Source organism: Arthrobacter subterraneus, from assembly GCF_900099735.1.
GTDB classification, from domain to species: domain Bacteria; phylum Actinomycetota; class Actinomycetes; order Actinomycetales; family Micrococcaceae; genus Arthrobacter_D; species Arthrobacter_D subterraneus.
The window spans coordinates 1-57,671 of record NZ_FNDT01000001.1 but is presented as its reverse complement, the minus strand read 5'-3'; the positions used below and the strand labels follow the sequence as shown (position 1 = coordinate 57,671).

General features: G+C 63.5%; 45 protein-coding genes and 1 pseudogene (1 of these 46 running past the window's edge). 29 read left to right on the top strand and 17 right to left on the bottom strand.

The genetic code is table 11. The features are described from left to right. The 4 genes in view from BLS52_RS00230 to BLS52_RS00215 are tightly spaced (at most 5 nt apart) and all read right to left on the bottom strand, a layout consistent with a single transcriptional unit that may run on beyond the window. Positions 1-757, bottom strand: the 5' portion of a protein-coding gene (locus BLS52_RS00230) for an AAA family ATPase (protein WP_090584098.1). Its footprint begins 293 nt before the window's first position; 757 of the gene's 1,050 nt are visible here — the first part of the coding sequence; it begins with the start codon at positions 755-757; its stop codon lies beyond the left edge, outside the window. Further along, positions 754-2,013 carry a DUF4350 domain-containing protein gene (locus BLS52_RS00225; RefSeq protein WP_090584097.1) on the bottom strand — a complete coding sequence of 420 codons (1,260 nt, stop codon included), beginning with the start codon at positions 2,011-2,013 and terminating at the stop codon, positions 754-756. The genes BLS52_RS00230 and BLS52_RS00225 overlap by 4 nt, the downstream gene beginning before the upstream one ends. Beyond that, positions 1,995-2,672 (bottom strand): DUF4129 domain-containing protein, encoded by a 678-nt coding sequence (locus BLS52_RS00220; protein WP_175460047.1) that lies wholly within the window; start codon positions 2,670-2,672, stop codon positions 1,995-1,997. The genes BLS52_RS00225 and BLS52_RS00220 overlap by 19 nt, the downstream gene beginning before the upstream one ends. 5 nt (positions 2,673-2,677) lie before the next feature. After that, positions 2,678-3,904 (bottom strand): DUF7847 domain-containing protein, encoded by a 1,227-nt coding sequence (locus BLS52_RS00215; protein ID WP_090584095.1) that lies wholly within the window; start codon positions 3,902-3,904, stop codon positions 2,678-2,680. Between the two features lie 289 nt (positions 3,905-4,193). Here BLS52_RS00215 and mtrA point away from each other — a divergent pair, with 289 nt between their 5' ends. The 7 genes from mtrA to secA all read left to right on the top strand — a co-directional run bounded on the left by mtrA (position 4,194) and on the right by secA (position 14,206). Continuing rightward, entirely contained in the window at positions 4,194-4,871 is a 678-nt protein-coding gene (gene mtrA / locus BLS52_RS00210; RefSeq protein WP_026544143.1) for an MtrAB system response regulator MtrA, read from the top strand. Between the two features lie 7 nt (positions 4,872-4,878). Further along, positions 4,879-6,588: an MtrAB system histidine kinase MtrB gene (gene mtrB, locus BLS52_RS00205; RefSeq protein ID WP_245702630.1), complete on the top strand. Its 1,710-nt coding sequence runs from the start codon at positions 4,879-4,881 to the stop codon at positions 6,586-6,588. Further along, on the top strand, positions 6,585-8,282 hold the full coding sequence (locus BLS52_RS00200) for an LpqB family beta-propeller domain-containing protein (protein ID WP_090584094.1): 1,698 nt from the start codon (positions 6,585-6,587) through the stop codon (positions 8,280-8,282). Before mtrB ends, BLS52_RS00200 begins: the two co-directional genes overlap by 4 nt. 87 nt (positions 8,283-8,369) lie before the next feature. Further along, on the top strand, positions 8,370-9,218 hold the full coding sequence (locus BLS52_RS00195; RefSeq protein ID WP_175460046.1) for a ComF family protein: 849 nt from the start codon (positions 8,370-8,372) through the stop codon (positions 9,216-9,218). Positions 9,219-9,426: 208 nt separating this feature from the next. Next, on the top strand, positions 9,427-10,146 hold the full coding sequence (hpf, locus tag BLS52_RS00190; protein WP_026544140.1) for a ribosome hibernation-promoting factor, HPF/YfiA family: 720 nt from the start codon (positions 9,427-9,429) through the stop codon (positions 10,144-10,146). Positions 10,147-10,173: 27 nt separating this feature from the next. Then, entirely contained in the window at positions 10,174-11,490 is a 1,317-nt protein-coding gene (locus tag BLS52_RS00185; RefSeq protein ID WP_090584092.1) for a winged helix-turn-helix domain-containing protein, read from the top strand. Next, positions 11,474-14,206, top strand: a complete 2,733-nt coding sequence (gene secA, locus BLS52_RS00180; protein WP_090584091.1) for a preprotein translocase subunit SecA — start codon at positions 11,474-11,476, stop codon at positions 14,204-14,206. Before BLS52_RS00185 ends, secA begins: the two co-directional genes overlap by 17 nt. Positions 14,207-14,236: 30 nt before the next feature. Here secA and BLS52_RS18240 read toward each other — a convergent pair whose 3' ends face one another. Further along, on the bottom strand, positions 14,237-14,764 hold the full coding sequence (locus BLS52_RS18240; protein ID WP_139186207.1) for an Rv3235 family protein: 528 nt from the start codon (positions 14,762-14,764) through the stop codon (positions 14,237-14,239). Between the two features lie 13 nt (positions 14,765-14,777). Beyond that, positions 14,778-15,524: a LysM peptidoglycan-binding domain-containing protein gene (locus BLS52_RS00170; RefSeq protein ID WP_139186206.1), complete on the bottom strand. Its 747-nt coding sequence runs from the start codon at positions 15,522-15,524 to the stop codon at positions 14,778-14,780. A 120-nt stretch (positions 15,525-15,644) separates the two neighbouring features. On the opposite strand from BLS52_RS00170, the gene BLS52_RS00165 reads away from it, so the two are divergent. After that, positions 15,645-16,193: a hypothetical protein gene (locus BLS52_RS00165; RefSeq protein ID WP_090584089.1), complete on the top strand. Its 549-nt coding sequence runs from the start codon at positions 15,645-15,647 to the stop codon at positions 16,191-16,193. A gap of 78 nt (positions 16,194-16,271) precedes the next feature. Here BLS52_RS00165 and BLS52_RS00160 read toward each other — a convergent pair whose 3' ends face one another. Further along, complete coding sequence (locus tag BLS52_RS00160; RefSeq protein WP_090584467.1) at positions 16,272-16,499, bottom strand: helix-turn-helix domain-containing protein; 228 nt, start codon at positions 16,497-16,499, stop codon at positions 16,272-16,274. A gap of 198 nt (positions 16,500-16,697) precedes the next feature. Between BLS52_RS00160 and BLS52_RS00155 the strand changes: the two genes are divergently transcribed. From BLS52_RS00155 to BLS52_RS00140, 4 genes are read left to right on the top strand one after another with little or no spacing between them, the layout of a single operon-like run. Continuing rightward, on the top strand, positions 16,698-17,351 hold the full coding sequence (locus BLS52_RS00155) for an SAF domain-containing protein (protein ID WP_090584088.1): 654 nt from the start codon (positions 16,698-16,700) through the stop codon (positions 17,349-17,351). Then, the gene (locus BLS52_RS00150; protein WP_090584087.1) at positions 17,348-18,676 is read left to right on the top strand and encodes a CpaE/TadZ family protein; all 1,329 of its coding nucleotides are present in this window, start codon (positions 17,348-17,350) and stop codon (positions 18,674-18,676) included. Before BLS52_RS00155 ends, BLS52_RS00150 begins: the two co-directional genes overlap by 4 nt. Positions 18,677-18,721: 45 nt before the next feature. Next, entirely contained in the window at positions 18,722-23,563 is a 4,842-nt protein-coding gene (locus BLS52_RS00145; RefSeq protein ID WP_090584086.1) for an NAD-glutamate dehydrogenase, read from the top strand. 11 nt (positions 23,564-23,574) lie between these two features. Then, positions 23,575-25,083, top strand: a complete 1,509-nt coding sequence (locus BLS52_RS00140) for a sensor histidine kinase (protein WP_090584085.1) — start codon at positions 23,575-23,577, stop codon at positions 25,081-25,083. 140 nt (positions 25,084-25,223) lie between these two features. Here the strand turns inward: BLS52_RS00140 and BLS52_RS00135 are convergent, their stop codons facing one another. Beyond that, positions 25,224-25,472 carry a WhiB family transcriptional regulator gene (locus tag BLS52_RS00135; RefSeq protein WP_026544131.1) on the bottom strand — a complete coding sequence of 83 codons (249 nt, stop codon included), beginning with the start codon at positions 25,470-25,472 and terminating at the stop codon, positions 25,224-25,226. 238 nt (positions 25,473-25,710) lie between these two features. Here BLS52_RS00135 and BLS52_RS00130 point away from each other — a divergent pair, with 238 nt between their 5' ends. Next, the gene (locus tag BLS52_RS00130) at positions 25,711-26,145 is read left to right on the top strand and encodes a hypothetical protein (RefSeq protein ID WP_245702629.1); all 435 of its coding nucleotides are present in this window, start codon (positions 25,711-25,713) and stop codon (positions 26,143-26,145) included. 79 nt (positions 26,146-26,224) lie between these two features. Here the strand turns inward: BLS52_RS00130 and BLS52_RS00125 are convergent, their stop codons facing one another. Continuing rightward, a complete protein-coding gene (locus BLS52_RS00125) occupies positions 26,225-30,112 on the bottom strand; it encodes an FtsK/SpoIIIE domain-containing protein (protein ID WP_090584084.1) in 3,888 nt (1,295 codons plus the stop codon). A gap of 61 nt (positions 30,113-30,173) precedes the next feature. On the opposite strand from BLS52_RS00125, the gene BLS52_RS18735 reads away from it, so the two are divergent. The 6 genes from BLS52_RS18735 to BLS52_RS00095 all read left to right on the top strand — a co-directional run bounded on the left by BLS52_RS18735 (position 30,174) and on the right by BLS52_RS00095 (position 35,567). After that, positions 30,174-30,371, top strand: a complete 198-nt coding sequence (locus tag BLS52_RS18735) for an SGNH hydrolase domain-containing protein (RefSeq protein WP_026544128.1) — start codon at positions 30,174-30,176, stop codon at positions 30,369-30,371. Between the two features lie 66 nt (positions 30,372-30,437). Further along, positions 30,438-31,727 carry a nucleotide sugar dehydrogenase gene (locus BLS52_RS00115; protein WP_090584083.1) on the top strand — a complete coding sequence of 430 codons (1,290 nt, stop codon included), beginning with the start codon at positions 30,438-30,440 and terminating at the stop codon, positions 31,725-31,727. A gap of 21 nt (positions 31,728-31,748) precedes the next feature. Continuing rightward, complete coding sequence (locus tag BLS52_RS00110; protein WP_090584082.1) at positions 31,749-32,345, top strand: acyltransferase; 597 nt, start codon at positions 31,749-31,751, stop codon at positions 32,343-32,345. Further along, positions 32,342-33,433 carry a DegT/DnrJ/EryC1/StrS family aminotransferase gene (locus BLS52_RS00105; RefSeq protein WP_090584081.1) on the top strand — a complete coding sequence of 364 codons (1,092 nt, stop codon included), beginning with the start codon at positions 32,342-32,344 and terminating at the stop codon, positions 33,431-33,433. Before BLS52_RS00110 ends, BLS52_RS00105 begins: the two co-directional genes overlap by 4 nt. Beyond that, on the top strand, positions 33,433-34,425 hold the full coding sequence (locus tag BLS52_RS00100; protein WP_090584080.1) for a Gfo/Idh/MocA family protein: 993 nt from the start codon (positions 33,433-33,435) through the stop codon (positions 34,423-34,425). Before BLS52_RS00105 ends, BLS52_RS00100 begins: the two co-directional genes overlap by 1 nt. Continuing rightward, positions 34,422-35,567 carry a glycosyltransferase family 4 protein gene (locus BLS52_RS00095; RefSeq protein ID WP_090584079.1) on the top strand — a complete coding sequence of 382 codons (1,146 nt, stop codon included), beginning with the start codon at positions 34,422-34,424 and terminating at the stop codon, positions 35,565-35,567. Before BLS52_RS00100 ends, BLS52_RS00095 begins: the two co-directional genes overlap by 4 nt. Positions 35,568-35,596: 29 nt before the next feature. Here BLS52_RS00095 and wecB read toward each other — a convergent pair whose 3' ends face one another. Further along, positions 35,597-36,664, bottom strand: coding sequence for a non-hydrolyzing UDP-N-acetylglucosamine 2-epimerase (gene wecB, locus BLS52_RS00090; protein WP_090584078.1), 1,068 nt, complete (start codon positions 36,662-36,664; stop codon positions 35,597-35,599). A 24-nt stretch (positions 36,665-36,688) separates the two neighbouring features. Beyond that, entirely contained in the window at positions 36,689-37,789 is a 1,101-nt protein-coding gene (locus tag BLS52_RS00085) for a glycosyltransferase (protein WP_245702628.1), read from the bottom strand. Between the two features lie 157 nt (positions 37,790-37,946). Here BLS52_RS00085 and glf point away from each other — a divergent pair. The 4 genes and pseudogenes from glf to BLS52_RS00065 all read left to right on the top strand — a co-directional run. Further along, positions 37,947-39,143: pseudogene (glf, locus tag BLS52_RS00080) on the top strand (UDP-galactopyranose mutase); the annotation flags it as partial. Next, positions 39,140-41,158 (top strand): glycosyltransferase, encoded by a 2,019-nt coding sequence (locus tag BLS52_RS00075; RefSeq protein ID WP_090584075.1) that lies wholly within the window; start codon positions 39,140-39,142, stop codon positions 41,156-41,158. The pseudogene glf and the gene BLS52_RS00075, both read left to right, overlap by 4 nt. Then, positions 41,155-42,057, top strand: a complete 903-nt coding sequence (locus BLS52_RS00070) for an ABC transporter permease (protein ID WP_090584074.1) — start codon at positions 41,155-41,157, stop codon at positions 42,055-42,057. Before BLS52_RS00075 ends, BLS52_RS00070 begins: the two co-directional genes overlap by 4 nt. A 2-nt stretch (positions 42,058-42,059) precedes the next feature. Then, positions 42,060-42,788, top strand: coding sequence for an ABC transporter ATP-binding protein (locus BLS52_RS00065; RefSeq protein ID WP_090584073.1), 729 nt, complete (start codon positions 42,060-42,062; stop codon positions 42,786-42,788). A gap of 16 nt (positions 42,789-42,804) precedes the next feature. Here the strand turns inward: BLS52_RS00065 and BLS52_RS00060 are convergent, their stop codons facing one another. The 3 genes from BLS52_RS00060 to BLS52_RS00050 all read right to left on the bottom strand — a co-directional run bounded on the left by BLS52_RS00060 (position 42,805) and on the right by BLS52_RS00050 (position 48,120). Then, positions 42,805-44,775 (bottom strand): DUF6541 family protein, encoded by a 1,971-nt coding sequence (locus tag BLS52_RS00060; protein ID WP_090584072.1) that lies wholly within the window; start codon positions 44,773-44,775, stop codon positions 42,805-42,807. A 119-nt stretch (positions 44,776-44,894) separates the two neighbouring features. Then, positions 44,895-46,925, bottom strand: a complete 2,031-nt coding sequence (locus tag BLS52_RS00055) for a DUF6541 family protein (RefSeq protein WP_090584071.1) — start codon at positions 46,923-46,925, stop codon at positions 44,895-44,897. A gap of 13 nt (positions 46,926-46,938) precedes the next feature. Then, the gene (locus tag BLS52_RS00050) at positions 46,939-48,120 is read right to left on the bottom strand and encodes a polysaccharide pyruvyl transferase family protein (RefSeq protein WP_090584070.1); all 1,182 of its coding nucleotides are present in this window, start codon (positions 48,118-48,120) and stop codon (positions 46,939-46,941) included. 153 nt (positions 48,121-48,273) lie between these two features. Here BLS52_RS00050 and BLS52_RS00045 point away from each other — a divergent pair, with 153 nt between their 5' ends. From BLS52_RS00045 to BLS52_RS00035, 3 genes are read left to right on the top strand one after another with little or no spacing between them, the layout of a single operon-like run. After that, positions 48,274-48,939, top strand: a complete 666-nt coding sequence (locus BLS52_RS00045) for a glycosyltransferase family 2 protein (RefSeq protein WP_217636710.1) — start codon at positions 48,274-48,276, stop codon at positions 48,937-48,939. Between the two features lie 6 nt (positions 48,940-48,945). Beyond that, positions 48,946-49,326, top strand: coding sequence for a DUF2304 domain-containing protein (locus BLS52_RS00040; RefSeq protein WP_090584069.1), 381 nt, complete (start codon positions 48,946-48,948; stop codon positions 49,324-49,326). 42 nt (positions 49,327-49,368) lie between these two features. Continuing rightward, entirely contained in the window at positions 49,369-50,487 is a 1,119-nt protein-coding gene (locus BLS52_RS00035; RefSeq protein ID WP_090584068.1) for a glycosyltransferase, read from the top strand. Here BLS52_RS00035 and BLS52_RS00030 read toward each other — a convergent pair. Next, positions 50,469-50,984 (bottom strand): hypothetical protein, encoded by a 516-nt coding sequence (locus tag BLS52_RS00030; protein WP_090584067.1) that lies wholly within the window; start codon positions 50,982-50,984, stop codon positions 50,469-50,471. The two genes, BLS52_RS00035 and BLS52_RS00030, sit on opposite strands and share 19 nt — an antisense overlap. Beyond that, positions 50,981-52,324, bottom strand: a complete 1,344-nt coding sequence (locus BLS52_RS00025) for a glycosyltransferase (RefSeq protein WP_175460045.1) — start codon at positions 52,322-52,324, stop codon at positions 50,981-50,983. The genes BLS52_RS00030 and BLS52_RS00025 overlap by 4 nt, the downstream gene beginning before the upstream one ends. Before the next feature lie 84 nt (positions 52,325-52,408). Between BLS52_RS00025 and BLS52_RS00020 the strand changes: the two genes are divergently transcribed. Continuing rightward, entirely contained in the window at positions 52,409-53,407 is a 999-nt protein-coding gene (locus tag BLS52_RS00020) for a glycosyltransferase family 4 protein (protein WP_175460044.1), read from the top strand. Here the strand turns inward: BLS52_RS00020 and BLS52_RS00015 are convergent. Beyond that, positions 53,390-55,171 (bottom strand): ABC transporter ATP-binding protein, encoded by a 1,782-nt coding sequence (locus BLS52_RS00015; RefSeq protein ID WP_090584064.1) that lies wholly within the window; start codon positions 55,169-55,171, stop codon positions 53,390-53,392. The genes BLS52_RS00020 and BLS52_RS00015 overlap by 18 nt on opposite strands. A 65-nt stretch (positions 55,172-55,236) precedes the next feature. Between BLS52_RS00015 and BLS52_RS00010 the strand changes: the two genes are divergently transcribed. Both BLS52_RS00010 and BLS52_RS00005 read left to right on the top strand, forming a co-directional pair. After that, positions 55,237-56,394, top strand: a complete 1,158-nt coding sequence (locus BLS52_RS00010) for a glycosyltransferase (RefSeq protein ID WP_175460043.1) — start codon at positions 55,237-55,239, stop codon at positions 56,392-56,394. A gap of 117 nt (positions 56,395-56,511) precedes the next feature. Further along, positions 56,512-57,501 carry a glycosyltransferase family protein gene (locus BLS52_RS00005; RefSeq protein ID WP_139186204.1) on the top strand — a complete coding sequence of 330 codons (990 nt, stop codon included), beginning with the start codon at positions 56,512-56,514 and terminating at the stop codon, positions 57,499-57,501. Positions 57,502-57,671: the final 170 nt, after the last annotated feature.

Sequence of the window (57,671 nt, the reverse complement as noted above, 5' to 3'; positions counted from 1 at the left end):
CCCGCTGTACTGCGTGCCGTGCCGCCGCGAGGTCCCGTTCACCCGCGACAGCGGTCACACCCGCGTCGCCGAGGTTACGCGGATCGAACCCGGCGCTGTGCCGGCGCACGACCTCGATCTCGTCGTCGCGCCCGGGTAGGGGAAGCGTGAGCTTGAGCAGGAAGCGGTCCAGCTGCGCTTCCGGGAGCGGGTAGGTGCCTTCGTATTCCACCGGGTTCTGGGTCGCGGCAACAATGAACGGCTCCGGCAGGGGGCGCGTCACGCCGTCCACTGACACTTGCCTTTCCTCCATCGCTTCCAGCAGCGCCGCCTGTGTTTTGGGCGGCGTTCGGTTGATCTCATCGGCGAGGAGGATATTGGTGAAGACCGGGCCTTCCCGGAAGGTGAACTCGGCGGTACGGGATTCGAAAATGAGCGAGCCTGTCACATCCCCGGGCATCAGATCCGGCGTGAACTGTACCCGCTTGGTATCAAGGCTGAGGGCGGCAGACATGCTGCGGACCAGCAGTGTCTTTGCCACCCCGGGGATACCTTCCAGAAGGACATGCCCCCTCGCCAGCAGTGCGATGAGCATCCCGGTCACTGCTGCGTCCTGCCCGACAACGGCCTTCGCCACTTCCCTGCGCACTGCAACAAGGGCACTGCGGGCCGGATCTGCCGGATGTGTGTGGGCGGGCGCTGCTGAGCCTGCCTCGGCAGGGACTTCAGCCGTCTGGTGCTCAGCTGGTGCCGGCCGGTGCGGGTGTTGTTGGTTCATGGACGGAGGATCTCCTGTTCGAGTTTTTCCAGTTCCTGACTCCATTGCACCAGTTGTGCGTCGGAGGAGGGGATGTAGGAGTTGAGCAGCCGGTCGAGGTCGGTGAATTCACGGGCGGTTCTCCGGGCAGCGGCCTCGACGACCGATGAACGCGCGCTGCCCGGCGGTATGCGCACTGCAGCGGCGAGGCGGTTCAGGGTCGCTGCCCTCAGCGTTTCGGCGGCATGTGCCACGGCGCCGGCGTCCTGGTAGAGGCGTGCCCTGCCGGCAGCGGTTTCAGAGGAGCGGACGAGGACGGGAAGCGGTTCGGTGACCAGCGGGCCCAGACGACGGCCGCGCCACAGAATAGCGATCAGCGCCGTAACGAGCAGCCAGAACATCAGGGGATTGACGAAACCCGGCAGCAGGCTCCGGGGATCGACCGGCCCGGAGGTGACTGCAAGGTCCTCAGCCGTGGGCTGGTACCAGACCAGTGTCGGAGTGCTTCCCAGGACCCGCAGCGTCAGTGCGGCGTTACCATGTTCATCGATGAGGCCGTTGCTCATGATCGCACCGTGCCCCAGAACGGCCACGGTTTCATCGGGGGTGGTGACGAAGATGCCGGCGGGATCGGCACCGTCGTCCTGGGGTAGGGGAAAGCAGGTCCCCTGGCCGCGGTAGGAGAATCCGCCCGCGCTCACCTCCGCGGCTGCGCGTGCGTCCGGGCTTGCGCAGTCCGCCTCGAGGGGTCCGTCAGGTTCTGCAGGAACCACCCCGGCGGAACGAACGCCGTCAGCAAGTTCGGTCAGTGCGGGAAGTCCAGGCTCCACCAGGACGGTCCGATCCGCGAGTCCGCCGCCAAGGGCAGCAAGCTGTTCCGCGCTCAACCAGGTATTGGGGTCGTGCAGGAGCAGCGTGTCATCCGGTCCCTGCAATGCGCCCACCGCATCGTCAAATGACTCTGCGCGGACCACCTCGACGCCACTGCGCCCCAAGACCTCTGCTGCTGCCCGGGCGCCCTCCGGTGCCGGGTTCTCAGGGGACAGCGGCTCCCGTTCTCCCGATCCTGCGGCCAGCGCGCCGAGCAGGACCGCGGTTCCGAGCAGGACACCAAGGATGATCCAGCTGCGGGCGCGTCCCAACCTGCCGAGTACGGTGGCGCGGAAGCTTCCGCCGTCGCCCACCACTTCCGCAGCCGTCGGTGCGGCTTCGCTACCGGTGGACCGGGCCTCCGGCGGTTTGGTGGGCACGTGCGCTGTCATACCGGTGCCGCCCATTGCGCGCTGCCTGCCTGCCGACGGGGCTGGGTGCGCTGCAGTTCCCGGTCCAGTTCCGCGGCACGCCGGTAATCGGCCTGGCCGGCCGGGCGGGAACCGTAGTGCACTTCACTGAAGCGCTCCGCCAGCCAGTGAAGTTCTTCCGACTGGGCGGCAAACAGATTCTGCAGGCGATGGGCCACCTCGACGGCGGTTCGCCCTGCCTGCTCGTCGAGGATCACGCGTTCTTCGGCGGCGCGGGTAATGGCGCGGAACCGTTCGGTGAGTGCCTCATCCCAGTTTCCGGTACGAGCGGCAGCCTCTGCGAATTCCCGGTGCGCCTGCGCCGAAAGGCTCGACCGGGCAGGAAAAACTGTTGGATCAGGGCGTCTTCCGGCGTTGAGCCGCGGTTTGATCAGGAGCACAGCTGCAGCGATGACGACGACGGCACCCACAGCGAGCAGAATGGTCCCCACTCCTGCGTCAACACTTCTGATCTGGCCCAGGAGCTCACCGAGCCAGGTGAGGACGGCTGTCCAGGCGCGTTCAAGGAGCGAGGGTTCGGCCTGCCGGTAGGCGTCCTTGGCGAGCTCATCCTGCAGCAGTCGGCGAGCCTCATCAGCGTCGGGCTGCACCGGCACAGCGACAGGCAGCAGGAACAGCGGTTCAGCGTGGTACACCGGCGTCAGTCTCCCGGCCGGCTCTGCGGCGGTGCGTCCCCCGGGTGGCCGAACTGTCCGCCGGCCGACTGTCCGGGAATGGGGGAGTAGGCGCCGTGCGCCCGCGCCTCGTTCTCGCGGAGCAGCACGATGTCGAAACCCTCCCGGCGAATCCGGAGGTCGACGTAGAGCAGCGCGGTGACGCCGGCCTGGAACGCGAAGCCGATGGCGGTGAAGACCGCAGTCACCGCCTGAACAATCAGGAGCACGGGTAAGGACTCAAGCAGTGCCGCTTCGGTGCTGGCCGGGGTCGAGGTGAATGATCCGAAACCGAAGGCAAGGAAGGACACCGGAGCCGCCACCACCTGCGTGATGATCGAAACGATGATCGAAGTGAGCACCAGGATTCCGAACGTCCGCCACCAGTTGCCGGTGGTGAGGGTCCAGGAGCGACGCAGTGCGGCAATGGGGCCGACGCCTTCAAGCATCAGGGCAGCCGGCGCCATCACCCACTTGATATTGAGCCAGACGGCCGCGGCTACGGCTGCCAGCACACCGATGACGACAATGGCGACGGCTGCGTCCTGGAGTGCGAGGGACAGTCCGACGAGGATGAGGATGAGAATGGCAAGCGAAACGGTCCAGAGGAGGAAGAGGATTGCCCCCAGCCCCAGCAGAGGCAGGATCCTGGGACCGGCGAGTTTCCATAACCCGGCGAAACCGGTTCGCTCATCGAGTACGGCCCGGGCAACGGGAATGATCAGCACACCCTGCAGGATGAGTACGCCGACGGAGGTCAGGAGGACAAGAACGGAGCCGACGGAAAGTGCAGACGCCACGAGCCCGGTCATCTCCGCGGAGGAGGCGGTGACCGGGTCGAAGGAGGTGAGGGAGCCCGTCAGCCCGACGGTCAGGAGAACGGTGACGACGGCGACGATCATCTGGAACAGGATTGCCGTTCCAAAGGTTGAGAGGGGGTTGCGGCGGCAGGCCTGGAAGGCACCGTCCAGTATTTCGCCCAACCCCAGCGGGCGCAGCGGGATGATGCCGGGCTTGGGCGGTGCCTGATAGCCGTGAAACTGGCCGGGCGGTGGAGTCGGCCATCCCGGTTGCGCCTGGGGAGCCGGCTGCCCCTGCGGCCAGGGCTGGCCCTGGCCCCACTGCGGCTGAAGATTTTCCCCCCACTGCTGCGGCCCGGACGGGGGCTGCCACGGCCGATCCTCCGGTTTCCCTTCCGGGAAGTTCCCGCTCATGCTGATCCCCTTACCCTGGTGTGCCGCCGGATGCCCGCTTGATCCGGTGCCGGCTCCTTCAGGCCCGGACGTACCAGGCCCCTCCGCTACCTACACGCTGAACTATAGTTACCGGCTCTGACGTTTCTGCCGGGGCTCTGTGCTTCCATTGTTCTCCATCGCCGGCGCTCCGGCGCACGTTGGCTGCGGGTCGCCCCGAAATAGTCCTCTAGGATGACAAAGGCACTTCGGCTGCGGGCATGGCGCGCGCCGATGCGACATCGCTGGGGCAATGGGAGATTATGGGGATATGAAGGCACGCATTCTGGTCATAGACGACGACGAGGCACTGGCTGAGATGATAGGCATCGTTCTGCGCAACGATGGCTTCGACCCGGTGTTCTGTGCCGATGGAGCACAGGCGGTCGAAGTCTTTCGGGCGACCAAGCCGGATCTTGTCCTCCTGGACCTGATGCTTCCGGGTATCGACGGTATCGAGGTGTGCCGGCAGATCCGCAATGAATCGGACCTGCCCATCGTGATGCTGACCGCCAAATCGGATACGTCCGACGTCGTCCGCGGTCTGGAGTCAGGGGCGGATGACTACGTACCGAAGCCGTTCAAGCCGGCAGAACTTGTGGCGCGCGTCCGAGCCCGTCTGCGTCCCGGTGACCAGAAGGCACCTGAAACGCTCCGCATCGGCGAGGTGAGCATCGATGTGGCGGGACACTCGGTCACCCGGTCTGGGGAGCCGATCTCACTGACACCGCTGGAATTCGACCTGCTGGTTGCCCTCGCGCGGAAGCCGTGGCAGGTCTTCACCCGGGAGCTGCTGCTGGAACAGGTATGGGGCTACAGGCACGCCGCGGACACCCGGCTCGTTAATGTTCACGTACAGCGGCTACGGTCCAAGATCGAGCGGGATCCTGAAGCTCCCGAAATCGTACTGACGGTTCGCGGCGTCGGATATAAGGCAGGACAAGCATAAGTTGGAAGTGCGGGCAGGCCAGTCTCTGAGCTCGGCGTCCCAGGGCGCCGCGCAGGGTTGGCGGTGGGTCCGGTCCGTCACGGCGCAGGTAGCGCGGCGCTGGCGTCGATCACTACTGTTCCGGACTGTCACCTCCACCCTGGTCCTCACCGCAGTCGCGCTCATGGCGGTGGGCGCGTTCCTCTCCAGCCAGATCGCCAACGGGCTGTACCAGGAGAGACTGGACCAGTTCAAGGCCGAGGCAAGCGCAGGCCTGAGCGAGGTTCGGGAGATCTTCGCCCAGACATCCGTGACCGACCGGGAGTCCACAGCGCAGCTGGTCCGTGACACACTCCCCAGCCTTGAGGGTGGGGGTGCCGACGCGCCGCGGCAGTTCATGCTCAAGGGCGTACCGGGGCAGGAAAGCATCTTCGTGTCGCCCTTTGCCAGCCCGGGACTGACGGAGTCCTCGGCCATTCCGGAAGCGCTCGCCGAGGCAGTGCGCAACGGCGACGATCAGTACTGGTCCCCGATCACGCTTGCCACCTCAGCCTCGGGGACCGAATTCAATGTGCCGGGCATCGCCTTCGGCACAAAAGTGACTCTCCCTCCGGAACAGACGGAGTACTCGCTGTACCTCATCTATGACCTCTCATCCATGCAGGCCACCCTGGACTACATCCACGGAGTTACCTGGATCGGGGGGACACTGCTGCTGGTGACCATCGGAGCCATCGTCTGGCTCGTCACACGGAGCGTGGTGGGGCCCGTCAGCCACGCCGCGCTGGTGTCGGAGAAACTGGCCGCGGGTCAACTGCAGGAGCGGATGGAGACGCAGGGAGAGGATGAAGTGGCCCGGCTCGGCGCGTCCTTCAACCACATGGCCGCGAGCCTCCAGGACCAGATCACCCAGTTGGCCCAGCTCTCCCAGATGCAGCAGCGGTTTGTCTCCGATGTTTCCCATGAGTTGAGGACGCCACTGACCACTGTCCGGATGGCAGCGGAAGTACTCCATGACGCACGCCAGGAGTTCGACCCGGTCAATCGCCGGTCGGCGGAAATCCTGTACAACCAGGTCGAGCGGTTCCAGGCCCTTCTCGCGGACCTGCTGGAAATTTCCCGCTTCGACGCCGGTGCTGCAGTTCTTGACGCCGAGCCCACCGATATCTTCCAGATCGTCCACCACGTCATCGACGGCGCGCGTCCCCTGGCGGAGAGCCACAAGTCGGACATCACGGTAATTTCCAACGAGTCAAAGTGCGTGGTTGACGTCGATCCCCGCCGGATCGACCGCATCCTGCGTAACCTCGTGGTCAATGCGCTGGAACACGGCGAAGGCAAACCGATCAACATTTACATCGCGTCCAACCCCGATGCCGTGGCGGTTGCCGTCCGTGACCACGGCATCGGCATGACCCCGCTGGATGCGGCCAGGGTGTTCGACCGGTTCTGGCGTGCGGACCCGGCCCGGGCACGCACCACCGGCGGCAGCGGACTGGGGCTCTCGATCGCCACTGAGGACGCACGGCTCCACGGCGCGTGGCTGCAGGCGTGGGGGTCACCGGGGGAAGGTTCCTGTTTCCGGCTCACGCTGCCGAAGCGCCGCGATTCCGTGCTGAAAGTGTCTCCCCTGCCGCTTCCCCCGCGACAGGCAGCGCTCCCGCCCGGTCCGGCCACGGCAACCACGACGCCGGACGCAGTGCCCACACTGCACAGCGCGGCTGGAGGAGAACGATGACCGCGGGCGTTATCGGGCGGATCGCTCCGCTCGTGATCCTGCTCCTCCTCCTCCTGACCTCCTGCTCCTCCATACCGACGGCCGGGCCGGTGGGCACCATCGAGGCGACCGCCGAGGCTGAGACGGGTGCTCGATTTGTGAATAATCCGCCGCCCCCGCGGGAAGGCGCCCGGCCCGGGGAAATACTCAACGGCTTCCTCGTGGCAGGAATCGGCGTTTCGGACAACTACAGTGTGGCCCGGTCGTATCTCACTCCATCGCTCGCACAGACCTGGGCGCCGGAGCAGGAAATCACCATCTACCGCTCGGATTTCAAGATCAGCTCCACACCGACCGAAGGCGAGCTCCAGCTTCAGGTGGAAGTGGCGGGTTATATCGACGCGGCGGGAATCAGGCGCAACGTGGGGCCGGGCACCACAGAATCCATGACAGTCCGAATGGAGCAGGTGCAGGGAGAATGGCGCGTCGCCGAGATCCCGACCGGAATCATGATTTCCGCAGCGGATGCCGAGAACCTTCTCCAACCACATGAGCTTTACTACTACAGCAGCAGCTACCAGTACTGGGTTCCCGATGTGCGCTGGTTCGTGAACCGCCAGGGTATCGCCACCAATATCGTCAAGGCGCTGATCAACGGCCCGGCGCCTTACCTCCAGGGTGCCGTAACCAGCGCCTTCCCGGAAAACACAGCTCTTGCGGTTGAATCCGTCCCCATTGAATCGGGGACGGCGACGGTCGACTTCACGCAGGACATCCTCACCGCAACCGACAACCTGCGCCGCCAGCAGATGGAACAGCAGCTCCGGGTGACGCTGACGGGACTCAACACGGTGAACTCGGTGGAGCTGCGGGCGGGCCAGCCGATTCCGTACGACATTGATCCCGATCTGGTGCTGCCCGAACTGGACCCGGCCGTTCCCAGCAGGCAGATAGTGATCAGCGAGAATGAACTGGCCTTCTTCGAGGGCGGTCAGCTGTCTCCCGCAGCGGATGTGCCCTCCGTCGCCGGATTCGATCCGGTTGACCCGGCGATGTCCTATGACGGCAGGAACTTCGCATTCCTCAACGATGAACGGACCCGGCTCCTGGCAACCGGCGAGGGCCAGAACGTCCGAGCGGTGACGGCAGGATCGAACCTGACCCCACCGAGCTATGATCCCGCCAACTGGATCTGGACGGCGGGAACCTCCGACGGGCGCTCCTATGTGCGGGCGATCCCACCGGGGGGAAGTACCGACAACGCGATCGATGTCCTCGCGCCATGGCTGGGAAACCGGACGATCAGCGAGATCCGCATCTCCCGCGACGGGGCGCGGGCGCTCATCGTCGCCCAGCAGTCCGGGCAGAGCCAGCTGCTGTTGTCCGGTGTGAGCCGGAGCGAGGACGGCGTGCCCCAGACATTGAGCGATCCGATCTCGCTTAATCCGCCCGGGGCTGTGGACACAGCAAAGTGGGTTACCGAAACCTCCGTCGTCGTCGCGGATACCGCCACGGAGGGTTCGGTTACCGCCACACTCCTTCCCTTCGCTTCGGAGCCGGACGAGTTCCGGCCCCTCGCCGGTCTTCAGCACCTCAGCGCAGGCACCGGCCGCACCAACGTCTTCGCGCAGAGCGGAAACAGCATCTACGGCGTAGTGGGAAACACCTGGACGGATCAGGGCGTCACCGCGCGCGATCCTTCCTTTGCCGGCTGACGGTTCCTGGACCTTATCCACAGACTGACCGGATCGCCGACGCCCCCGCGTCCGCTGTGACACGGTTTAGGCATGTGGAAGGCAGGGTTGGAACGACGCCTGGACGCCGTTCGCCTGCACCCCACCTGCGGCCGTCTGGAGGGCGCCCTGCGCGAGTTCGGCTCGCTGATCCTTCCTACTGAATGCGTGGTGTGCGAGCTGCCGGATAACTCCCTGTGCGCCGGGTGTGCGGCCACGCTGCGCCGCGCCACCGTCCGGCCGTTCCGCGCCGAGCAGGGAGCGGAGGCGCTGCCGGAAGCGGTATGCGGGCTGGGTGCAGCCGGTCCCGACGCAGATGGTTTCAGTCCCCTCCCAGTGATGGCAGCGGGCTCCTATGCCAGGGCCCTGTCGGCCGCACTGCTTGCATTCAAGAACCACGGCCATACGGATATCGGCCGCTGGCTGCAGGCGGCGCTTGCCGGTGCGCTGCATGAGGCCAGATGGACGCTCTGTGCGGAGGCCGCGGAAGTGCTGCTCGTTCCGGTTCCCGCGCGCGGTGCCTCGACCCGGCGTCGCGGCTATGATCCGTTGTCCTTGCTGCTCGGCGGATTGGACCGCAGGGCGGAACTGCCGGCGGGGACATCGGTTGCGGCCGCCGTCAGGATCGGCTGGCGGCCGCGAACGGCCTGGACGCTCACTTCGGGCGGACGCACGCAAAAGGCGCTCGGCAGGCAGGGGAGGCGGCAGAACCTTGTGGGCAGCATGGAAGCCGCTCCGCTGATGCGGCTCATCCGCCCGGGCCGGGCCTGCCTCATTGTCGATGACGTACTCACCACCGGAGCGACCATCGCTGAAACCGCCCGGGTGCTCCGGAACGCCGGGGCTGTGGTTTCAGGCGCCGTGGTGATCGCGGCGACGCCGGCACCCCGTGGGAAGGAGAACAGCTCAGCCCGATAGACGTCCGTACCGGGGGATGTCCCAAGCATCCCGAAGAACGCCCGGAGCGATCCATCGAAAAAAACCGGCGGGTAGGGGTGAATTCAAACACTTGGTGAACTACCGTGAAGTATGGGTATCACAACGAAGACAGTTACCCATCGACAGCGGCTGGAAGGAGCTCATCCTCGGCCGCTGTTGTGTCACCTGAGCGATTTTGGAGGGCACTATGGAATTTATGATCAACGGACGAAACCTCGCAGTTTCTGACCGCTTCCGCGAATATGCGGAGGAAAAGATCGACAAAATCGAACAACTGGGGGACAAGGTTCAAAGGCTTGACGCGAAGGTCACCAAGGAGCCCAACGCACGTCAGGCAGACAGTGCGCTGACCGTGGAGCTCACGGTGATGCAGAGGGGGCCGATCATCCGGGCGGAAGCTTCCGCAGCGGACAAGTTCGCGGCATTCGACCTCGCGTACAGCAAACTGCTGGAGCGGCTTCGCCGCGCGCGGGACCGCCGCAAGGTGCATCACGGCAGGCATACACCCGTTGCGGTCAGGGAGGCGACCGCCACGCTGGAACCGGCGAGTACGGATCAACCGATCTATGCGGCGTCGTCCAACCACACCGGCAGCGCCGACACGGTCGACATGCCGAACTATGAGATCGACAATGACGTCCCTGCCGGCGATTCGCCCGTCCTGATTCGCCGGAAGGTCTTCTCGGGAATCCCGATGAGCCTCGATGACGCAGTGGACAACATGGAGCTTGTCGGCCACGATTTCTACCTGTTCGTGGATTCACAGACTGGTGCACCGTCTGTTGTCTACCGGCGCCAGGGGTGGACCTACGGTGTCATCACCCTTGACGCGAAGTGCGCGGACGGGCCGGAAGACCCGCACGAAGAGCTTGTCGCCTACCGGGCACGGGAGGCAGCAACTGCGTAGTGCCTGACAGGAATCTATGATCAGGCAATGACCTATTCCCTCACCCTCCATCAGGCACGCCGGATCGCGCTGGAGGCGCAGGGACTGGCACGGGAGCGGCCCACCAGATCACCGGGAACCCGGGAGGTGGGCCGCACCCTTGCCCGGCTTCAGCTTCTGCAGATCGATTCCGTCAACGTGCTGGCCCGCAGCCACTACCTACCGTTGTTCGCGCGCCTGGGTGTCTACGACCGAACCCTTCTGGACCGTTTCTCATCCATGGGCCCGCGCCGCCTGGTGGAGTATTGGGCACATGAGGCATCCCTGGTTCTGCCGGAGCTCTTTCCATACCTCGTCTCAACCCAGACCCGAAAATGGGCGGGCGCTGCTTCGCTGCCCGAGGAGCTGAGGGATTCCCTCGCCAGCCGCATTCTTGATCTGCTCGCGAGGAGCCGACCCCTGACCGCAGCGCAAGTACAGGAACGTATCGGCCACATCGAGCAGAGGACGACAGATCAGTGGGGGTGGAACTGGAGCTCGGCGAAAAGGGTCCTCGAGGACCTCTTCCAACGTGGATTGGTCTCGTCTGCGGGGAGAACCGCGCAATTCGAGCGGCGTTACGCACTGACGGAAAAAGTCTTGCCGGATCCGCGGGCCGCCCAGCTTGAAGTCCCCGCTGCCGAAGCGTATCTCCACCTGGCAGAATGCGCTGCCAGGGCCATCGGGGTCGGAACCGTCCGCTGTATTGCTGACTACTTCCGCCTCCCGATGAAGGCTACCGATGAAGCACTATCCGTCCTCGTCCAGCGCGGCACCCTCATTCCCGTCACGATCGACCGGTGGAACCAGCCCGCCTACCGCTATGCCGGCTCGGTGCTCCCGAGGGCAGCCACGGGAAGGGCGCTGCTGAGTCCTTTCGACTCTGCCGTTTTCGAGCGCCGGCGGCTGGAGAACCTGTTTGAATTCCACTACCGCATCGAGATCTATACTCCGGCGGGAAAGCGCAGGTATGGCTACTATGTGTTGCCGTTCCTCCTGCGCGACTGCATGGCCGCGCGGGTCGACCTCAAGGCGGACCGTGCCCAGAACCGCCTGGTCGTGCGCGGCGCATACGGTGAGTCTTCGGCACCGGCGGACACCGCCGTCGAGCTGGCCGCGGAGCTGGTGCTGATGGCTGACTGGTTGGGCCTGGAGCGCATCGATGTCGAACCCCGGGGGGATCTCGCAGGCGAGGTCGCCGCGCATCTGGCCGGCGAGTTTGGCCGGGAACTAAATCGGGGGACAGGACGTCTCTCACGTAGACTGAACCCGCCAGTAAACGGCGTACCTAGATTGGGAGCAAATACCAGTGCCATCACTTCTTGAACGAGTCCTTCGTACCGGCGATAAGAAGACACTGAAGCAACTCCGCAACTACGCCGATGCGATCAATGTACTGGAAGACGAATTCCGGGGCCTCAGCGACGAGGAGCTGCGCGGCGAAACCGACAAGTTGAAGAAGCGCTACCAGGAGGGCGAGACCCTTGAGGCGCTCCTGCCGGAGGCATTCGCCGCGGTAAGGGAAGCCTCGGCACGTACCCTCGGCCTGCGTCACTTCGACGTGCAGCTGATGGGCGGCGCGGCCCTGCATCTTGGGAATATCGCCGAGATGAAGACCGGTGAGGGTAAAACCCTGGTGGCTACCGCGCCGGCCTATCTGAACGCACTCACGGGCAACGGCGTCCATGTAGTGACCACCAACGATTACCTCGCGGAATATCAGTCCGATCTGATGGGTCGTGTCTTCCGCTTCCTCGGGCTCAGCTGCGGCTGCATTCTGTCAAAACAGGACCCGGCGACGCGCCGCGCCCAGTACGCTGCGGACATCACCTACGGAACAAACAACGAGTTCGGATTCGACTATCTCCGTGACAACATGGCCTGGAGCGCAAGTGAACTGGTGCAGCGCGGACACAATTTCGCCATTGTGGACGAGGTCGACTCCATCCTGATCGATGAGGCCCGTACGCCGCTCATCATCTCCGGGCAGGCTTCCGGGGACGTGAATCGCTGGTACACCGAGTTTTCCAAGGTGGTCACCCGTCTGACCCGCGACACCGACTATGAAGTCGATGAAAAGAAGCGCACGGTGGGTGTGCTCGAGAGCGGTATCGAGAAGGTCGAGGACTACCTTGGCATCCATAACCTCTACGAATCCGCCAACACACCCCTGATCGGCTTCCTTAATAACGCAATCAAGGCGAAGGAACTCTTCAAGAGGGACAAGGACTACGTTGTCCTGAACGGCGAGGTCATGATCGTGGATGAACATACCGGACGTATTCTCGCCGGCCGTCGTTACAACGAGGGAATGCACCAGGCGATCGAGGCCAAGGAAGGCGTGGAGATCAAGGCCGAGAACCAGACGCTTGCCACGGTAACCCTTCAGAACTATTTCCGTCTGTACGACAAGCTGTCCGGCATGACCGGCACAGCCGAGACGGAAGCTGCCGAGTTTATGGGCACCTACAAGCTCGGCGTAGTTCCCATCCCCACCAACCGGCCGATGATCCGGGAAGACCGTTCCGACCTCATCTACAAGAACGAGGTGGCGAAATTCGACGCGGTCGTCAAGGACATCGTCGAACGGCACGAGAAAGGTCAGCCGGTTCTTGTCGGCACCACGTCCGTCGAGAAGAGCGAGTACCTGTCGAAGCAGCTCGCGAAGGCCGGCATCAGGCACGAAGTACTGAACGCGAAGAACCATGCCCGCGAGGCCGCGATCGTGGCCCAGGCCGGCCGCAAAGGTGCGGTCACCGTGGCAACGAACATGGCCGGTCGTGGAACGGACATCATGCTCGGTGGAAACGCTGAATTCAACGCTGTGGCCGCAATGGAAAAGAAGGGGCTTCACCCGGCCGAGAGCCCTGAGGAATACGAGGCGGAATGGCCCAACGCGCTCGCTGCCGCGAAGGAGGCAGTGGAGGCCGAGCAGCAGGAAGTACGCGACCTCGGTGGGCTGTATGTGCTCGGCACCGAGAGGCACGAATCACGGCGCATTGACAACCAGCTCAGGGGCCGTTCCGGCCGGCAGGGAGACCCGGGAGCGTCCCGCTTCTACCTGTCGCTCACCGATGACCTCATGCGTCTGTTCAACTCCGGTGCGGCGGAGCGCATCATGAACAGTTCCTCGATGCCTGACGATGTCGCACTGGAGTCGAAGATGGTCTCCAAGGCGATCGAGAACGCGCAGGGGCAGGTTGAGGGCCGCAATGCCGAGCAGCGCAAGAACGTCCTGAAGTACGACGACGTCCTGAACAGGCAGCGCGAGGCGATCTACAGCGATCGCAGACGCATTCTTGAGGGTGATGACCTGCATGAGAAGGTCGAGCACTTCCTGGAGGATGTCGTCACGGCCATGGTCGATGAAGCGACCGCCCAGGGACACGGCGATGACTGGGACTACGAACAGCTGTGGACCAACCTGAAGACGCTCTACCCAATCAGCCTCACGATCGATGAGGTGCTGGAGGAAGCCGGAGGAAAGCCGAAGGTCACTCGCGACTTCCTCCATGCGGAGATTCTTTCGGATGCGAAGGTTGCGTATAAGCAGCGCGAGGAGGCGCTTGGCGAGAGGTCGATGCGTGAACTCGAGCGACGGGTCGTGCTTTCAGTCATCGGCAGGAAGTGGCAGGAGCACCTCTACGAGATGGATTACCTCAAGGAGGGCATCGGGCTGCGTGCCATGGCACAGCGTGATCCGCTCGTTGAGTATCAGCGTGAGGGCTTTGTGCTTTTCCAGGCGATGATGGAGGCCATCCGCGAGGAGAGCATCGGCTATATCTTCAACCTCGACGTTGAAGTGGCCCCCGCGCAGAAGGCAGGCCTGCCGGGCGTTGCCGATGGGCGGGGCCTGGTTGATACGCCGATCATCAAGGCGGCGGGACTCGAAGAGCCCGAGCGTCCGGCCAGCCTGGCCTTCACCGCCCCCAACGCGCAGGGCGGCGTCGAAACCCGGGTTGAGCGTCGTCGCAGCGAATCGGACGCGGAGAAGGGAACCCGCGCCGAGCAGCGATCATCGGCGAAGCGTCGGCGCAAGTAGCTGCGCCGACTCGGTAGCATCTGCATGGCCTCAGCCGATCTGGAGTTCGGTCACGCGCCACTGTCCGCGTAGACGTTCGATTCTGAGCGCTATTGCCCGGGCGCGCTTTTGCTCGGCGGCGACCACCGAACCCTCGAAGATGTTCGGCGTGATGGGACAGATACGGACCGACCGGATAATGACGTTGCGGTGGAGCCGTAGAGCGTTGCCCGTAGCGGCGCCGCCGTGGGATTCGTGAATGCTGCGGATCAGGTTGGACCGCAACTGAAGGCGTTCGTAGCTGCGGGCGTCGAGCAGCCTGGACATCTGTTGCAAGGGTCTCGTTCCGCCCATAACCTCCAGCGCTCCGCGGGCTACCCTGCGCGCGACTGCCTCGACTTCAGGCGGGATCTCGGGTACCGGGCTCGGAGCCGGAGGACGAGCGAGCGGCAGCACAGTTGCGGTCTGCTCTCGGGCGGCGGACACTGCGGCGGAAACCGGGACCGGCCTTGGCGCGCCGCTGACGCGTGCCAGCTCGGTTGCGCCGGATGCCGGGCGCACGTGGGAAAGGGGGCTCACGGGTATCCTCACCCTATTTCGATTGTGTCGGCGTAGCCGCCGGAGGACGGAGTGCCTGCCCGGGTTGAAGCAGGTCCGGGTTATCCCCGATGAGGTCTCTATTTGCTGCATGCCAGTGAGGCCAGGCTTCGGCGATCCGGACGTCGGTTGCCTGGGGTCCGAGGTGGCGGGCCGCAATTGCCCACAGCGAGTCGCCGGGCCGCACGATGATTTCCGCTGTAGCCGGGGTCATGATGGACCGGCCCTCGCGGACTTCTTTGACCAGCAGACCACCGCCGGGCGGCAGGACTGTCGGTTGCCAGGACGGCCCCAGTACGCGGGGTGACTCGACCGGAATCCACTGGGGGTCGAGATCCGATGGTTCTCCAGGGGCCTCCAGGGGCGCGGTCACTGCGGGGGATGAGGCGGCCGGATCCGCATGTGCATAGGCAGGCTGTGCGGCCACGAGGCTCGTGCCCAATGCCAGGCAGGCAGCCCGGCGCATGAATATGGGGACGAACACACCCAGGCAGCGGGCCACGTGATCGTGGCCCCGCCGGACAAGCAGCTCCGCTGCAAGGGCGGCGAAGAAACTGAAGCCCAGCCAAAGCAGGACGAGCATCCCGAACATGGTGACGCCCATCCCCACCAGCGAGGTCAGCCCCGAGGGCACAGCGGTCGACCTGTGGCCATTCAGGAGGGACGTCCCCGCGACCAATAGGGCGCTCCCCGGCAGCAGAACCCCAAGCGCGAGCAGCGATGACAATATTCCTGATCTCATTCCGGCCTCTTTTAGCAAGTTTGATGTAGTTTGATGTGGTTTGATGAGCTATGTCTATCCTGTATCGCGTTTGATGTCTACAGGTTGACCGATATAAATCCCCAGCCGTAGGGTGGGCTGATGCGCTGGAAAGCCCTTTTCGAAGACATGGAAGCCCAGCTGGAGGCCGCTGAATGGGGCGAGCGGGAGGCTGAAATAGCCGACCGGGTCCGTCGGGACCAAGGGATGGTGACTCTTGCGGAGCGTCTTCGCGGACAGGTAGGGCTGACGCTGAAGGTGGGAACCTCGGGCGGAGACCTCTTTGAGGGAGAACTGACGCACCTGGGGTCAGAGTGGCTGGTCCTGAGTACGGCGGCAGCGGAGACACTGGTCCGGCTGGGTGCCATTCAGCATGTGGAAGGACTGGGCCGGCGGATCGCAGGCGAGACATCCCGTGTTCAGGCGGCGCTCGGGCTCGGCTCGGCTCTCCGGACCCTGGCCCGGGAACGCAGGCCGGTCGCGGTTCACAGAACGGACGGCCGTGGTCGAATCGAGGGAACAATAGACCGTGTTGGAAGGGATTTCTTCGAGATCGCGGCTGTGTTGCCCGGGGAGGTGCGGCGCTCGGCGCGGGTCACCACCGTTTATGCCGTTCCCTTCTCAGGAATCGCAGCGGTTGCTTCCCGTTAGTCGGTACGGACCACGGGGAATGAGTGGGGGCGGCACCCTGAGTAGGGTGCCGCCCCCGATCGGCGCCGGACCATGTGCCTAGGCGTCATGCTCCGCGTGCAGACCGTCCCTCACGCTGGCTGCCGTCTTTTGGTAGGCACGGGCAATATAGTCCTCAAGGACCTGGGTCTCCACCCGCCACTGTCCGCGGCCGCCGACCTGAATTGCAGGGAGTTCGCCGGAGCGTACCAGGGCGTAGGTCTGAGACGACGAGATGTTGAGAACTTCGCCCACATCTGCAAGTGTCATGAACCGTTTCTCTGCCATGAAAGCCGTCTTCCTCCCGATCCACGCAAGAATACGTTCTTCAACCATCTTGCCACTCCGTGGTTCGGAGAACGACGATATCCACAGTTTGTTGCCGATTCCTTCGGTTGGTTTCCATTTGCCTGTTTACTGGCAGAGAATTGCTGATGGCGTGTAGACCTGAAAATCACGCCGCGAACGGCGGGGAACAGGGGAAATGTGAGTCTCAGAATCGACAGTCCGGCCGGCGCACCTGCGCCGGTTCGTCTACGCAAGCCATCCTGGAAGGATCCGCGCCTTCTCGTCGGTGTGCTGCTGGTATGTGCCTCCACCGCCGGTGTCATCGCGCTCGTCGAGGGCGCGGACAAGACCACCGGAGTGTACGCGGCCCGTGCGGATTTGCCTGTCGGGTCGGAGCTTACCGATCAGGACCTCCGCATCGTTGACGTAAGGCTCGGCGATGTCGAGGGGTCATACCGGACGGCGGGCGAGGGCATTCCGGATAACGCAGTCGCGACGCGGTTTGTATCGGCCGGTGAGCTGCTCCCTTCCGACGGAGTGGGAGTGGCTGACTCACTCGATCGCAACCCCGTGGGCCTCACCGTCGAGGATCCCTTGCCTGCCGGCACCGCCACGGGCGACCGGGTGGACGTCTGGGTCTCGCCGCGGGGCGAGGGAAACGGATTCGGCACGCCTGACCTGCTTCTGGAAGCTGCCGAAATTTATGAGTACACCCGCGAGGATTCAGCCCTTGGCGCCGCCCAATCGGCAAGGATCTTTGTGCTTGTCGATGATGAGACCCTTCCCGCTCTCCTTGACGCGTTGTCCAATGAGTCGAGGATTGCCGTGGTCGTCAACGCGGGTGCGCAATGAGCATCCCGGTTGTCACAGTGGGGCGTGCCGCGGGTGACTGCGTAACGGGCCTGGAGCAGCTTCGCGGACCGGTCACGGTGGTTCGGCGCTGCGAGGAATTCACCGAGATGGTCGCTGCCTGTCAGACCGGGATCGCGCGCGCAGCACTTATCGCCTTTGAAGCAGGTGAAATCACGTCCACGCTCGTGGAGCGACTGCGCGCCGCCGACGTCGCCGTCGTTGCCCTGACCGATGACAATGAGGCCCGGGAGCGATTGCGTGCCCTCGAGGTGCGGTATGTGCCGACAACGGTGGAGCCCGCTGTACTTGCCGGGGAAGTCACCGCCGCGGTGGCGGACCTCGAGCGCCAGCAAAGCGGCGGCTCGCCCGGCCATGCATTCGGCGACACCTCGCATTCCCTCGATCCCAGGGTCCCGTCTCCGTCGGATGACAACGAACTCCCGGGCAACGGGAAGGTGCTGGTTATCTGGGGTCCAACCGGTGCGCCGGGCCGGACAACGGTGTCGGTCAATCTGGCCGCTGAACTGGCAGCCGGCGGCTCGAAGGTCCTGCTCATGGATGCTGACACTTACGGCGCGAGCGTTGCCGCGTTTCTGGGGCTGCTCGATGAATCCGCCGGTATAGTACACGCCTGCCGTCTGGCCGACCAGGGAATCCTTGACGCACCTACGCTTGAGAGAACCTGTATTGAAGTAACTTTCGACGGTCTTCCGCTGTATGTGCTGACCGGTGTCACCCGTGCAGACCGGTGGGCTGAACTGAGACCGTCCGCGCTCACCCGGCTGCTCGCACTTGCACGGTCGGTATTCGACACCGTCGTGGTCGACTGTGCTTTCGGGCTGGAAGCGGACGAGGAGCTAAGCTTCGACACGATGGCTCCGCGCCGGAACGGTGCGACGCTGCGCTGCCTGGAACTGGCTGAGCAGATTATCGCGGTCGGTTCGGCTGATTCGATCGGTGTGCCCCGTCTGGTCCGGGCACTGGCGGAACTGCAGGATGCGGTGCCCACAGCCTCGCCCCGGGTGGTTCTCAACAAGGTACGTGCAGCATCGGTTGGCCGTTCGCCGGAGCGTCAGCTCCGGGAGGCGTGGGAGCGGTTCGGTCCTCCGGTACCGATTTCGGCGTTCGTCCCAGCTGACTTTGACTCAGCTGACGCAGCGCTTCTCAGGGGGGCCGCACTCCGGGAAACCGCCCCGGCGTCCCCGCTTCGCCAGGCAATCGCGGCGCTGGCCGATGCACCGGTTGAACAACGCAGGCGGAGCTCTGCTGGACCAAGCCACAGCGAAATGAAGTTTTCCGACAACGGCGTTAGGCTCTCTCAGTAAGGGGTCGCAAAGGGGCGGCCTTTCATTTCGTTACGGAGGCGTTTCATGTCGTCTGGATCCAGCACCACGGACCAGTCCAGCTCTGACACTTCACTCACCGAGTTCATCGAGCATTACTACCAGCACCTCGCGGACGACGACGCCGGCGCCTACTCGCCGGATGCCCTCAACCAGCGTGCACTTGAGCACCGGTCGCTGGCGGCTGTCCGGCCGACAGGCGAGGCACGGATCGGCGTCCTCGATCAGGACGATGCAAGCATCGTCATGATCGTCACGGATGACATGCCCTTCCTCGTTGACTCCGTCACGGCGGAACTCGTCAGGCAGCAGGCCGCAATCCGGCTGGTCGTACACCCCACATTCGTGGCGGTGCGGGACCGGGCGACGTCCGAACTCGTGCGGCTCCGGCGCGTTCCTTCCTCGGCGGGCCTGTCGAGCGGGGATACCGCAGCTCTTCCCAACGTGGCCGAACTGGTGGCTGGGAGCGACGTGAGCGCCCACGTCGAGTCCTGGATGGCGGTCGAGGTGGGCCGGATCGGCGACGAGTCCCGCCGTCGGGAAGTCATTGAGGGACTGCACCGGGTACTTTCGGACGTTCGCATCGCGGTTGAAGACTGGACCGCGATGCGCAGCAAACTGCGCGAAGTGTCGGAAACCCTGAAGGCAGTGCCCGAAAACGCCGGTGTGCCGGGATTGGAGCAGGCGCGCGAGTTACTTGCGTGGCTGGACCAGGGAAACTTCACCTTCCTCGGTTTCAAGGAGTACGACCTTGAGACAGAAGACGGTGAGGACGTACTGCGCGTCGTCGAGGACAGCGGCCTGGGTCTGCTTCGTCACCCGATCGACACCCGGCAGATCCAGCACCTGACGCAGGCCGGCAGGGACAAGGCCCGTGAGAAGCAGCCGCTGGTCATCACCAAGGCCAACTCCAGGTCGACAGTTCACCGCGCAGCCTATCTCGACTACATCGGAATCAAACGGTTCGACAGCCAGGGCAACGTCTGCGGTGAACGGCGTTTTATCGGGCTGTTTGCCACCAGTGCCTACACCGGATCGGTGCGCAATGTGCCCATCGTCCGGGACAAGGTCAACGAGGTGCTTCGCCGTTGCGGCTTCCCCTCGGACTCCCACTCGGGCAAGGACCTGCTCTCAATCCTTGAGACGTATCCCCGTGACGAGCTCTTCCAGATCGATGTCGATGACCTGGTCAATACGGCCATGGGAATCCTCCGACTTCAGGAGCGGCGGCGTACCCGGCTGTTCCTTCGCCCGGACACATACGGGCGCTTCATGTCGGCGCTGGTCTATCTGCCGCGCGACCGCTACACGACCAGCGTGCGGCTGCGCATCGAGGACGAGCTGCGGCGCACATTCAATGCCGAATCCATCGACTACGAGGCACGGATGAGTGAGTCCGCCCTCGCCCGCCTGTTCTTCCGGATCCGGCTCCCCAAGGGCGCGGAGGTAGCGCACGTTGAGGTATCCGAACTCGAACAGCGGCTCGTCATGGCGGCCCGTTCCTGGTCGGAAGGCATCGATGAGGTAGCGCGCCGCCGGTTCAGCCGGAAGGATGCCGACCGCTTTTCCCACCTCTGGGCCGAAGCATTTCCAGCGGCGTACAGGGTGGACTACGAAGTCGAGGACGCGCTCGAAGATATCGAACGCTTCTCCACCTACGACCGCACCGACACCAGCGGTCCGATCATGCATGTCTACGTGCCGCCGGGGGCCGGGGAGCACCTGGAAGAGGACGCCCGGCTCAAGCTGTACCTGACCGAGCCGAAGAGCCTCAGCCAGATTCTTCCGTTCCTGCATAACCTCGGGCTGGAAGTGCTCGACGAGCGCCCGTTCGAGATCGACCGGGCTGACGGCAGGGACTTTTTCCTCTACGACCTTGGGTTGCGGTATCCGCAGGGAATTGATCCCCAGGGTACGGGTGGGCTGCTTGAGGAGGCGTTTGCGGCTGCGGTCAGGAATGCCAGTGAGTCGGATTCCTTTGACCGGTTGGTGCTGCGGGAAAATCTCGGGTGGCGGCAGGTGGCCATTCTGCGCAGCTACGCAAAGTACATGCGGCAAATGGGAAACATGAACTCGTACGGGTTCATCAGCGACACGCTGCTCGCCAACCCCGAGGTGACGCGAGGGCTCATTGCGCTCTTCGAGGCACGGTTCGATCCGGACCTGAACAGCACGGAGCGGGAAGAGGCAACCGAGAGCGTCCGCCGGACACTGGACTCGCACCTTGAACAGGTTCCAACGCTGGACGCGGACCGTGTTCTTCGCACCCTCGCGAACGTCATTGAAGCGACCCTGCGGACAAACTACTTCCAGGACAAGCACCACATCAGCTTCAAGCTCAACACCTCCGCGATCGAAGGTGCCCCGCACCCCAGACCGAAGTTCGAGATCTGGGTGTACTCGCCGCAGATCGAAGGAGTCCATCTCCGCTTCGGGGACATCGCACGCGGCGGATTGCGCTGGTCGGACCGTCGGGAGGACTTCCGTACTGAAATTCTTGGCCTGGTGAAGGCCCAGACAGTCAAGAATGCGGTGATCGTGCCCACGGGTGCGAAGGGCGGTTTTTACGCGAAGCAGTTGCCGGATCCCACCCACGACCGCGCGGCGTGGATGGCGGAAGGTCAGGCCAGCTACCGCACGTTCATCCGTGCGCTCCTGGACATTACCGACAACCTTGTGACCACCGAGCAGGGCGAGCGGGTTGTCCCGCCCGAGAGGGTTGTGCGGCACGACGGCGACGACAGCTACCTTGTGGTGGCTGCGGACAAGGGAACCGCAGCCTTCTCGGACATCGCCAACGAGCTCTCAGCCGAATATGGTTTCTGGCTGGGAGACGCTTTTGCCTCCGGCGGATCAGTCGGGTATGACCACAAGGCGATGGGGATCACCGCCCGCGGAGCATGGGAATCTGTCAAGCGGCACTTCAGCGAGTTCGGTGTGGACACCCAGACCGAGGACTTCACCGTCGCCGGCGTCGGCGACATGAGTGGTGACGTCTTCGGCAACGGGATGCTGCTTTCGACGCATATCCGGCTTGTTGCGGCGTTTGACCACCGCCATATCTTCCTGGACCCCAATCCGGACGCGTCGGCGTCGTTCGCTGAGCGCAAACGGCTTTTCGAGCTTCCACGGTCGAGTTGGGCTGACTACAACCCGGAGCTGATCAGCGAGGGCGGTGGTGTCTATGCGCGCCACCTGAAGACGGTTCCGATCAGCGGGCAGGTGAGGAAGGTGCTGGGCCTTGACGATTCCATCACCAGCCTGAGTCCTCCCGAACTGCTGCGCGCTATTCTCACCGCACCGGTGGACCTGCTCTACAACGGCGGCATCGGTACCTATGTGAAGGCTTCAACGGAGACTCACAGCGAGGTCGGTGACAAGGCGAACGACGCAATCAGGGTCAATGGGAACCAGTTGCGTGCCCGGGTTGTCGGCGAGGGTGGAAACCTCGGAATGACACAACGGGGCCGGATTGAAGCGGCGCTCAACGGTGTCATCATCAATACGGACGCGATCGACAACTCCGCGGGTGTTGACTGCTCGGACCATGAGGTCAATATCAAGATCTTCGTCGACCGGATGGTTCGCATCGGCAAGCTTCCTGCAGAAGAGCGCGCGGAGTTCCTGCATTCCATGACTGACGAGGTCGCTGACCTTGTGCTCCAGGACAACATCGACCAGAACGTGCTGTTGCTCAATGACCGGCAGCGTGTACTGGAATGGAGCCCGAGTTTTGAACGGATGATGGACTGGCTCGAGACCCACGCCGACCTGAACCGGGACCTTGAAGCACTTCCCTCCACGAAGGAGCTTCGCGCTCGGGTCGAGCGTGGCCAGGGCCTTACCTCCCCGGAGCTGTCGGTCCTCGCCGCCTACGCGAAAATTGAGCTGACCAAGGCCCTCACCCGAAGCGACCTCGCCGACGACCCGTGGTTCAAGCGCACTCTTCGGAGCTATTTTCCCCATCAGGTCGTCGAGCGGTTCGACGATGAACTGGACAGCCACCCCCTGCGCCGCGAAATCATCTCCACGGTCATCGCGAACGACATGGTCAATATGGGTGGAATCACCTTTGTCTTCCGGGTCATGGAAGAGACCTCGGTCAACCAGCTGGTTGTGGCACGCGCGTTCGTTGCGCTGCGGGAAATCTACGACCTGGACCGGATCATCGCAGCCCTTGCGGAGCTGCCGCCGAGTTTCCCGACCGAACACTGGACAACAGTGCACCTGGACATCCGGCGGCTGCTGGACCGCGCCGTGCGGTGGTTCGTCAACCACGTCGGCCGGGGTACAACGGTGCAAGAGGATATCGAGGCGTTCAAACCGCTGATAGATCCGCTGCGCACGCGGCTGATCCATTACGTGCGCGGCGGGGATCTCGAACGGGTTCGCCAATGGTTCGAGAAGGCTGAGGAGTGGGGTCTGCCCGATTCCATTGCCCAACACTGGGCGGAGCAGTTCGAGTCGTTCGGCCTGCTCGACGTCGCGCTCATCTCACGCCGCGTGGATGAGCCGGTCGAAAGGATCGCTGAGGTGTACTACGCGATCTACGACCGTTTCAACATCGACAACCTGTTGGAGCGCATCACCGCACTACCCAGGGAAGACCGCTGGCAGGCACTGGCCCGGGCCGCCCTCCGCGACGACCTCTACTCCACTGTGTCGGAAATGACGGTTTCGGTGATGAACAGTTCGTCACATTTGGAATCGGCCGACGCGTCCCACAGGCTTCAGGAATGGGAACAGCTCAACGCTGAACATCTGGACCGCGCGAAGAAGATGTTCGCAGAGGTGAACCAGCTGGAGCGCGATGACATGGCATCGCTCTCGGTTGCACTACGCTTGCTGCGTTCCATCGTGCGGCAGTAAGGGAGTCATAGGTGGCAATCTTCACGGATCCGATCCGGGAACATGCAGGTTTCGCTCCGGGAGATGCCGAGTGGCTGCACTTGCTTGTGGGCGACTGGCAGATGGTCGCTGACCTTGCGTTCGCTGACCTGGCGCTGTGGTTCCCCCTGCACGACGGCGGTTATGTCGCCCTGGCGCACGTCCGCCCGTCGACTTCGCACACGGTTTTCCACAGCGACTTCGTGGGGGAGCGGATCCGGGCGGACCTTCAGCCGCTGGTGGACAAGGCGTGGGCAAGCCAGCAGATCGAGCGGTCCGGGGAAACCAACTGGACCACCGAGATGGCAATGCGCGTCGAGGCGGTGCCCATGGTGCGGAACGGGCGAACGCTCGCCGTCGTCACTTCGCATATGGACCTGTCCAGTTCGCGCATGCCATCCCGGTTGGAACTGACCTACCGCCAGTGCGCCTATGATCTGCTGCGAATGGGCACCCTGGGACTCTGGCCGGACTTCGCAACTCCCACCGGGTCCAGGCGCGGTGCGCCGCGCGTCGGCGACGGGCTGATCAGGCTGGACGTTGACGGCGTTGTGCAGTACGCCAGCCCCAACGGTGTCTCAGCATTCCGGCGGCTCGGGGATGTTGAGACCCTTGAAGGACGTCCACTGGCCGAGATCGTGACGTCTCTGCTCAAGGACCGCAGGATGGTCGACGAAACGCTCCCGCTCGTGTTGACGGGCAAGATGCCCTGGCGGACCGAGATCGAGTCCCGGGGGGTAAGCCTGTCGCTGCGGGCCATCCCCCTTCGCGATGAGAAGCAGCGTTTCGGCGCGCTGGTGTTGTGCCGGGACGTGTCAGAGCTGAGACGCAGGGAAATGGAACTGGTGTCCAAGGACGCCACCATCCGGGAAATCCATCACCGTGTGAAAAACAACCTGCAGACTGTTGCCGCGCTCCTGAGAATGCAGTCACGGCGCATGGTCAGTGATGAAGCGAAACAGGGTCTGGAGCAGGCGATGCGGCGCGTGGCCACGATCGCGCTGGTTCATGAGACCCTTTCGCAAGGTCTGTCCCAGAACGTGGATTTCGACGAACTTATCGCCCGCCAGTTTCGCCTCTCAGCGGAAGTGGCATCGCCAAACCAGGCGGTGCGCACGGAGAGGGCCGGCGAGTTCGGAGAACTGCCCAGTGATTTCGCCACGCCGCTTGCACTGGTCATCAACGAACTGGTGACCAACGCCGTCGAACATGGGCTTGCGGACCGGCCGGGGACGGTCTGGCTGAAAGCCGACCGGAGCATGGATGACGAAGGCGAAATGCTCACTGTGGCGATCATGGATGACGGCGCGGGACTGCCGCCTGAAGGCTACAGCGAAGGGCTGGGCCTGCAGATCGTGAGGACACTCGTGATGAGTGAGCTCGGCGGCACCATCGAGTGGACGTCACGTGAGGGCGGCGGCACCGTTGTGACCATTGAAATGGGCATCCGGGGTGCAAGGCGGAAACCGGATCCCAACAAACCCGCTCCTCGCCGATCCTGAATCGAGAGTTCCCGGTTTCCCGGTTTCCCGGTTTCCCGGTTTCCCGGTTTCCCGGTTTCCCGGGGACCTGTGGAGAATCCCGGAACCAAAAAGGGAGGGCATCCATGATGCCCTCCCTCAAACCTGGCTGTACAGGTACGTTAGGAAGCACGCCGGGCCCGGGCGGCGCGGCGCTTGAGTGCGCGCCGCTCGTCCTCGCTCATGCCGCCCCACACGCCGGCGTCCTGACCGGATTCGATCGCCCACTGGAGGCAGGTGTCGACGACCTGGCAGCGGCGGCAAACGCTCTTGGCCTCTTCGATCTGAAGCAGGGCGGGCCCTGTGTTGCCGACCGGGAAGAACAGTTCCGGGTCCTTGTCTAGGCAGGCAGCGCGGCTACGCCAGTCCATGCTGATCACTTTCTCCTTACGACTCGCGAGCTTTGTGAAAACATTCACGAGGGGTGTCATAGTAAAGGGGGCCACTACGGCCCCCCACATTTTCCTTCATTAACGCTGTCACGTTACGCGCACGCAAACAAGGGGTAACCATGAGGCAATATGCTCAAACCATGAGGGATGCGTCACACAGTTGACATCCGGCAAAGCGACCGTAGCTGTGAACGACTATGTCCGGTAGGGTGCCACTGTGTCAAGACCCTCCGGACTGCCCCACACTGACAGGACGCCCCGCCCACGCGGGGTCACCATCATCGCGGTAATCCTGCTCTGTGAGGCAGCCGCTTTGCTTGCCGTTGCCGGCTGGTTCATCGCAGGACTCCTGACCAGCACGCCGACGTCCCTGGGCGGCGCCGTCTTCATGCTGGCTCTTTTGCTGCTCTTTGCAGGCTGGCTTCTCGTGGTGGCTCACTTCTTCTTCCGGGGATACCGGTGGACGCGCTCCGCTGCATTGGTCTTTCAATTTTTCGCAATCGTCGTGGCCGTCCCGACACTGACCGGTGGGGTGCTGTGGGTCGGGCTCATGCTTTTGGTGCCGGCAGTCCTTGTGGTGCACCAGCTCTTCACCCGGCCGGTAGTGGAATACACCAACAGGAGCGGCGAGAACAGTACGCCGGTGCTCTGATAGCGCCCGCGGCGCCCAGGAAGCCGCTCCTGAACCGGGAACGCTGTACCGGGGACGCTGTTACTGCTCAGGAATGCTGCTACCGATCAGGTCTGACCGGTTCATGCCGGGCGAGCTGTATCTCCGTTGACCGGCGCATTCCCACCAGCACAGCGCGCCCGGGCGGCGGCGTGCCGTTCACCTCAAGACGCAGGCCGAACACTTCGCCGTCCGCGGGCGAATGGGGCCCAAGCACGATTCCCAACGGATTGACGCGGACGGCTGTCAGCGCCGGGTTCGTGACCAGGCTGGGGGAGGGCGTTGCCGAGAAAACCGCCCGCGCGCCCGCTGCCACCATTGCGGCGAGCTGCTGCTGAATCTCGCGGGGTAGCAGATCAACGTCGTCGACAAGCAATAGGGAGCCTGCAGATTGCTGCGCCACTTCGGGGCGTCTCCAGTAGGAAAAGGGGTCCGCTTCCGGCCCCGGACGCAGACAGGGCAGCGACCGCGGGGCCTGCACTGCAATCAGATCGAGCGTCCGGGACTTGCCTGTTCCGGCTCCTCCGACAATCAGCCCGGCCGTCCTCGGCGGCATACTGAGATGGACCGGTGAAAGGTCATCCCCGCCCACACCGATCGGGATGTGCGCGGTCCGCCCGTCGGATGGCCGGGGGCTGAGCTCCGAACTCTCGAGAGTATGCGGGAGCGCCGCAACCCGGAATGGCCGCTGTGCGGGGGGCATGTCCGGGAGCTCTCCCTGTTCCATGATCAGCTGGGCAACGGCCTGCGCATCCGGGCTGATACGGCCCTGTGCGAGAGCCCTGCCGGGAACCGGGTCCATCGCAGGCAGCTTCGGCCAACTGAGCAGCATTTCCGGGCTTGCTCCCAGCGGCAGGTACAGCCGGTTGGGCAGCAGGGAAAAGAATCTGCTTACGATGAGTTCACGTTCCCCAGCAATAACGAGAGCTACTCCTGCGGTCTCGCCGTCGCGCACGATGTCCTGCAATGACTCTTCAGCTCCGCCGAAGCGGCCGTTGCGGAAGGCGCTCGCCCACCGGCCCCAGCCGGTAATGAACACTGTGATGCCGGGAGCTGCTTCAGCGGATTCGGGGCCGCCGTTGAGCCGATGAACCACCAGTTCGGCGAGACGTTGCAGAACCCGTGCTGCCCTCCTGACATCCGAGGCGGTGACGTAGGCGCCGACCTGGGGAGCATCCCGGCACGACCTCAGGTTCGCGTCACCATCGAGCAGATAGAGGTGCCGGTCGGGTAGACACCGCAGATGCTCGGCGGCGGCACAGACCACCGCCCGCCCGCTTCCATGCTGGCCGATGAACGCGAGATGCGAATGTTGGCCGGGATCCCAGAGGAGCGGACGCTGCGCCTGCCGTTCGGGTATGTCCAGCAGCCCAAGCTGAAGGATGTCGGCGGGCACCGCAGCCGCGCGGGAAAGTGCCTCCGGCAGCGGTGGCAGAACCGGCAGGCGGAGCGGCGGCGATCCCAGTGCCCGCGCTGCCCTCCCTGCCGCGCTGACCAGGGACTGCACATCGTCCCGAAGGGTGGGACTGGTCTGCGCGGTACCGATGTCATCTCCTGCCGTCCCGCCTCCAGGGGAGCCTCGGGAAAGAAACTGGGCGAAGGACATGATGGAGGAGGTTGGGTATCCGGTGGGGGACGTCGTCGTTGCCGTCTGGAACTCAATTGGTTGACCGGACGCTATCCGCAGGTAGCCTCGTCCGGGACGGTTGACAGGAATGGAGGAGGCAGCGGCTGAACCGAGGAGATCCTGGGCTTCCATGGCCGACTGCATTCGCAACACGACGCTTGCCGTGATGTTCGCCCGGATCTCCGAGGTGATCGCGCCCTGGGGTCGTTGCGTTGCGAGAACGAGATGCATCCCGAGCGAACGTCCGAGGGCGGCGATCCGCATCAGATCGTTCACTGCCCCCGGGACTTCCTCGCTGAGCATCCTGAACTCGTCAATGACGATGACGAGACGCGGCAATCCGGTGCCGTTGAGGCCTCGGTATTCGCCGTAATCGGCAGCGTGCACTGCCGCAAACAGAGACTCGCGCCGTTTCACCTCCGCACGGAGGGAAACGAGGGCCCGCGATACGGTCTCTGGCGACAGATCGGTGAGCATTCCTGTGACGTGCGGCAGTGACGCCAATCCGCCGAGCCCGGCGCCGCCCTTGAAGTCAATGAACATGAAGTTGAGCTCTGCAGGCGGATGGTGCAGCGACAGGCCGAGAACCAGCGACCGGAGGAACTCGGATTTCCCGGACCCCGTTGTGCCCGCGACGAGCAGGTGTGGGCCGTCGGCAATCAGGTCGAATGACAGAGGCCCGGCAACCGAGGAGCCGACGATGGTGCGCAGGCATAAGCCCTCCGAGGCGGTGCGCCACTTCCCCAGGATGCCGGGGCTGTCACCGGCGAATAATTCGGTCAGGGCGACTACAGGTGGCACCGAAGCTTCCGCCGTAGGAACGGCGCCGGAACCAGACCCCGCCCCGAACGCTCTGGCCATCATCTCGAACGTTCCGGCGCGCACGTAGTCGGGGTGGAAGGGGAGAACGCCGCCGGGGCTCCTGAGAACGGGCTCGGATTCGAAGTAGTCGACGGTCCACCTTCCATCCTCCTGTCCCTGGCAGGGGAAAAACCGGTAGATACGTGCGCCCGGAACTGGCGGGGAAGGTTCCGGACCGAAAACCACAACCGAGGAGTATCTCCCCGTTGCAAGCATTTCGGCGAAGTGTCCCGGGTTGGACGTGAGCGTGACGCCCGGCAGGAAGCGTGCACTGTGCGGCAGTTCCGAGGCAGCACCGTGACACAGGATTTCGCCGGCTCCACCGAGCGCGGAAAGCTGAAGCAGTATCAGGTTCGCGACCCGATCCAGGGTGCCCCGTGGTGCCCGGACATCCAACCCGATGGGCTCGCCGTTTTCCTCCCCTGTCAGGGGGACCAGCACCGGCATTTCGGGGATGAGGGGCGGCCGCCACCCCGGTGGTGCCGGCCGGGCTTCGATATTCGCGGGCTGGTCTGCGGTTCCGAGCCGCAGGTAGTGCCCGTCGAAGGATCGTGGGGGTGGTTGCGCCAGGGCTGGGTGTCCTGTCCGTAGAGCGGCCAGAGCGAGCCCTGCCGGGTCCGGTGCTGCGCGCCGCCGTCGTTCACTGTCTGCAGCAACGGCAGTCTCAACTGCTCCAGCGAACGTGCGCCGTGTTTTCCGTGCGTTGATCAACGGAACGGAGCCGGCCACGGCCGAGAGTGCGCTGAAGGCCAGAAAGAACCACATTCCGGTGGTCACCGCGAGGACAACCCCCAACACAAGCGGCAGAAACGCTGACGCGATCAGCAACCGGCTGGCCTCGGACGGCGGGACAGCCCTGACCGGGCAGGGCTTGCTGAGGTCCACGGCGAGCGGGGTCCCGACCGGCGTGTCGGCCAGGATAAGGGCGCAGCGGTTCGATCCGATGCGGATATCGGAGTCTGTGGTCACCGGACTCTCGCTGATTCGCGAACCATCCACGCGGACCCCGTTCGCTGAGTTCCGGTCGCTCAGGGTGACCGCCTCCGTGGTGACCGTCAGCAATGCATGCCTGCGGGACATCAGGGGATCGTGGAGGGTGATGTCCGACCCGTTGCGTCCGATTGTGCAGGTGCCCCGGACAAGCGGCACGGTTTTGCCTGCATCGGGGCCGGACCGGACGAGGAAGAACAGCGTGCCGGGACGGGACGGGGACACATCCGGGCACTGGCTCGTCCCAGCGACGATGACGGCGCCGGGGGTCAGGGGGGAAACTCCGGCCACAAGCTCCTGTACGGGCACACCGGCCACCAGGAAGTGCTGACCGTCGGCCCGCTGTGAAAGCTGTTCGTAAAGCTGAGTGCCACTCAGCCGGTGAGCCCCCGTGATCACTATTTCCTCCGTGGAACCGCCGCTTGCCAGGCGCACGCCGGGACCTGCGGCCAGTGTCACGTGCAGATCCATGGTCTCGACAGTAGGGGGACCGGGAGGTGCTGCGCACCAGAATCCCGCGAGCTGTGGATAAGTGGCCCACCCGCACGCAGCAAAGCTTTTCGATGCAACGGACCTGATCTGTTCGGAACGATCCTGCGACCCGGTTGTGGGCAATATGCACGTCTATATAGATGACAACCACCTGACCGAAACCTACGTCGAGTCTATGTACCCGGCGTTCCGTGACATCTTTCGGAAGGCGACCGGTTGGGAAGATATCCGCGGGTGATCCGATAGTCTTGGTCACTGAATCGCCGGGTTGAGCGCAAGCCATACAGAAAAGGTTTACTTCGTCGTGAAAATTGCTGTCATTGCCCTTGGGAAGATCGGCCTGCCGCTTGCAGTCCAGTTCGCGTCAAAGGGCCACGAAGTGGTGGGAGTCGACGTCAACGCGCAGGTCGTCGAATCCATCAACAATGCAGTGGAGCCGTTCCCCGGCGAAGCGCACCTCCAGGAAAAGCTGTCCGAGCTGGTTCCGGCCGGCAAGCTCCGGGCCACCACCGATTATGCGCAGGCCGTGCCCAACGCCGACGCCGTGGTGCTGGTAGTGCCGCTGTTTGTTGATGCTGACGCCAAGCCCGACTTCGGATGGATGGATGGAGCCACCGCGGAACTGGCCAAACACCTCACCCCGGGCACCCTTGTCTCCTACGAGACCACGCTTCCTGTGGGCACCACCCGCACCCGGTGGAAGCCCATGCTGGAGGAGGGATCCGGCCTGGTCGAGGGCAAGGATTTCCACCTCGTGTTTTCGCCTGAGCGGGTATTGACCGGGCGGGTCTTCGAAGATCTCCGCAAGTATCCCAAGCTGGTCGGTGGGCTGTCCGACGACGGCGCCAGGATCGCGGTTGAGTTCTATGAGGCGGTGCTTGACTTCGATGACCGCCCGGATCTTTCCCGAGGTAACGGGGTGTGGGATCTCGGGTCGGCGGAGGCCTCGGAACTGGCGAAGCTCGCCGAGACGACGTACCGCGACGTGAACATCGGACTGGCGAACCAGTTCGCGCGCTTCGCGGCGACGGCCGGGATCGACATCTACCAGGTGATCGAGGCATCCAACTCGCAGCCCTACAGTCACATCCACCAGCCGGGCATCGCCGTCGGCGGTCATTGCATTCCTGTCTACCCTCGGCTCTACCTCTGGAACGACCCCTCCGCGACCGTCGTGCGTGCTGCCCGTGAAGCCAACGCCGGGATGCCTGAATACACAGTCGGGCTGCTGGAAGGTGCCCATGGCGAGCTTGACGGCGCCACCGTCGTTGTCCTCGGTGCCGCATACCGCGGTGAAGTCAAGGAGACAGCATTCTCGGGCGTTTTCGCGACGGTCGAGGCGCTGAAGCAGCGTGGTGCGAAGGTTCTGGTGCACGATCCCCTCTACACCGACGAGGAACTTTCAGCCCTGGGCTTCGACGCCTATCACGTGGGTGAGCCGGTCGATGCCGCAGTGGTGCAGGCGAACCATGCACAGTATGCGCAGCTGTCGCCGTCGGACCTGCCCGGGGTGAAGACGTTCATTGACGGCCGGAGGGTAAGCACGCCGGACCAGTGGGCCGGGGTCACCTACCGGGTCATCGGCAAGGCCTGATTCGCAACGGAAAGGTATCCCATGACCTACATCGCTGACAGCGCGGATGTCTCGGACCAGGCGGAGTTGGGCGAGGGCACCAAGGTGTGGCACCTTGCACAGGTGCGCGAGAACGCGCGGCTTGGAGCGAACTGCATCGTCGGGCGCGGAGCCTACATCGGGACGGGTGTCACGATGGGGGAGAACTCCAAGGTGCAGAATTACGCCCTGGTGTATGAGCCGGCGTCGCTCGGAAAGGGAGTCTTCATCGGACCCGCCGTCGTCCTGACGAATGACACCTATCCGCGGTCCGTCTCCCCTGACGGCGCGCTGAAGAGTGCCCATGACTGGACTCCGGTGGGAGTGACCATCGAGGACGGGGCGTCGATCGGAGCCCGCGCGGTATGCGTTGCGCCCGTGACCATCGGCACCTGGGCAACCGTGGCGGCGGGCGCCGTCGTCACCAAGGACGTCCCCGCCTACGGACTCATGGCAGGGGTGCCCGCCCGCCGTCTCGGCTGGGTTGGAAAGGCCGGGCACCCGCTTCGGGAAGAGGACGGGTTGTGGGTGTGTCCTGCGACCGGTGAGAAATACAGTGAATCAGACGGAACTTTGGCACCAGTAGAGGATCAGAAATGAGCACAGGATTCATTCCGGCAGCGAAGCCCATCGTAGGGGACGAGGAGCGTGCCGCCGTTGATGCGGTGCTCGTTTCGGGCATGCTGGCGCAGGGGGCCGAGGTTGCGGAGTTCGAGAAGGAGTTCTCGCAGGTCCTGCTTGATGGGCGGGCGTCGGTTGCGGTGAACTCGGGGACCTCGGGGCTGCACTTGGGGCTGCTTGCTGCGGGCATAGGACCGGGCGATGAGGTGATCGTTCCGTCGTTCACTTTCGCTGCGACGGCGAACTCGGTGGCGCTGACGGGCGCGACGCCGGTTTTCGCCGACATTGAACTTGACCACTATTGCCTGGATATCAGCCATGTGGAGTCACTGATCACTGACCGGACCAGGGGGATCATGCCGGTCCACCTGTACGGGCATCCGGCGAATGTCGCCGCGTTCCGGGAGTTGGCTGATGCCCGGGGCATCAAATTGTTCGAGGATGCGGCGCAGGCCCATGGTGCGGCGCTCAATGGCCGGCGGGTGGGCACGTTCGGTGATTTTGCGATGTTCTCGCTGTACCCGACGAAGAACATGACCTCGGGTGAGGGCGGGATGGTGTCGACCGGGGACGCGACGGTTGAGCGGAACCTCCGCCTGCTGCGGAACCAGGGCATGGAGCGCCAGTACGAGAACGAGCTTGTGGGATTCAACGCGCGGATGACGAACCTGCATGCGGCGATTGGGCGGGTCCAGTTGACCAAGGTGCTCGGCTGGACGGCGCAGCGGCAGTCGAACGCACGGTTCCTCACGGAGAATCTTGAGGGTGTGGGCACGCCGGCGGTGGCCGAGGGCGCCGAGCACGTGTATCACCAGTACACCATCCGCATCTCGGGGGACCGTGACGGTTTCGCGGCGGCGTTGAAGGATGAGTACAACATCGGCAGCGGTGTGTACTATCCGATCCCGAATCACCGTCTGCCCTCGTTCGAGCGGACCGAGGATCTTCCCAACACGGAGGTCGCAGCCCGCGAGGTACTTTCCCTTCCGGTTCATCCCTCCCTTGATGAGGAGGATCTGGACCGGATCGTCACGGCCGTGAACAAGCTCGCGGGAGCGGGTGCGTGATGGCGGATCTTCGCGTTGGACTGATCGGGCTGGGAATGATGGGCCGCCACCACGCTCGCGTGGTGCGCGAACTTGAGGGCGTGCAGCTGGTGGCGGTTGCCGATGCCTTCGGCGACCCGCATGGTGTGGCGGGCGACCTGCCGCTGTGCGGATCGGTGGACGAACTGATTTCGCAGGGGATCGACATGGCGGTGTGCGCTGTGCCGACGGGCCTGCATGAGGAAGTCGGTCTGGCACTTGCTGCCGCCGGTGTGCACACCATGGTGGAGAAGCCGATTGCGTCCACCATTGAAGGTGGAGTGAAGCTGGCTGAGGCGTTCGAGGCTGCCGGCCTGGTCGGTGCGGTGGGGCACATTGAACGGTTCAACCCCGCCCTGCAGTCACTGCGGTCACGGATCGAGAATGGGGACCTGGGTGATGTGTACCAGGTAGCGACCCGCCGCCAGGGGCCCTTCCCGTCACGTATCGCTGATGTTGGTGTGGTCAAGGATCTCGGTACCCACGACATCGACCTCACCTCCTGGCTTGCCCAATCACCGTACCGGTCGGTGTCCGCACGGACGAGCACCCGTTCGGGACGTCCCCACGAGGACATGGTGACGGCGTCCTGCCAGTTGGCCAACGGTGTGATCACCTCGCACCTGGTGAACTGGCTCTCACCGATGAAGGAACGGCTGACCGTGGTGACGGGGGAGAAGGGCGCGTTCGTCGCTGACACCCTCACCGCAGATCTGACCTTCTATGAGAACGGCACGATCAACACGGAATGGGAAGCCGTGTCGAACTTCCGCGGCGTCAGTGAGGGAAACATCACCCGCCTGGCCCTGACCAAGCGTGAGCCGTTGAAGGCAGAGCACGAGGCGTTCCGTGACGCTGTACGCGGTGAACGCAACGACGTCGTGACCATGCGGGAGGGCCTCAACACCCTGCGGGTGGCTGAAGCGATGATCGACTCTGCCCGGACCGGGCAAATGGTGGACGTCACCGCGTGAATGCGCGGGTCATCCTTGCCACCAGGCTTTACCCGCCCGAAGTAGGTGCCGCCGCTTTCCGGCTGAGGGCCCTCGTCGCGGCACTCGAGCGCAACGGCGCATCGGCGAAGGTGCTCACCACGCTCCCGCCCACGGGCCACACCGCGGAGCCGGGCGTCTCCCGCTGGCCGGTGCTACGGGACCGCGGGGGGAATGTCCGGGGCTATATCCAGTATCTGAGCTTTGACGTCCCGCTGTTCTTCAGGCTCGTCCTCAGCCGTGCGGATGTGGTGGTCTCCGAACCCCCACCCACCACCGGGTTGATGGTCGCCGTTTCTTCCTGGCTGAGGAGACGTCCGTACGTCTACTACGCGGCTGATGTGTGGACCGACGCGGTGATCGCCATGGGCGCTTCCTCACCGGTTGTTTCGGTGATGCGGCTGATCGAGGGCCTGGTCCTGCGTAATGCCCACCACATCCTTGCGATCTCCGACGGAGTGGCTGAGCAGCTGGCGCAGTTCGGCGTACCCGCCGCACGGGTGAGCGTCGTGGGAAATGGTATCGACACGGACACCTTTGCCATGGATGGACCGAAGGAACAGCCGGGACACCCATATTTCGTCTACACGGGGACAATGTCGGAGTGGCAGGGCGCTGAAATCTTCATCAAAGCCCTTACCCTGCTTGAGGACCACAGCGATGTCCGTCTGTATTTCCTCGGCCAGGGAGCATCGGAGCCTGCGTTGCGGGAACTGGCTGATCGTATAACCCCCGGCCGCGTCACTTTCGGCGGCGTGAAGTCGCCGGCCGAGACGGCCACCTGGATCCGTGGGGCAGCGGGCGCGCTGGTGAGCATTGTCCCGGGGAAGGGCTACGACTTCGCCAAGCCCACGAAGATCTACGCGGCTGCTGCATGCGGCATACCCGTCATTTATTCCGGCGCCGGCGACTGCGCCGAAATGGTGGCCAGGAATGGTCTGGGCGAGAGTGTTCCCTACGACCCGCTCGATGTCGCGGACGCCATGCGCCGGCTTCTCAAGGGGCACGACGACGACGGGAAAAGCTCGCGCGTCAGCTGGGTCCAGGAGAACGCTTCCCTCCGGATGGCAGGGGAACGCGCCGCGCAGGCGGTCCTGGCCGCCCGATCTTCCTGGCCCTCATAGCCCCCACGGGCAGCCGGTCGGACTGCGGATCAGGAACGGGCGGACCCGTTGAGCAGGGCAGCAACTACCTGATGGGCTGCTTCTCCGGAGCCGTAGGGGGTGGCATCCGTGGCGGCCGGCGCGGGGCGGCTGACCGCAGCTCCCAGTTGGCTCAGATCAGCGGACACCAGCGTGTTCCACCCCAGTTCGACTGTCTCCACCCATTCGGTCTCCGGCCGCACGGTGGTGCAGGGCACCCTCAGCAGGAACGCCTCCTTCTGGAGTCCGCCCGAGTCAGTCACGACGCCGGCCGAGTTCTGGACGGCGTTGATGAGCTGCGGATAGGCAAGCGGGGCAATTGACCGGAGAGCACCCTGGTCAAGGGAGATGCCGTGTTCGCCGGCCAGGGCGCGCAGGCGAGGGTGGGCCAGGAGAAGCACCGGTTTATCCAGCTCCGAGAGCTGGCCGACAATTGCGGCGAGGCGGCCGGCGTCGTCCGTGTTATCCGGACGGTGGATGGTGCTCACGTAATATCCGCCCGTCACCAGCCCATCGGGAAGCGGTTCCTGTTTTGCGTTGACTGCATCCCGGGTCAGGTAGAGCACGTCGGTCATGACATCGCCGACCAGGACGCTGCGGTCCGCCAGCCCTTCCGTGGCGAGATGGGCCATTGCCACTTCGGTCGGGGCGAGCAGGAGGTCCGCGGCGTGGTCGGTCAGGACCCGATTGTGTTCTTCCGGCATCCGACGGTTGAATGACCGCAGACCGGCCTCAAGATGGGCTACAGGGATGTGCATCTTCACCGCGGCTACCGCCGCAGCGAGGGTTGAGTTCGTATCGCCGTACACGAGGACCCAGTCAGGCCGTGCCTGCTCGAGTACCTCTTCCAGCCCTGCCAGCATCGCGCCGGTCTGCCGCCCGTGCGACCCGGACCCGACAGCCAGGTTGAAGTCCGGCGCGGGGATCCCCAGATCCTGGAAGAAAACATCGGACATCAACTCGTCATAGTGCTGTCCGGTATGGGCAATGAGGTGTTCGGCCTTGCCGTGCAGTGCAGTGGCGATGGGAGCCAGCTTCACGAACTGAGGGCGCGCGCCTACAACGCTGAGAATTCGCATAGGTTCCACTCTAGTTCCTGATTGTCAGCTGATTTGCGCTGCGGAAGGCAGCAGGTCCCTGAGCAGGGAGCGTTCTACTTCTTCATCCGTCTCCGAGCTGAGGGCCCTCGCGCTTTGGTGTGCTTTCTGCTTGTACTTTGCGATGTCTTCCCGGCCCAGGGATCCGATGGCCGCAGCGAGCGCTTCCGGTGAGAAGTCCTCGGCAATAGCCCCCAGCTCAAACTGTTCGATCAGTCGGGAGGTTTCCGGGGAGGGGCTGAAGACAATACATAGCCTGGCCTGGACAAAATCGAAGAACTTGTTCGGCAGCATCAGTGCGTGATTGCGCGTTTGCGGCGGAAGACTGAAGATGCCCACGTCATACGCGTTGAGGACGGCGGGGAGATCATCAGGCGCCACGGGCGGCAGCAGCCGGACATTCCCGAACCCGCGCGCCAGGTCCTCCAACTGGCTCTTGTACCTGCCGCCGTCCCGGGCAGGCACCAGGTAGAGGTCCAGGCTGTAGCCCGAGCCGAGCATCCCCACGGCCTGCATCATCCCCTCAAGGTTTCGCCCGGGTACGGCTGCTCCGCTATGGACCAGCCGGATGGAATCGGGCTGCATGGGGGAGGGCTCAAGGTCAACCAGTCGGCGCGCATTCCGGACTGTCACGGTCTGCACTCCGAACTCGGCGCGGTAGAGAGCCGCGATTGAGTCATTGACCACAGACACGGCGGCGGCATGCGGAAGATGCCGTGCGCATACCCAGGTCATGAACGGCTTGATCAGGAGCTTCCAGGACAGAACGTGCACGCGTTCCTCGGGCGCCCACTCGTGCATGTCGCCCCACACCGGAATGTGGGGGCCAGCGAGTCGGCGAGCGAGCGGCAGAGCACGCGCTTCATTCGCCACCACCAGGTCCCAGTCTCCCTGTGCCAGCTCAAGGGCACGCCGCACGGCGGGGGCGAGGAACTCCACGCGGCGATACAGCCGCAGGGTCAGCAGCGCCACGCCGGCAAGCGTCTGCGGCAGCGAGGGCAGGGACGATTCGATCTCCAGGTGATGTGAGGCACCTTCCGGTTTGCTCCCGTAGCCCACCGTCGTCACCTCGCCAAACTCAGCGAGAACCGCTATCTGCCGCAACACGCGTGCGTCTGCACTGATATCGGAAAAAGAAATGCAAAGGATCCTGGGGCGCATGGGACCACTGTAGTTTGGCATGGCCACGTCGGCATGCTGATAGCCCGTCGGGTAACCTAGACCGGGCAGGGATACCTGTTGTGCTCGCCGATCATCCAACACAGGAGACTTTGTGAACGTTGACCTCGTTGTCGTAGGTTCGGGCTTTTTTGGCCTGACCGTTGCAGAGCGGGCCGCCCGGGAGCTTGGGCTCAAGGTCGCCGTCCTGGACCGTCGCCACCACATCGGCGGCAATGCCTACAGCGAGAATGAGCAGCAGACGGGGATCGAGGTGCACCGTTATGGAGCGCACCTCTTCCACACCTCGAACGAACGGGTGTGGGAGTACGTCAACCGCTTCACTGCTTTCACGGGATACCAGCACAAGGTGTACACCAGCCACAAGGGCGAGGTTTATCCCATGCCCATCAACCTGGGCACAATCAACCAGTTCTTCCGTGCGTCTATGGGCCCGGGAGAGGCACGCGCGATGATCCAGGAGCAGGCCGGCGAGCTGGCGGGGACTGACCCGCAGAACCTCAACGACAAGGGCATCCAGCTCATCGGGCGGCCGCTGTACGAGGCTTTCATCAAGTACTACACAGGCAAGCAGTGGCAGACGGACCCCAAGGACCTTCCGGCCGAGATCATCTCGCGGCTGCCGGTCCGTTACACCTACGACAACAGATACTTCAATGACACGTATGAGGGGTTGCCGGTTGACGGCTACACCGCATGGATTGAGCGTATGGCTGAGCACCCGAACATCACTGTCGAACTGAATACCGACTTCTTCGACGAAAGCCACGCCTACTCCCGGAACTCGACGCGCGGGCAGGTGCCTGTCGTCTACACCGGAGCTGTCGACCGGTATTTCGACTACACCGAGGGTGATCTGTCCTGGCGGACCATCGATCTTGAGGAGGAAGTTCTCCCGATTGAGGACTTCCAGGGCTGCCCGGTGATGAACTACCCCGACGAAGACGTCCCCTACACGCGCATCCACGAATTCAGGCACTTCCATCCCGAGCGCGATTACACCAAGGACGCGACGGTAATCATGCGTGAATTTTCGCGGTTCGCCGAGAAGGGGGACGAACCGTACTACCCCATCAACACCGAAGCCGACCGCAGGAAGCTCCTGGCGTACCGGGACCTTGCCAAAGGCGAGGACATGGTCCTGTTCGGCGGACGCCTGGGAACCTATAAGTACCTCGACATGCACATGGCCATCGGGTCCGCGCTGTCGATGTTCGACAACAAGATCAAGCCCCACTTCGACGGTGGCGCAACGCTCGAGAGTGGGGGAATCGACGCATGAGTACATCTGCGATCGTGAATGACCGGATGAGCAGCCCCGACCAGGAACAGACCTGGCGGACAGTTCACAGAGTTGTATTCCCCGAGGGCGGCGACGTAGACACGATGCCGCTCTACGCCGACTTCAACAGTGCGCGGCGGGTACGGCCCGAGCAGGACGGACGGTCCCCGGAGGGCGCGCCCGTGACCACGCCGCCCACCGCCGAGACCCACCCTGACTACGTCCTCGACCGTCGTCAACTGGCACTTCCGGCACGCGAACGTGTGTCTCTGGGCACCTACTTCAATGCTTTCCCGGCCAGCTACTGGCGGGCGCATACGGACATCCGCACGGTTCGGCTGAGCGTCACACTCGATGCCGATGCAACGATCGCCATCTACCGATCCACCGCTCGCGGAATCGTGAACAGGGTCAGCAGCCAGAAGATCGGAGCAGCGGAAGGCTACTCGCTCACGGTCGACCTGCCGCTCACCAACTTCGGAGACGGCGGCTGGTACTGGTTTGACCTTGCTGCCCACGATGAGCAGGTCACCCTGCAGGACGCGCACTGGAGTGTTCAGGTGCCCCAGCAGGTCACCGCCGGCAGACTCACCATCGCGGTCACCACCTTCAACCGGCCGGATTACTGCGTCCGGAACCTCAAGACCATCGCTGCATCTCCTGAACTGATGGACGTCCTTCACCGCGTCATTGTCACGGATCAGGGAACGCAGAAGGTGGCCTCAGAAGAAGGCTTCGCCGAAGCGGAAGCCAACCTGGGTGGACGGCTGGTTGTTGTGAACCAGCCGAACCTGGGCGGCTCAGGCGGCTTCGCCAGGGGAATGTTGGAAACCATCAACGATTCTGAGAGCAGCTACGTCATGCTGCTCGATGATGACGTCGAGATGGAGACGGAGGGGATCCTGAGGGCGGCGCAGTTCGCCGACTTCACGACGGAGCCCACCATCGTCGGCGGCCATATGTTCAACCTCTTTGAGCGCTCGGTCATGCACCACTTCGGCGAATCCGTCGACCGGTACCGCTTCCGCTATGGATCCTCGCCAAACACGGAAGAGGCTCACGACTTCGCAGCGAGCAACCTGCGTGACACACCGTGGATGCACCGCCGGATCGACGTCGACTACAACGGGTGGTGGATGTGCCTCATTCCCACCGAAATAATCAGCAACATCGGTCTGGCGCTGCCCGTCTTTATCAAGTGGGACGATGTCGAGTACGGCATCCGTGCACAGGCGAACGGGTACCGGACTGTCACGCTGCCCGGCGCCGCCGTCTGGCACATGCCGTGGACCGAAAAAGACGACACGATTGACTGGCAGGCGTACTATCACCAGCGCAACCGGTGGCTTGCGACACTCCTGTACTCTCCGTACAAGCGGGGCGGCCGGATGCCGCAGGAAAGTCTCGCTGTGGATGTCCGTCACCTTCTGTCGATGCAGTATTCGTCTGTCGAACTGCGTCTGCAGGCACTCGAAGACATCCTGGAGGGTCCTGATCACCTGCACCGGTCGCTCGGCTCGAAGCTCGGCGAAGTCCGCGCGACGAGGGCGCAGTTCGACGACGCACGGATCGCAGCCGACCCTGCATCCTTCCCCGCGGTGAAGCGCAGCAAGCCGCCGCGGAAGGGCAAGGGACCGACGCAGGCCCGCAGCATTCCGGCGGCACTGGTCAAGGTGGCGAGCGGTGTTCTCCACCAGGTCAAGCCCGTTCCGGTGGAGGCAAGGGAACATCCCGAAGAGCACATCGCCGCCATGGATGCACGCTGGTGGAGACTCGCCCAACTGGACTCCGCGCTCGTGACGTCATCCGACGGGTCCGGCGTTTCGTGGCACAAACGCGACGCAGGCAAGGCCCGGGAGCTGGCGCTCCGCAGCGCATCGCTTCACCGGCGTCTGCTGGCGCAGTGGGATGAACTCGCCGATGCCTACAAGGCCGCCCTGCCGCAGTTCACGTCGCCCACGGCATGGGCCGAGACTTTCTATGCGTCCGGTACACACGGAAACAAGGCGGAATGACGGCAGGTTCAGATGAGCCGGGGGGACCTGCGCAGGCGGAGCTGAGGGTACCCGGGCGTGGGGCAGGCCTGCGCGATGTGGCGCGCCACCGGTTCCTTCTCAAGCTCCTGGTCGACAAGGAAATCAAGGTCCGGTACCGCGGATCGGTGCTTGGGCTTCTCTGGTCCTATGTGAAACCCGGCGTCCAGTTCATTGTTTTCTACATTGCGCTTGGCATCTTCCTGGGGCTCGAGCAGAGCGACAGGAACCCTGACGGACTACCGAACTACGCGATCTACCTGTTTTCGGGCATTGTGTTGATCAACTTTTTCTCAGAGGCCCTGGGGAATGCATCGCGATCGATCGTAGGCAACAGCGGGCTGATCAAGAAGATCTACCTCCCGCGGGAGCTATTCCCGGTATCGGCCATCTGGGTCTCCGGGATTCACTTCCTCCCGCAGATAGTCATTCTGGTGGTGGCATGTCTGTTTACCGGCTGGTCTCCCTCGATCCTGCAATTGGCCGTGGCCATCGTGGGATTCCTGATTGCGGCGTTCCTCGCTACCGGACTGGGCCTGATCTTCGGTGCAATCAACGTCTATTACCGCGACGCCGAGAATCTCGTTGACATGCTGCTGATGGTGGCGACCTGGGCATCGCCCGTCCTCTATTCCTGGGAAATGGTGCGGAGGCAACTGGGCGACACGGCGCTGTCCATCTACATGCTCAATCCTTTGACGGTCAGTGTAGAGACTTTCCACTACGCCTTCTGGCTGCCGACCACGGATCAACAGTTTGCACTCCCACCCGGGTTCCTGCCGGTGTGGCTTCCGGTTGCCCTCGCTGTTGCACTGTTCACGGTGATCCTTGGACAGCACCTTTTCCGGCGCCTTGAGGGCCGCTTCGCTCAGGAGTTATAGACATGGCGTTGGCAATCGAGATAGCAGGCATCCAGAAGCGGTTCGCCCTACGGCATACGAGGTCTCTCAAGGAGACTGTGCTGTGGCTCCTGAAGGGGAGGAAGGGTGACCTGTCCAAAACCTTTGCCGCACTGAACGATGTGTCCCTGACAGTGGAGGAGGGGGAAACGGTAGCGCTGCTCGGTTTTAATGGCTCCGGAAAATCCACCCTTCTCAAGCACATCTCCGGCGTCATGCTGCCGGACACCGGTACGGTACGGACTAGGGGACGGGTAGCGGGGCTCATTGAAGTGGGTGCCGGGTTCCATCCCGACCTGAGCGGAAGGGACAACGTCTTCCTCAACGGCGCCATCCTTGGCATGTCGGAAAAGGACATTCACCGGCAGTTCGATTCAATCGTGGATTTCGCTGAAATCGGGGAGTTCATCGATACAGAGGTCCGGTTCTACTCTTCCGGCATGTACCTGCGGTTGGCATTCTCGGTTGCTGTGCACACCGACCCGAATGTCTTCCTGATCGACGAGATTCTCGCGGTGGGGGACGAGCCGTTCCAGCGCAAGTGCATCAGCAAGATCAAGGAACTCGCGGAGGCGGGGAAAACACTGGTAGTAGTCAGCCACGATCTCGAACTGATCGGGCAGATCTGCAGGCGCGGCGTCGTGCTGGAAAAGGGGCGCATCGTCCACGATGCGCCCGTCGCGGAGGCCATCGCACACATCCGGGGACAGTAGTCCCCGGTTCTCGGCGCTAGCCGCAGTTGGTTACTTCATAGAGCTTGGCGTCGCCTTCTTCATCCACCAGCTCATAGTTGGGAGCGCCGTCGGCCTCATCGAAGGCCGGGTAGGAGTGCGCCAGCGGACGATCCAGCAGGTAGTAACTGCCGAAGTCGAGGACATACTCGACTCCCAGCTCCTCAGCTACCGCGCACGCCTCCGACGCGGCGTCGGCCGCGTCCAGCTCACGGGCAATGAGAGACAGATCAGCCGACAGTTTGCCCATGTGGTACTGCGTGACCTCGGTGCCGCTGAACGCATAGGCCAGAGCGCTTCCGTTCCAGGGGTTGACGCCGACTACCGCGTCGTCCGGAACGGTCTCGTCCAGGCGCTCGAGCAGCTCGCGCTCGGCGGGCGAGAGAATGGTGGGGTTGCCCGCGTAGGTGTGGTTCAGATGGGTGGCGACGACCATCTGGTCGATCGGCCCGCGCTGACTGTACAGCGCACCCAGGGCGACGAAAGCCAGCGTCAGCGTTCCTGCCAGTATCGCTGACACTCTTTGGCGGGAACCGTCAGCATTGAGAATGCGCTGCACGAGCCTGCGACCGCTCGTGATGAGGAGGGCCGCACCGAACGCCGCAACAACGATGGTCGGGATCGGCAGGAGGGAGGCCAGTCGCTGCGGGTCCTGGTACCAGGACCCGGTCAAGGCCATCCGGACCAAGCCGCGCGGCTCGTTTGCCGCGACCACGTAGAGCAGAACCGCCACCGCAAACACGCCGAGCAACCAGAGCGGGGCTCGCCCTTTCAGGATGCCGAATATCCCGGCCGCGGTGGCAATGCCGAGAACCACGGCGGCATCGCGTCCGTGGGGTGCGCTGGTGAGCGCCTCACCGATCGCATCCCAACGGCTGTCATTGAAGGGTAGCCAGTTGTCATAGCCGGTAATGAGCAGCGCCTGCCAGACGGCAACGAAGGCAGTGGCTGACACAGCCCCGACGACGCCGGGAACCACCAGTGACCGGGCCGCGCCGGAGCGGTATCCCGTCCGTGCCCAGGTCCACCATCTCCATACCAGGGGTGGCAGGCTGAGGGCCAGCAAGGCCGAGAAGCCGTTCGGCTGGGCTGTAAACAGACCGGCGAGGCCGGCGGCAAGGGCTATGAAGGAACCGATTGGGCTGAGTCCGGAGCGGCCGGGGGACCGCAGGACGGATACGACGACGGCCAGCACAGCCGGAAGTATCGAGTAGGAGAGCAAATTCGGGTACAGGGGACCAAAGTCGAGCAGGCCCAGGGGGAACGCGGGAAATGCTGCCGAGAAGATGCCGGCAAAGAGAATAGCGAACGGCCGTGGGCCGACGATCACCCGGGTAAGCAGGACCGCGCTGAGGGGCCAGACCAGTGAGCAGATGACGATGTTGAGGGCATTGATCGCGACAGGGATCGGCTGGCCGCTCAGCTGTGCAACGATCGACGCGAAGCTGTGCCACGCCGCAGGGTAAATGGCTATGCCGGCGTCGGGGTTGACCATGCGTCCGAGGGTGAGGCTCGATGCCTGGCCTTCCTCAAGGACATATCTCACCGCGTTCAGGTGATAGACGTTGTCGTAGCGTTGCGCAATATTGTCCGGGGCGCCGAGTGCCCGGGAAATGTTATACACGGAAGCCGCCCCGCCGATGGCCAGTCCGGCGAGAGCGGCTGTCATCGAATACCTGTCCAACCGCGGGGAGAAAGTGCGTGCGAACCGTGCATCGATGAGCCTGGTTACCCCGAAGGCGATAGCGCACAGCACGAGGCTCAGGAGCAGAAAGGTCAGAACCGACCACTCCAGACCCAGAAAAGCCGCCACAATGCCTGTCACTCCGGCAAGCGCCACCGAGAACATCGGCACCAGGCCTACCGCGAGGTGTCCGCGTGCGCGCAGCGCTGCTGAAAACAGGAGTCCAGGTATCAAAAGTAAGGCGATCGCCGTAACGATCGCCGGCAGGGCAGCCCACCAGGACATTTAGTACTCCTGCGGAATCTTAGAAAGTGTGGTCGGCGCGAGCATCAGGGACAAAAACCCAGGCTGGCGAACCCATCGACACTATCACGCTGGGTTGACGCGCTGGGGCGACGACTGAATCAGCAGGCGGTGATCCTGTACAGGGTGTGTGGTCCCCGCCTGTGCACAACTTCGAAGCCCTGGGCGGTGTCGGTGCCGTAGAAACCCGGCCAGTCGGCCAGACCGTCGCTGGCGTGTGACATCCCCGGCTGATCCTCGTAGAAGTGGGTCACGCCGAGAGAGCCGAGCGCACGGCACACAGCCGGGTCGGAATGAATCCCGTTGAATGAGGTGCGCAGGTACTCCTTCGCTTCATTGCCCGAGGTGGCTGAGCCAAGCTGGGTGTACACCACCCGTCGCTGTCCGAGCGTGTAGAAGTAGGTTTCGCCATTGAACGGATCCCCAATAACGACGGCGTCGTCAGGTAACAGTCGGGACGCCTCGTCGATGAAATCCTGCTCCCCTGCGGCGAGGACACCCATACCGCTTGCGCCAACGCTATAGTTCCTCGCAGTCACAGCTATCCGCTCGGCAGCGCGGAAATTGTCGGATGCCACGTAGATTGCGGCGACCAGCAGGAGGGCGATAGCTGAGGCGGCGTAGCCGGAACCGAGCCGATGTGCACGGGCGCCTCTGCCTTCCATTGCGCGCTGTACTACCCCGGCCGCGCCCCGAGCGAGCTGGTCCACGGTCCAGGCGGCCAGAAGGGCGCCCGTCATGGCAATCATCGGAGCGATACGCTGTGTGTCCTTGTACCAGAAGCCCGTCAGCCACCGGGCAGGATTCTCGGGCCCCGCGGCAAGAATGTGGAGGAGCACGAAGGATATCCATCCGACGGCCAGTGCGCGGTGGCCCCGAAGGATCAGGCAGGCAAGCGCGCCCACCGCTGCCAGGAGTCCGACGTAGAGGTTGAACCCGTCGATGTCCGGCGGCTGCAGCACGGGGAAGGTCGCCAGATCGAAGACCGCGAAGGGCACCGCTTCCGGAAGCTCTGCTCGGACGGATCGGTTGTAGCTCATCACAGACTCCAGCAGGCGGGACTGCCCCAGGACGGCTGCCGCTGTGATGAAGAGCCCGACGCCGGCAGTCACCGCGATGACGGCACTCTTCCGGTGGTGCCGGAAGGCCCTGCCGAGCCATGGGACACCATAGGCGACCACAAAAGGACCTGCAGCCACCGCGACGGCCATCACCGCGCCCGGATGGGCAGCCGCGGCGCCCCCCAGGGTGAGGACGGCTACCAGCACAGTCGGAAGCACTCTTCGGTGCCAGAATCCCTGTCCGGCAAGACGTTCCCGGGGGGATGTGCGCAGCAGCCGCAGGGTAAGGATGAGTATGGCGAGAGCGGCAGGCACGAGGGCGGTGCCGAGACCGTTGGGCCACTGTCCGCTACGCATGAGCTGGGCGAACGGAAAGCTGATGTACGGGGCACCAAGGACTGGGGCAAGAAGCCAGATGCCGCGGCGTTCAGGGAAAATCACCGACGCCAGGTAGGCAAGCCCGGCGGGCCAGAGGAGCCCCCCGATGACGAGGGTGGAAATATTGGATGCTGCAACAACGTCATCCGGAATCAGCGACACCACCAGGTGCCACCCGACGGGGTAGTAGCTACCGCCTGCAGCGAAAATGGGGGACACGCTCCAGGGGGTGGCCTGTCCGGACTCGCGTATCCACTGGACAGCGTTCATGTGGAAGATCGGGTCCCAGCCCTGGGACGCGGTGTCCAGGCTTCCCATGCCCCTATGGAGTGCGACCACCGTCAACAATGATGAAGCGGCGACGGCGGCGCCAAGAGCCGAAACGAACAGCCACCCGTAGTCGGGTACCACTTTCCGATCGAACCGGAACCGCCGTCCAACCAGCCAGAAGATACCGAAAGCGACCGCCATGGCGAGTGCCGCCGTCGTGAGGTTCCACGGAATGTCCAGAGCTGCGAGCACGACGCCGGCGACACTCAGGGGAACCAGCCCCACGGCGGGCGCAAGAACGAGGGCAGCCGGCAGTGGGGTGCCGATGGGTAGCAGTACCAGTAAGCCGGGTAGAACGAGAATAGCGGCGGCGATAAGACCCACAGGCGCGAGTGCTGCCAGGTGAGTGATCTCCTGCAGCATCAGAAGGCGTGGCTCATCGACGAAGCCGGCTACCCAATGACCTGCCGGCGGACCGTCCGAAGCGGCTCAGCGGACCACTGAGCACCGGCGCGGGGCTGCGCTGGCTGTAAAGCTCCCGTGCTTCGGATTCCTTGAGCGCGCTGAGCTCCTCGAGCCGCTGCGAAAGTGATTCGGCGCCGTCCGGGCTGACCGAATGACCGCCGCCCAGGCTCCACCGGCTGCCCAGGTCAATGAGGGACTGGTGTTTCACGTCGTAATAGCCGGGCCTGACGGGTAACGCGACGCCGTCTGCTCCTGCGGCTGCCGCCAGAAGATGGAAATGGAACCGTGTAGTGATCCAGGTCTGCCGTCCGGACAGCGGGAGCCCTTGCTGCCAGATTTCAGCGAAGGACAGGAAGTTTTCAGCGGGGATGATGTCAGCCAGGCGATCGAACGCCACGCGGTCGGCCCCCGGAACCGCCTCAACATAATGGATGGAACGTCCGGCAGCGGCCATGGGCTCCAGGATGGCACGCGCGGTGGCGATGGCGCTGTCCGCCAGGTCTGGATCTGCCGTGTCGCTCTGGATGCAGACAAAGACGCCGTCGCGCTGGTTTCTGCCGAGTTCGCCGTTGACTCCCAGAAAGGCGTCGTCAGGAGCCTGCGGGAGGCCGTACGCGTCCGAGCTCGCCGCGTCCCTGGCGCTCGCATGCGCGAAGTCGCTGAACAGCGTGCGATTGGCGGGTTCGTCAAAGAGAACCGGCATGAGTCCGAGGCCGGTCCCGAAGAGCGGAGCACCGGTCAGATCGTGTACGGCGCGCATTCCGTGGATCAGGGCCGCGTGATGGGCCCACATACCGTTGATGTAACCGCCGCCGATCAGATGGAGAGAGGCGGCCTCACGCAGCATCAGCAGGCCCAGGTCGAAGGAAGGGGAGCCAAGGTTGGTTACCAGCGACCTCATGCGTTCCGCGAGCTCCGGCGCGGCCAGTTCCTGGTTCTCGGCCGCGCACCGCCACAGCGTATTGGTGATGCGCAACCGCGGATGAAGACCGGCAAAGAGGATCTGCGCCGAACCGGGGTGCGGGCAATCGAGCCAGACATCGTCGTCGGGCCTTTCAGCTGCAAGGAACCGGAGCCAGGATGCTGTGATGAATTCGTCGCCGAAATTCGGGTGTCCCGACGGGCCGACGAGGTAGAGGGGCTTGCGATTCATAGAAAGACCTTAGCGCAGCGAGGGTGTGCCGCCTGATGGGCCGGAGTGGTGTCGCTGCGGCAGCCGCTGTCACCTGTAACCGGGGGACCCTTGCACGCATGCGGCCATGGGGGCCTCCCCGGAACGGGGTTCCCGCTATGGGATACTTGCTTGGTGAGTCGCACCTGGATCGTCATTCCCCTCTACAACGAAGCCCCCGTAATTGGTGAAGTTGTCCGGGGACTGCTTCCATATTTTCCCAATGTGGTTTGTGTGGATGACGGCAGCTCAGACACTTCAGCAGAGGCTGCCCGCGAGGCCGGGGCCGTGGTTGTTCAGCACCCCGTCAATCTGGGCCAGGGCGCCGCCCTGCAGACCGGGTTCGAGTACGCACTGTCGGATCCGCAGATGACCAGCGTGGTGACTTTCGACGCGGACGGCCAGCACCGGGTTGAAGATGCGCTGGCGATGGTTGCGCGGCTCAACTCAGGCGAGGCGGAGGTTGTCCTCGGTTCAAGGTTCCTCGATAACCGCACCAACATTGGATGGTTGAAGCGCCTGGTCCTGCGGACAGCGGCATTTCAGACCCGCCTCACAACGGGGATGCCCCTGACCGATGCGCACAACGGGCTTCGGGCATTCTCACGGAGCGTCACGTCGAATATCCATCTGACGCAGAACCGGATGGCGCATGCATCCGAGCTGGTGCAGTTACTGGCCGTACTGCAACCGCGCTGGACCGAACACCCGGTGCAGATCGTCTACACGGAGTATTCGAAGTCCAAGGGCCAGTCCCTCCTCAATTCGGTCAACATCATCGCTGATCTACTGTTTAGGTGATCTAACGTGCTATTCGTTGTTCAAATACTGCTTGTACTTGCGGTCGCCATTGTCTCGCTGGTACTCATCCGCGGCGGTTCCAATGCGAAGCATATGGCTGTCCGCAGAATCATGGTTCTGCTTTTTGCATTGAGCGCTGCCCTGTCGATCTTCTTCCCGTCGCTGCTCACGTCCGCGGCCCATTTGCTGGGCATTGGCCGCGGCACGGACCTTGTTCTGTATGCCTTTATCGTCAGTTTCCTCGTGTACATGTCCACAACGCACCAGCGCTTCCGGCATACGGAAGCGTCAATAACCAAGCTCGCACGTCGGGTGGCGCTCGATGAGGCGGTACGTCCCTGGGAGAGCGAGCAGCCGTCGACCAACCGCACGCACCCCAATGCATAGCGTCCGTAGGAGGGGCGCCGCGGTCTCGACGCGGAGTCACCCATGAAGGTAGCAGTGACCAAGGGAACGCTCCGCGTTCCTCCCACCTATTTCGCGCTGACACATGCAGAGCAGATGGGCAGTCTGCACGAGTTTGAGGTGTTCTGCCTGGTCGCGGACATCCGTGCGTCCACGTCCCTTCCGATCCATGACTACGTACCTCTGCGTCAGCTCGGGTTCCGCAGACGGGAACTCGCGATGCCCGGGTTCATCCCGCGCATGGTCGGGGGAATCAGAAAGTTCGGCCCGGATGTTATCCATCAGCATTTCGGGACCTGGGCGAGCGCTGCCACGTACTCTGCGCGCCGGCTGGGGGTGCCCCTGGTGACCACCCTTCACGGTGCCGATGTTTTTGCGTTTGGTCGAGAACCGTTGACCGCGATGGCCAAATGGCATCACCACAATATCCGGGCGGTGAACGAACAAAGCAGCCGGTTGCTCGCCGTGAGCAATTTCCTGGCCAACGAAGCTGTGGGGGCGGGCCTGGACGCGCAGAAACTCGAAGTGCACTATCAGGGAATCGACACCGACTACTTCACGCCGGCGGACGCGGTTGAGAGCACCACGCCCGAGAAGGAGCCCATCCTGTTGTTCGTGGGCGGGCTGAGCGAACGCAAAGGCATCCGCGACCTGGTTCAGGCTTCTCTGGCGGTGCAGCCTGACAGCCCGCACCAGCTCGTCATCGCAGGAGAAGGCGAGTTGCGGGACGAGATCCGGGAATCCGTCGGTTCCAGTCCCCACGTCAGGCTGGTGGGGTCGCAGGATCGTTCAGCCATTCGGGCACTCATGCGGGATGCGTATGCGCTGGTCGTCCCCAGCCGTACCAACAACGGGTGGCGGGAAGCGGCGGGTCTTGTGGCACTGGAAGCTGCTGCCTGCGGCACGCCGGTTATCGCGAATGATTGTGGAGGACTGGGCGAGATGATGATCGACGGTGTTACCGGCATGCTGGTTCCGGAGGGCAGCCGCCCGGCACTGACAGAAACAATACGGGAGGTGCTCGGGCTCTCGCCGGCCGACTACCGCGCCATGAGCGCCGCTGCGCGCTCCTTCGCTGTCGGGGAGCGAAGCCTAAGCAAGAGCTGCGCCGAGTTGGCAAGCCATTACGACGACGTTGTCTGAGCAAATCGGGTAGCGAATACTTTCAACGTGGAAGCGAGACCGTAATACGCCGCGACTGACGGATTGTTCTGCCTGGTTTTCCAGGCAGTGCGCACAGCGGCGAGATCCACCGCCACGAGAACATCCGCAGAACGCAGGACGGATACCGCGTCTTCCCGTTTTTGTACTGCTCTCCAAAACACCCGTGACTGGTCAAGGGGGCCGAGAGAGTTGAGCAGCCGACCCGCCGGATACTTCTGAAGCACACCCTGCAGCCGAACAGCGCCGATCCGCGAGAGCACGCGATCCATGGCTTCCGTGCCGGCGGCGGTACCGACCACCACCCCCTGTGGAAATTTCTCGGAGGGAGACCAGCTCACAACCTGCAGTCGCACATCCCTCCCGGATGCCTTCGCAAGTTCCTCCTGCAGGGAATCCCCGCCGAGCGCGGACCGGAAGAGCTGATCCGGGTCGGTGGGTGATCCGATGATGGCCACAACCTGAAGCGACGAATTCACGAAGCACCTCCCTTTCCGATAAGCGAGCGCAGGTGCTTGATGCGTGGAAGCAGCTGCTTCTCGCGCGAAAGGTGGTCCGCCCAGTTCTGGTTCTCCGCGTAATCATCGGCTGTCATCGCGGCTGCACGGTCCGCGGTACGCAGGAACACCTCGCAGGCATTCTCCGCGGTCACTTCAGTGAGCGGATACCAGTCCCTCCGCCCCTTGAGAACCTCCGTAGCGGCAGTTTCCGGATGATGGAGGGAGGCGATGGGCAGTCCGGTCGCTGCATATTCGAAGACTTTACCGCTGGTCACGTACTTGCTTCGGCCGAGGATCAGCAGGAGCGCGTCGAAGGTCCTATATACCGCAGCAACGTCCGTCTTGCTGACAGGCCCTTCATAAGAGACGCCGACGTCCCGATATTCATCCAGGATGGCAAGCACTTTCGGATCAGGCTCAGAGTAATGGCCTAGGCGCCCCCTGATGACAAGGCGTGAGGAACCGACCAGCTCTGACTGCTTCCGAGCGAGCCGCCAGCCGTCCAGTGACTCCCGCAGGGGCATAGGCCCGTAGATGGTGCCGAGGTAGCCGAAGACCAGCCCGCCGGTCTTGCCGTCCCTGGATGCCGGCCGCATCCCACGAAACTTTTCCGCGAATTCCTCCTCGAAGGCGTTCGCGACTACCTCATAGGTCCCCGACTTCGGCGGGTAAACACGTTTGTGCCAATCCCGAATCGGCGCGTTCACAAACCAGGCTTCAGCGGCGTGGGCGAGCAGGCGCCGCTCCATGCGCGAGGAACGCGAGTTTGGTGAGCCGATTCGCTTGTCCTGGTAGACATCGAGGTGCCAGGTGTCCCGGTAGTCCATGACGTAGGGAACACGTGCCTTCCTGTGAAGATGCCAGCCGGGCACGAAATCGACATTCGGGTTGGCCGTTCCGATCACGAGGTCTACAGGCTTGTCACGGTGAATCTTGTCCGTGGCCGAGATGAGGGCGCGTCGCCAGCCTCCGTAAACCGGCTCGGGGAAATCTATCCGGTCCTTCTGTGCCCGCAGGTATGTCCACAACAGGTTGGAAGCCACACGTCCGCGTGACCACTTGGAGAGGTCCGGTTCTCCGCGGATCCAGCTGAAGGGCACCCGCACCACATTCACCCGGGGATCGATGCTCTTTTCGAGTTCGGTGTCCGTTCCCGTCTGATACTCGAAGACCTCGCGGCTGGCTGTGAGCACCGTGACGTCCCATCCCTGACGGACGAAGGCATTGGCCGTGGCCAACGCCCGGTAGACGCCCGCGCCGCGGGACGGCGGGTACCCCCACGCCACGTATAACAGGTGGGGCGGTTTCTCGGCGAACATCCAGTAATCTCCCTCAGGCTTGGCCGTTAGCCACTTTACATCGGCGGAGATAACAGCCTGAAAAAGCTCTGCTAGGTTCGAAGTATGTTTGCTGGCACGCATGAGCCCAGAGCACTTCACCTCTATGACTGCGCGGACGTCGGAGCAACGCTTGTCCAATATGGCAGGGCAGCTGGGCGGCCGTGGCGAATTCTTCCGGCACGGGATACACATGGCGACGGCTCCGACCTGATGGGCGGGGCCAGAAGAGCTCTAGGGATAGCGGATTGGACCGCGCGGCGCTGGCTCCGGAGCGTCGAGTCGGACTTGCTGCACGTCCACTTCGGGACAAGGCTCGACGTCGTTGCCAGGCGTCCCCGCAAACCCTTCGTCGTCCACTACCACGGCACCGATATCCGGACCTTCTATTACGACCCCTCCCAGCGCGACAAGATCCAGTGGGGTGCGGACAACGCGGCCGCGGTGGTGTATTCGACGCCCGATCTGAAGCCCCACGCGGAAGCGGCGCGGAGTGACGCGGTGTACCTGCCCAATCCGGTGAACCTGGCTGAGCTTCCGTCATGGGACCCGTCAACTGTGCCCGTCGTCGTGTTCGCCTCCCGATGGGAGGGTTCGAAGGGCGGCGAACAGCAGCTGGAATTGCTTGAGGAGATCCGACGCGCCGTAGGACCGCAGGTACGCCTGCAGGGTCTTGACTGGGGTGACGGCGCCGCAGCGGCTCGGGAACGGGGTGCGGAGCTGGTCCCGCGGATGCCCAAGCCGGACTATCTACGCTGGCTTGCCAGTGCACACTGCGTAGTGGGACAGATGTCCGGCAGCCTCGGGATGAGTGAACTGCAGGCGCTGGGAATAGGAGTTCCCCTCCTCGCTAACCTAAAAGAGGGTTATTACCCGGGGCCGCTTCCGGTGGTCACCGGCGAGGGCAAGGAGAGTCTCGCCGCCGGCGTGCTGAGGATCCTGGACGACCCTTTGGCTGCAGCCGGGCGACTGCAGCCACGAGAGTGGGTCGAAACCCATCATCACCCCGACGTCATCGTGGAGCGCCTGGCGGGGATCTACAGCGGACTAGCTCAGGCCGGCTAGCGCCGCCTGCTGCGCAAAATCGGGCACCCTCGCGACCACCTCGTTGAACGATCCCTGGGCTTCCACACGACCGTCCTTCATGAAGAAGACAATATCGGCGTTCCTGATCGTGGAAAGTCGGTGCGCCACGGTGATGACGGTAACCTCGCCGTGGAGTTCGCGGATGGCTGTCGTGACCGCAGCTTCCGTGGCGGTATCCAAAGCGCTCGTCGCTTCATCCATCACAAGGACGTTCGGGTTGTTGTACAGGGCGCGCGCTATCCCGAGGCGCTGCCGCTGGCCTCCGGACAGTGAGAGTCCACGTTCCGCGACCATGGCGTCGATCCCGTCGGGACGGCTCCTGATGGTTTCCAGCAGTTGCGCGCGGCGCAGAGCAGTTTCCACCTTTGTCCGGTCAACGTTCGAGGGATTCCAGGTGAGCGCTACGTTCTGCCCGACCGTTGCGTCAAACAGGGAGACTTCCTGCGGGACGTAACCGATGCGCTTGCGCCAGTCGTCCAGAACGAACTCCATCCGTGTGCCGCCCACTTCAAGATGACCGCTACTGGGCTCCAGCAGCCCGAGCAGTATGTCCACAAGTGTGGACTTACCGGCCCCCGAGGATCCCACGAAGGCGACATGTGAGCCTGCGGGGATGGTGATGCTTATCCGGTCCAGAGCTGGGGACTCAGCATTGGGGTAGGTGAAACTGACATCTTCCAACCGGATGTCGATCTTCCCTGATCCGAGCTTCTGCTGGGGTCGATCCCGCTTTCGAGCGGCGAGTAGCTCATCTCCGGTGCGAATGTCCCTCATGACATTGTTCGCAAAAGACGCGCTGGAGTTCGCCTGGGACTGGACGGCCTGAAGGCGGGTCAGAGAGGGGACCAGCCTGAAGCCGGCCACTGCAAAGAGGCCTACCGCGCTCACTGCGCCTTCCGGACCGCCGATCGCGAGGCCGACCCCACCGACCAGCGCGAAACCAACGATTAGCGCTGTTTCCAGGACGTAACGGGGAACCTGACTAAGGAAGATCGATTGCGCGCGCGCTTTCGAACTCTTGGTCCGCGTCTGGTTCACCCTCTCCTGCACATCAGGTGCCCGGCCGGCCAGCGTCAGCTCCTTCAGCGTATTCATGGCTTCAGTGAGCATCATCACCGTCTTGCCTGACCACTGCCTGTTGTCCCGGCCGGCCTGTACCGCACGCGGGGAGATGACCCGGGCGAGCAGAAGGGCGACGAGCCCAAGATAGACGAGTGTCACAACAGCGATGACCGGCTCAGCCACGAAGAGCACGACGATCACCGCTATAAGTGTTCCGAACTCACCGAAGAGCGTCATTGCGGGGATGAGAACACCGGAAACGGTGATACCTACCCCGACGTCCACCATGCGCACCAGCTCGCTTGAATTCTTCTTGAGCCGCTCGGACCAGGGAGAGGCAAGATAGGACGCGAACAGTCGGTCTCCGATGGACACTTCATGCTGCGCGAAGCGGGCTGTTGCCATCCGAAGAAGCAGTACCGCCAGAACCCCTTTGAGGACAATCAGGGCGCACACTGCGATGAGGATGGGAAGGACCAGGTCGGAGACGTCTCCCAGCACAGGAAGCACTACGGCTCTGCCGCTGACCAGCGACGGAAGAATCAGGGCGATGGTGCCCAACGCGGCCATGTCGAGCACAGCCAGGCAGGCGCTCGCAATGCCGTAGCCCAGCAGGAAGCGTCTACTGCCTGCTGGGAGGGTTGCCAGGAGTGGCCGGAGAATTGTGAATAGGTTTTTCATTCGAGTCTCAGAATACTCGACCCGCCATGCAGGACGGTGTCCGGACGGAAGCTAGGCTGAATGCCATGAAACCCCGTTTGTTGATTCTGTGCTTCTCGCCGTTGCGACGTGACCCCCGTGTGCTCCGGCAGATCGCACTCCTGGGGGACTCCTACGATGTCTCCACCTGTGGATTCGGTCTGGCACCAGACGGAGTGAGCGAACACTTCGAGATTCCCGACAGCTCAACCGGCTGGTGGCCGGCAGATGTGCGTTTTGCCGGAGCTCTCCTGGTGGGGCGGCAGTTTGAGCGGTTCTACCGGAACGAACCTAGGGTGCGCAAGGCACTGAGCCTGATTCAACGGGGCGCTTTCGATGTCATCATCGCCAACGACCTGAACACGGTTCCGCTCGCAGCGCTGCTTGCGCCAACCAAAGGCTTTCACGCAGACCTGCACGAGTGGGAGCCGCGAATTCCTGGTTCGGGTTTCAAATGGCGGGCGATGGGGCTGCCCTACGCGCACTGGCAGCTGCGTCAGGTAAGACGTGCTCACTCCGTTACGACCGTCAATGAGGGCCTCGCGGAGAGTTACGCCACTGAGTACGGCATCACTGCGGACGTCGTGACGAACGCGGCGGAGTTCGCGGACTGCAACCCGGTAGACACGCATTCGCCGCTGCGTCTTGTTCACAGCGGCGGTTCGAATCCTGGGCGTCGCATCGACATCATGATCGATGCAATGCGCGGTGTCGAGGGGGCCACCCTTGACTTGATGCTGATGTCAACCGGCGCAGGCACCATTGAGTCGCTGAAAGCGTATGCGAAGGACATTCCGAATGTGCGGTTCCGGGAGCCGGTGCCATTCGCAGACATGATTCCGACGCTGCAACAGTACGACGTCGGCATTTCCATGCTCCCGCCCACGAGCTTCAACAACACCATGGCTCTACCCAACAAGCTCTTTGAGTATGTCCAGGCGCGGCTCGCGGTAGTGGTCGGCCCCTCTCCCGAAATGGCGCGGATAGTTCAGAAGCACGCTCTCGGCGTTGTCTCAGGCGACTTCACTCCCGATTCACTCCGGGAAGCGATCCGGTCCCTTACGACGGCCAACGTCGACCGGTTCAAGGCCAACAGTCATGCCGCAGCACGGGAACTGTCCTCCGAAAAGGCCGTTCGACCCTGGAGTGAAGCGATAGATGCGATAGCCGGTGGGGGCCGGGTACTGACCGACAAGCAGGACTGAACCCCCGGCAGCGCTCGCACCGTCAGCCAGCTCGTTCAAGCGTTCGATCCGCCGTCCTACATGGACACACTGGATTGATATCTCCCGCCCGCTTTCTGCGGCGGCTACATTCGTTCCATGAGGGGCAATGTGACCGATCCCAAAGTGGTTCATTTTTTCGACTGCGCCGACGTCGGCAAAACTCTGGTGAAGTACGGGCGGGAAGCCGGATACCGGTGGCGGCACCGGCCCTGGCTTCCCGAAAGCATGCGTCCACTGGATCAGAAGTCGGCGTTGCCGGCAGTAACCAGGGTGCAGTGGGGCGTCCGTAGGACGGTGGAGGCTGTGCGCGGGGATGTCATGCACATTCACTTCGGAACCCGCGCCGGAGCCGCCAACAGCCGACCGTTCGTCCCGTTCGTGATGCACTGGCACGGCACGGACATCAGGAAGTATTACTACGAAGGCGCAAGCAAACCAGCGGTCCTATGGGGTGCCGAACGGGCTGCGCACGTTGTCTACGCCACGCCGGATCTGCGTGATCATGCGGTGGCGGTCCGGCCCGATGCCTCCTACCTGCCGATACCCGTCAACTTCTCCGAACTGCCGCCCTGGAAACCGACGGAGCGTCCCACAGTCGTGTTTTCATCCCGGTGGGACGAATCGAAGGGAGGAAAGGAGCAGCTTGCGCTCCTGCGCGCGTTGAAGGCGCGGCTGGGCGAGGACGTCGTGTTCGAGGGTCTCGACTGGGGCGATCAGGCTCCCGCTGCCGGTGCGCTGGGGGTCCGGCTGGTACCGAAGATGCCCAAGGACCGGTTCCTCCAATGGATGGCGGGAGCGCACTGCGTGGTGGGCCAGAGCTCGGGCATCCTGGCCACGAGCGAGCTTGAGGCTGTAGCCATGGGGGCACCGACCGTCATCAGCGTGAAGGCTGGCTATTACCCAGGAAGTCCCTTCCTCGTCGGGGAAGGCCATGAGGCTGTGGCAGAACGGGTCCATGAGGTCCTCCAGGACCCGGTCTCCGCCGTCGCCTCATCAGAGGGTGCGTCCTGGGTGCGGCTGCACCACGGACCGGAAAAACTCATACCGCAGCTGGCCGGCATATACAGGGCAGCGGCCGGACGCTGACCGCTGCCCTGTATACGGCGTCACTGAAAGGGTGTTCCGGCGAGAGTGAAGGTGCTCCAGCCGTTGCCGACGGTTGATGCGGTGCCGAAGCCGTTGGTGGTGAAGGGGTAGTAGGTGAGGGTTCCGTTGGTGTTGCGTCCGATGATGCCGCGGCTGGTGGTGCCGTTGAA

Coding starts and splice junctions, on each gene's coding strand:
- BLS52_RS00225 (WP_090584097.1), bottom strand. CDS start 2,013: ATGGGCGGCACCGGTATGACAGCGCACGTGCCCACCAAACCGCCGGAG.
- BLS52_RS00215 (WP_090584095.1), bottom strand. CDS start 3,904: ATGAGCGGGAACTTCCCGGAAGGGAAACCGGAGGATCGGCCGTGGCAG.
- mtrA (WP_026544143.1), top strand. CDS start 4,194: ATGAAGGCACGCATTCTGGTCATAGACGACGACGAGGCACTGGCTGAG.
- BLS52_RS00200 (WP_090584094.1), top strand. CDS start 6,585: ATGACCGCGGGCGTTATCGGGCGGATCGCTCCGCTCGTGATCCTGCTC.
- hpf (WP_026544140.1), top strand. CDS start 9,427: ATGGAATTTATGATCAACGGACGAAACCTCGCAGTTTCTGACCGCTTC.
- BLS52_RS00185 (WP_090584092.1), top strand. CDS start 10,174: ATGACCTATTCCCTCACCCTCCATCAGGCACGCCGGATCGCGCTGGAG.
- BLS52_RS00170 (WP_139186206.1), bottom strand. CDS start 15,524: ATGAGATCAGGAATATTGTCATCGCTGCTCGCGCTTGGGGTTCTGCTG.
- BLS52_RS00165 (WP_090584089.1), top strand. CDS start 15,645: ATGCGCTGGAAAGCCCTTTTCGAAGACATGGAAGCCCAGCTGGAGGCC.
- BLS52_RS00160 (WP_090584467.1), bottom strand. CDS start 16,499: ATGGCAGAGAAACGGTTCATGACACTTGCAGATGTGGGCGAAGTTCTC.
- BLS52_RS00150 (WP_090584087.1), top strand. CDS start 17,348: ATGAGCATCCCGGTTGTCACAGTGGGGCGTGCCGCGGGTGACTGCGTA.
- BLS52_RS00145 (WP_090584086.1), top strand. CDS start 18,722: ATGTCGTCTGGATCCAGCACCACGGACCAGTCCAGCTCTGACACTTCA.
- BLS52_RS00135 (WP_026544131.1), bottom strand. CDS start 25,472: ATGGACTGGCGTAGCCGCGCTGCCTGCCTAGACAAGGACCCGGAACTG.
- BLS52_RS00125 (WP_090584084.1), bottom strand. CDS start 30,112: ATGGATCTGCACGTGACACTGGCCGCAGGTCCCGGCGTGCGCCTGGCA.
- BLS52_RS00110 (WP_090584082.1), top strand. CDS start 31,749: ATGACCTACATCGCTGACAGCGCGGATGTCTCGGACCAGGCGGAGTTG.
- BLS52_RS00105 (WP_090584081.1), top strand. CDS start 32,342: ATGAGCACAGGATTCATTCCGGCAGCGAAGCCCATCGTAGGGGACGAG.
- BLS52_RS00100 (WP_090584080.1), top strand. CDS start 33,433: ATGGCGGATCTTCGCGTTGGACTGATCGGGCTGGGAATGATGGGCCGC.
- wecB (WP_090584078.1), bottom strand. CDS start 36,664: ATGCGAATTCTCAGCGTTGTAGGCGCGCGCCCTCAGTTCGTGAAGCTG.
- BLS52_RS00075 (WP_090584075.1), top strand. CDS start 39,140: ATGAGTACATCTGCGATCGTGAATGACCGGATGAGCAGCCCCGACCAG.
- BLS52_RS00070 (WP_090584074.1), top strand. CDS start 41,155: ATGACGGCAGGTTCAGATGAGCCGGGGGGACCTGCGCAGGCGGAGCTG.
- BLS52_RS00065 (WP_090584073.1), top strand. CDS start 42,060: ATGGCGTTGGCAATCGAGATAGCAGGCATCCAGAAGCGGTTCGCCCTA.
- BLS52_RS00060 (WP_090584072.1), bottom strand. CDS start 44,775: ATGTCCTGGTGGGCTGCCCTGCCGGCGATCGTTACGGCGATCGCCTTA.
- BLS52_RS00055 (WP_090584071.1), bottom strand. CDS start 46,925: ATGCTGCAGGAGATCACTCACCTGGCAGCACTCGCGCCTGTGGGTCTT.
- BLS52_RS00050 (WP_090584070.1), bottom strand. CDS start 48,120: ATGAATCGCAAGCCCCTCTACCTCGTCGGCCCGTCGGGACACCCGAAT.
- BLS52_RS00035 (WP_090584068.1), top strand. CDS start 49,369: ATGAAGGTAGCAGTGACCAAGGGAACGCTCCGCGTTCCTCCCACCTAT.
- BLS52_RS00025 (WP_175460045.1), bottom strand. CDS start 52,324: ATGTTCGCCGAGAAACCGCCCCACCTGTTATACGTGGCGTGGGGGTAC.
- BLS52_RS00020 (WP_175460044.1), top strand. CDS start 52,409: ATGTTTGCTGGCACGCATGAGCCCAGAGCACTTCACCTCTATGACTGC.
- BLS52_RS00015 (WP_090584064.1), bottom strand. CDS start 55,171: ATGAAAAACCTATTCACAATTCTCCGGCCACTCCTGGCAACCCTCCCA.
- BLS52_RS00010 (WP_175460043.1), top strand. CDS start 55,237: ATGAAACCCCGTTTGTTGATTCTGTGCTTCTCGCCGTTGCGACGTGAC.
- BLS52_RS00005 (WP_139186204.1), top strand. CDS start 56,512: ATGAGGGGCAATGTGACCGATCCCAAAGTGGTTCATTTTTTCGACTGC.